A 56,264-nucleotide genomic window follows, 5' to 3' on the forward strand; every position below is an offset into this window, starting at 1 on the left:
CGCACGGCGCGCACCATTGCCGATCTGGATGGATCGGAGGCGGTGCGCGCCCCGCATCTGGCCGAGGCGATCAGTTATCGCCTGTCGGCCACCTGATCAGGCGCGCTTGGCCTCGATCACCTGCCAGATCTTCTCGGCGATATTAACGCCGTCGAAGCGCTCCAGCTCCTGAATGCCGGTGGGCGAGGTCACGTTGATCTCGGTCAGCCATTCGCCGATCACGTCGATACCGACGAAGATCTGCCCCTTCTCGCGCAGGATCGGGCCGATGGCGGCGCAGATCTCAAGGTCGCGCTCGGTCAGGCCCACCTTCTCGGGGCGCCCGCCGACATGCATGTTTGAGCGCGTCTCGCCCTCGGCCGGCACACGGTTGATCGCGCCCACCGGCTCGCCGTTAACAAGGATGATGCGCTTGTCGCCTTTGACCACGGCGGGCACGTATTTCTGCGCGATCAGCGGCTCGCGGTTGATGCCGGTGAACAGCTCATGCAGCGACGCGAGGTTGCGGTCGTTCGGGTCCAGCCGGAACACGCCCGCGCCACCATTGCCGTAAAGCGGCTTGAGGATGATGTCGCCATGCCTGTGCTTGAAATCACGGATCATTTGCAGATCGCGGGCGATCAGCGTGGGCGGCGTGAGCTCGGGGAAGTTCAGCACCAGCAACTTCTCGGGGTAGTTGCGCACCCAGAACGGGTCGTTCACGACCAGAGTCTTTGGGTGGATGCGTTCGAGAACATGGGTCGTGGTGATATAGCCCATGTCGAAGGGCGGGTCCTGACGCAGCCAGACCACGTCGAAGGTGGACAGATCGACCTCAGTCTCTTCGCCCAAAGTGAAGTGATCGCCCTGCACACGGCGCACGGTCAGCGGCCAGCCGCGCGCGTACACACCGCCTTCGCGATAGGTCAGCTTGTCGGGCGTGTAGTAGAACAGCGAGTGCCCGCGCGCCTGTGCCTCTTCGGCGATGCGGAAGGTGCTGTCGGCGTTGATATTGATGGGCCCGATCGGGTCCATCTGGATTGCAACTTTCAAGGCCATGTCCGCCCCCTTTCGTTGCCCCCTTGATGCCCTGAGGTTTCGCCCGATGCAATCCGCGCTCAGTCGGACTGCGCGGCATTCTCGATGATTGCGACGCGGCCCTGCGCGTCCACCAGCGCCAGATCGAAGCGGCTTTCCTCGGCCTGAATATGCCCAAGCGCCAGATATTCGTCGGCCGAGCGGAAAATCCGCGCGAGTTGGCGCGGCAGCAGATGCGTCGCCGCCACCGCATGTGTGCGCGAAAATTTGACCTCGACAAAGGCCAGTAGTGACCCGCGCAGTGCGATCAGATCGACCTCGCCGCCATATCGCCCGCGCCAGCGCCGTGCGACGATCTCGAAACCCGCCTCCTCGTAGTGGCGCGCCACCTGATCTTCGGCGGTGGCGCCCGCATGGTAGGATTGCGCGCCGCTCATTCCTCCCGGTCCAGCTTGAGCGCCGCCTGATAGACATCGCGCCGCGGCAGGCCAAGCGCCTCGGCGACCTCGCTGGCCGCGTCCTTCACGCTCATCCGGTCAAGGCGTTCGCGCAGCGCGGCCTCGATATCCTCGGGACCGGCCTGCGAGCCGCGCACCCGGTCCACCAGCACGACGATCTCGCCCTTCGGGGCATCGCCTGAAAACTGCTCGGCCAGATCGCCAAGGCTGTCGCGGCGGACCTCTTCGAAACGCTTGGTCAGCTCGCGGCACACCGCGCCCTGCCGATCGGGGCCGAATACCTCGACCATGTCGCGCAGCATGTCGCCGACGCGTTTGGGCGATTCATAAAACACGAGCGTCGCGGGGATCGCTGCGAATTCCTTGAGCCACTTGCGCCGCGCGCTGCCGGTATTGGGCGGGAAGCCTGCAAACAGGAAGCGGTCCGAGGGCAGCCCCGACACGGTCAGCGCCGCCAGCACCGCCGAAGGCCCCGGCGCGGCAAAGACGGGGTGCCCGGCCTCAATTGCGGCGCGGCCAAGCTGATAGCCGGGGTCCGCGACCAGCGGCGTGCCCGCCTCCGAGGCATAGGCAACCGTCTGCCCCTCTTCCAGCGCGCGCAGGATCCGCGGGCGCACCTGCGCGCCGTTGTGATCGTGGTAGGCGATCAGCGGGCGATGGTTCAGCGCGATGCCGTGGATCTCCATCAAATGGCGCAGGGTGCGCGTATCCTCGGCCGCGATCACATCGGCCGAGGCCAGAATATCGAGCGCCCGCAGCGTGATGTCGCGCGCCGTTCCGATGGGCGTGGCGAGGAAATAGAGACCCGGCGCAAGCGGTTTCGCGCCACGTCCCATCGTGCCGCCCGGCGGGGTTTCGCCGGTGCCGTGCAATTCGCTCATCGTTGCGCCTTTCGTATGCCGGGAAAGTTTACTTCACTTCGGGAAAAGCATAGGGTTCGCCGGTGTTTACCCCCTGCTCCCGGATCAGAGGACGATTTCATGTTCGCCATTTTACGCAATGCCCGCAACCCCTTGCTGCGAATCGGAGTGGTGCTGTCAGCCCTTTGGCTGGCCGCGTGCCAACCGGGCGGCGGCAACACCGGGCAGCGCATCGACACCTCGGCAACCGTCCCGGTAGCACTACTGGTTCCGGGTGGCTCGGGCCAGCCCGGAGATGAGACGCTGGCGCTTTCCCTGCAGCAGGCTGCGCAGCTGGCGATCGCCGATCTGCAGGGCGTCAAGCTTGACCTGCGCGTCTACAACACGGGCGCCAGCCCCGCACTGGCCGCGCAGATGGCCAACAAGGCGGTCGATGAGGGCGCCAAGATCATCCTTGGACCGGTCTTCGCCGAATCCGCCAATGCGGTGGGCCTTGCGGTCGCGAACCGCAGCGTGAACGTACTGTCCTTCTCGAACAACGCCGATATCGCGGGTGGTAACGTCTTCGTTCTCGGCCAGACCTTCCAGAATACCGCCAATCGGCTTGTCAGCTACGCTGCCTCGCATGGCAAACGGCGCATCCTGATCGTGAACGACCAGACGGCAGCGGGTGAGGTCGGCGCACGGGCAATCCAGAACGCGATCTCGCGCTCGGGGGCGACCTTTGCGGGCAAGGCGTCGTATTCATTCTCGCAGCAGGGCGTGGCCTCGGCCGTGCCGGGCATCGCCAGCCGCGTGAAGGCGGGCGATGTGGACGCGCTGTTCCTGACCGCCGATACCGCGGGTGCCCTGCCGATGCTGGCGCAATTGCTGCCCGATCAGGGCGTCAGCGCGCAGCAGACTACCTTCATCGGCCTGACCCGTTGGGATATCCCGAACGCGACGCTGTCGATTCCGGGCCTGCAAGGCGGCTGGTTCGCCATGCCCGATCCGGGCCCGAACCTGCAGTTCCAATCCCGTTACCAGGCGACCTATGGCTCTGCGCCGCATCCGATCGCGGGCCTTGCCTATGACGGCGTGGCGGCCATCGGCGCGCTGGTGCGTTCGGGTCGCCCCGATGCGCTGACCCGTTCGGGCCTGACGCAGGGCGCGGGGTTTGTCGGCGTGAACGGCATCTTCCGCCTGCTGCCCGATGGCACGAACGAACGCGCGCTTTCGGTGGTCGAAATCCGCAACGGCCAGACCGTTGTGATCGAGGGCGCCCCAAGATCCTTCGGCGGCGCCGGTCTCTGACCCGGCGCTGTCTTCTTAACAAAGCCCCGCAGCAGGACATGGCGAACACGTGAACGATACGAACTATTTCCCCCCGGCTCCGGCCGGGGCGCCCCTGCTCCTGAACGATGCGGAGCTAGCCGATCAGCTTGATGAGACTCTGGTTGATGCGCCGGACGAACGCGCGGTTCGCGCGGCTACCGTCCAGTTCCTGCAAAAGGCCCGCACCGAGGCGACGCACTGGATCGAGGAGGATTTTGCCACTCATCCCCGGACGGCGCGCGACACCATGCGCTACTACGCGCGCATGACGGACGGGCTGGTGAACGCCATCTTGCATGTCGCGACGACCCGCCTGCACCGACTGGGCAATCCAACCGATGCCGAGAAGCTGGCCGTGCTGGCTGTCGGGGGCTATGGCCGCGCCGAGATGGCCCCCGCCTCCGACGTCGATCTGCTGTTCCTGACGCCCTGGAAGATCACCCCCTGGGCCGAAAGCGTGATCGAGTCGATGCTCTACATGCTGTGGGATCTCAAGCTGAAGGTCGGCCACAGCTCGCGCACGATCGAGGATTGCGTCCGGCTGGGGCGCGAGGATTACACCATACGCACCGCGATGCTGGAACAGCGCTACCTCGGCGGCGACGCCGCGCTGGCAGAAGAGCTGACCGAGCGGCTGCGCGCAGATCTCTTCCGCGGCACGGGCGCCGAATTCACCGAGGCCAAGCTGGAGGAGCGCGATGCACGCCACCGCCGCCAGGGCGGCCAGCGCTACGTGCTTGAACCTAACGTGAAAGAGGGCAAGGGCGGGCTGCGCGACTTGCAGACGCTCTACTGGATCGCAAAGTATATCCACCATGTGAACCGCGCGGCGGACCTGGTGCCGCTTGGTGTCTTCACAGCCGACGAATACCAGCATTTCCGCGACGCCGAGGATTACCTCTGGGCGGTTCGCTGCCATCTGCACATGATCGCAGGGCGCGCGGCCGACCAGCTGACCTTCGACATGCAGGTCGAGGTGGCGCGCCGCATGGGCTATTCCGACACCGCCGGGCGCCGCGCGGTCGAGGTCTTCATGCAGGATTACTTCCGCCACGCCACCAAGGTGGGTGAAGTCACGCGCATCTTCCTGACCGCGCTCGAGGCGCAGCACGTCAAGCGCCCGCCGGTGCTCAAGCGGCTGTTCCGCCGTCGCCGCCCGCTCAAGGCGCCCTTCGTCGATGACAACGGGCGCATCAACGTGGCCGACAAGCGCGCCTTCCTGGCCGACCGGCTGAACCTGTTGCGCGTCTTCGAAGAGGGCCTGCGCACCGGGATGCTGATTCACCCCGACGCGATGCGTATCGTCAGCGCGAACCTGCATCTGATCGACGACGAGCTGCGCGAAAACCGCGAGGCGCAGCGCATTTTCCTCGATCTGCTGCTGAAACACGGCAACCCCGAGCGCGCGCTGCGGCGGATGAACGAACTCGGCGTGCTGTCGGCCTTCATCCCCGAGTTCGAACCGATCGTGGCGATGATGCAGTTCAACATGTACCACAGCTACACGGTGGACGAACACACGATCCAGGTGGTCTCAACTCTTGCGCAGATCGAGCGCGAGGAGTTGATCGAAGAACTGCCGCTCTCGTCGCATATCCTCAAGGAAGGGGTGAACCGCCGCGTCCTTTACGTCGCGCTTTTGCTGCATGACATCGGCAAGGGCCGGCCCGAGGATCACTCGATCCTTGGCGCGCAGATCGCGCGCCGCGTGGCGCCGCGCCTGGGGCTGAATGCCGAGGAATGCGAGACGGTCGAATGGCTGATCCGCCACCACCTGCTGATGTCCGACGTGGCGCAAAAGCGCGACCTGTCCGACCCGCGCACGATCCGCGACTTCGCCAAGATGGTGAAGACGCGCAAGCGGCTCGACCTGCTGACGGTACTGACCGTATGCGACATCCGCGGCGTCGGCCCGAACGTGTGGAACAACTGGAAGGCGACGCTGCTGCGCAGGCTCTACGCCGACTCGGCGCGCGCGCTTGAGCATGGCATGGAGGCCATCAACCGCGAGCAGCGCACCACCGACGCCAAACGCGCGCTGCGCGAGGCGTTGGCCGACTGGGAAGCCAAGGAGCTGCGCACCGAGACGGCGCGCCATTACGATCCCTACTGGCAGGGCCTCTCGACCGAGACGCATATGGCCTTCGCCACGCTGCTGCGCGAACTCGGTGACAACGAGATTCGCATCGACCTGCACCCCGACCCCGACCATGATGCGACGCGCGCGGCCTTCGCGCTGGCCGACCATCCGGGCATCTTCTCACGTCTCGCCGGGGCGCTGGCACTGGTGGGGGCGAACGTCGTGGATGCGCGCACCTATACCTCGAAGGACGGCTATGCCACGGCGGTCTTCTGGATCCAGGACTCCGAGGGGCACCCTTACGAGTCCACCCGCCTGCCGCGTCTGCGCCAGATGATCGACAAGACGCTCAAGGGCGAGGTCGTGGCGCGCGACGCGCTCAAGGATCGCGACAAGATCAAGAAGCGCGAGCGCGAATTCACCTTCCCGACCCATATCACTTTCGACAACGAGGGCTCGGATATCTACACCATCGTCGAGGTGGATACCCGCGACCGGCCCGGCCTGCTTTATGACCTGACGCGGGCGCTGGCGACCTCGAATATCTACATCGCCAGCGCAGTGATCGCGACCTATGGCGCGCAGGTGGTCGATACATTCTACGTCAAGGACATGTTCGGCCTGAAGCTGCACGCCAAGGGCAAGCAGGAGGCGCTTGAGAAGCGCCTGCGCGATGCGATCGTGTCGGGCGCCAAAAGGGCCGGAAACTGATGCAGCCCGTTCGCTTGGTGCGCGGTTTCCTGACGGTCGGCCTGTGGACCTTCGCAAGCCGCCTGCTGGGGTTCGCGCGCGACATGATGATGGCCGCCTATCTAGGCGCGGGCCCTGTGGCCGAGGCCTTCATGGTCGCCTTCTCGCTGCCCAACATGTTTCGCCGCTTCTTCGCCGAGGGGGCCTTCAACATGGCCTTCGTGCCGATGTTCGCCAAGCGGCTGGAGGCGGGCGACGATCCGCAGGGCTTTGCGCGCGACGCCTTCAAGGGGCTGTCTGCGGTGCTGGTGGTCTCTACCCTGATCGGAACCTTGGCGATGCCCTGGCTCGTCTGGGCGATGGCTGCGGGTTTTGCAGGCGATGCGCGCTTTGATCTGGCGGTGCTTTATGGCCAGATCGGGTTTTCCTACATCCTGTTCATCTCGCTCGTCGCGCTGCTCTCGGGTGTGCTAAACGCGTTCGGTCGTTTCACCGAGGCCTCGCTGGTGCCGGTGCTGATGAACCTGATGTTCATCGCCGCGATGTGGCTGGCTTCGGTCTTCGGCTGGGACATGGGCCTGACGCTTGCCTGGACGGTGCCGCTGACCGGGATCGCGCAGTTCAGCTGGACATGGTTCTCGGCGCATCGGCTGGGCTACACGCTGCTGCCTGGCCGCCCGCGCATGACGCCCGAACTCAAGCGCCTTTTGATCATCGCCGGGCCTGCGGTGCTGGCGGGCGGGGTTGTGCAGATCAACCTGCTGGTCGGGCGGCAGGTGGCCTCGTTCACCGAAGGGGCCGTGGCCTGGCTGAGCTATGCCGACCGGCTTTACCAACTGCCGCTTGGGGTCGTGGGCATCGCCATCGGCACGGTGCTGCTGCCCACCCTGTCGCGGCAGCTGCGCGCGGGCGATGATGCCGCCGGGCGCGAGAGCTTTTCGCGCGGGGCCGAGTTCGCGCTGTTCCTGACCCTGCCCGCCGCGGTCGCGCTGGTGGTGATCGCCGAGCCGCTGATCTCGGTGCTCTATGATCGCGGGGTCTGGACCGATCAGGACACCTGGGCGACCTCGGTCGCGCTGGCGGCCTATGGGCTGGGCCTGCCCGCTTTTGTGCTGCAAAAAGTGGTGCAGCCGCTGTTCTATGCCCGCGAGGATACGCGGCGGCCGTTCTATTACGCCGTTGCCTCGATGATCGTGAACGCGGGCTTTGCCGTGGGGATGATGCCCGTGATGGGCTTCATGGCCGCCGCGCTGGCCACCACGGTTTCCGGTTGGGTCATGCTGGCCCAACTGTGGTGGGGCGCGCGCAGCATGGGCGAGGCCGCCCGTCCCGATGCGCGTTTCTGGGCGCGGCTGTGGCGCATCGCGCTCGCCTCGGCGCTGATGGGCGTAACGCTGTGGCTGGCGGCGCAGGGGCTTGCGCCGATGCTGGCCAAGGGCGGTGCGCGCTGGTTGGCGCTGGCGCTGCTCTGCGGCGCGGGGATTGTCGTGTACTTCGGCGCAGGCGCGCTGCTTGGCGCCTACAGCCCTGGCGATCTCAAGCGAAACCTGCGGCGGCGGCGCGGCTGATCAGCGCCGCCGGATGATCGCGAGCGTGTGGCGCCAGCCGCCCGGCGCAACGACAAAGCTCAGCCCGAAGCCTGCCACGAAGCCCGCCAGATCGGCGACCCAGTCTGGGCGCCCGCCGAAGATCAAACCGAAGATCAGCTGGATCGCCATCAGCATGCCGATCAGCGAAAACGCCCGCGCCCGGTTCGAGTTGGTCTGCCCCAGACGCAGCCAGAGGATCCAGGTGAAGGCGCCGATCAGCCCGTAGGCGCCGGGATAGGCCCCGTAGATCGCGACATCGGCGAAGGGCATCATCGCATAGACCAGCGCCCCGAAGATCACCGATCCCAGAAACACCGTCGCCACCGCGAGGCCCGAGAAGACCTCACCCACCATCTTGCCAAGCGCGAGGATGAACACGAGCGCCATGAGCGCATGGGTGACCGTGCCATGTACGAAGGCATAGCTGGCCACGCGGATCAGGTGATGCGGCGGGTAGACCCCCTGCTCGACCATGGCGCGCGCGATGCCCGGATCGAAGGCGAAGCGTTGCAGCGCATCCATGCGCCATCCCGCCGCCAATGGGCCCAACACGCCGGATTGGCCTAGGCCAAAGGCCAGCTCGCCCAGTATGATTGGCGCGGCAAGCAGCCAGACCACCGGCGGCAGCGGGTTTATGGGATGTTCGTCGTAACCTTCGCGCATTGGCCTGCTCCGTTTCGACGGGGTCCGGTTGACGCCCCGCGCGCTTTAGCGATAAGCCCTCGGCAAGAGTTTTTCCAGCCTGCCCGCAGGAGCCGTCCATGACCGACCAGCCCGCCGATCTCAACGCCAAGTTCCAAAAGCGCATTTTCTCGGGCATCCAGCCCTCGGGGAACCTGACGCTCGGCAACTACCTCGGCGCGCTCAAGCGCTTCGTGCAAAAGCAGGACGAGGGGATCGAGACGATCTACTGCCTCGTCGATCTGCACGCGATCACCGTCTGGCAGGACCCCGAGGCGCTGCGTCGCCAGACCCGCGAGGCGGCGGCTGCCTTCATCGCGGCGGGGATCGACCCGGCGCGCTCGATCCTGTTCAACCAGAGCCAGGTCTCCGCCCATGCCGAAATGGGGTGGCTGTTGAACTGCGTGGCGCGGATGGGCTGGATGAACCGCATGACGCAGTGGAAGGACAAGGCCGGCAAGAACGCCGAGAAGCAATCGCTCGGCCTCTTCGCTTACCCCACGCTGATGGCCGCCGACATCTTGCTGTATCACGCGACCATGGTGCCCGTGGGCGAGGACCAAAAGCAGCACGTGGAGCTGACCCGCGACATCGCGGCCAAGTTCAACCATGACTACAAGGTCGATTTCTTCCCCTCGCCCGCGCCGCTGATCGAGGGCGCCGCAACCCGCGTCATGAGCCTGCGCGACGGCTCGAAGAAGATGTCGAAATCCGACCCGTCGGACGCGAGCCGCATCAACATGACCGACGACGCCGACACGATCGCCAAGAAGTTCCGCAAGGCCGTGACCGATCCCGAGCCCCTGCCCGAGACGCTGGAAGGGCTGGAAGGCCGCGCCGAGGCGCGCAACCTCGTCAACGTCTATGCGGCGCTGGCCGATATCTCGCCCGAGCAGGTGATCGCCGAGTTCGGCGGCAAGGGCTTTGGCACCTTCAAGCCCGCGCTGGCCGATCTGGCGGTGTCGAAGCTGGAGCCGATCTCGACCGAGATGAGCCGCCTGATGGCGGACCCGGCCGAGATCGACCGTATCCTGGGTGTGGGCGCCGAGAAGGCCGATGCAATCGCGCAGCCGATCCTGGCCAAGACGCTCGATATCATGGGGATGATCCGCTCGCGGTGAGGGTAGCGGCGGGGGTTTTGCACCCCCGCGCCCCCGCAAGGTATTTTCACCAAGAAGAAGTGGCGGCCTTGGCCTCGGCGCGCGGATAGAGGCGGGCCATTGTCAGGCCGCGCGTCGCGTTGAGCACCATGAGCGCGGCCCAGAGGCCGTGGTTGCCGAATGCGGGCAGCAGGATTGCCAGCGCGGCGACATAGACCGCCACCGATGCAAGCATGGCGTTGCGCATCTCGCGCGTCAGCGTGGCGCCGATGAAGATCCCGTCGAACATCCAGCTTGCGATGCCGATGAGCGGCGCGACGGCCAGCCAAGGCAGGTACTGCCGGGCGGTCTCGCGCACTTCGGGTGCCGTCGTCATCGTGTCGATGATCGCGGGGCCGGCGAGCAGGAAGACCAGCCCCAGAAGTGCCGCGCCGCCCACGCCCCATTGCGAGCTGACCACCGCCGCGCGGCGCAGGCGCGTGGGAGAGCGCGCGCCGACCGCCTGCCCCACAAGGCTTTCGGCGGCGAAGGCAAAGCCATCGAGCGCATAGGCGGTGATCCCGAGGAATTGCAGCAGAACCTGATTGGCGGCGAGTTTCGCATCCCCCTGCCCCGCGCCGAGGAACAGGAAGGCGGTGAAGGAGCCTTGCAGCAGAACCGAGCGGATCATGATGTCGGTATTGACCCGCGCCATTTGAGTCAGGCGAGCACGGTCGAATATCGCCCCGGCGCGCCACAGGCCGCCCGCGAAGGCCTCACGCGCGAGCCAGAGCGCCAGCAGCACGCCCGACCATTCCGCAATCAACGTCGCCGCGGCCACGCCTTTCACGCCCAACCCGAGCCCCAGCACGAACCACAGATCCAGCGCCACGTTCAGCCCGTTCATCCAGAGCTGGAGCACCAGCACCGCGCGGGTGCGTTCGAGCGCGATCAGCCAGCCGGTAAAGGCGTAGAGAGAGATGGTCGCGGGGGCGCCCCAGATCCGCAGACCGAGGTAGTCGCGGGCGAGCTGTTCGACCTCGGGGCTGGCGGGGGCGATTTGGAAGGCGAGCGAGAAGAGCGGATATTGCAGCACGATCAGCGCAAGACCCGCGAGGACCGCGATGATCAGCGCGCGCATCAGGCCCGCCGAGACCTCGCCACGGTCGCCCTCACCCGCCGATTGGGCGACAAGGCCCGTTGTACCCATGCGCAGGAAGCCGAAGATCCAGTAGAGCGAGGCGAGGATCACCGCACCGATACCCACGGCGCCAATCGGGGCCGCCTGCCCCAATTGCCCGACCACACCGGTATCCACCGCCCCAAGGATCGGGACGGTCGCGTTCGACAGCACGATCGGCGCTGCGATATTGAAAACGCGCCGATGCGTGATCTCGGCCATGCAAAGATCAGCCGTTATCGAGGGCGGGCATCAGGAAATGACCCGTCGCCTGCGCGAATAGCCGCGAGCGGTTGTCCTGCCACGCCTCGACATGCACCGAGGCATAGCGCCTCCCCGAGCGATTGACCCGCGCGCGCGCATAGGCGTCGCGCGGCAGGCCCGAGCGCAGGTAATCAACGCTGAAATCGATGGTCTTGGGCAGGCGGGGCAGAAGCACCTCGTCGGCCTGTCCAAGCTCGATGCGGCCCGCCTCGATATCCTCCCACAGCATCGACCAGCCCAGTTCAACGATGGCGGCGACCTCAAGGAAGGCGGCGGTCACCCCGCCGTGCAGGGCAGGCAGCATCGGGTTGCCGATCAGCTTTTCGTCAAAGGGTAGAACGGCGGTCAGCTCATCGCCGCGGCGGTCGAACTCGATGCCCAGAAAGCCGATATAGGGCACGCCTTCCACCAGAGCGCGCAGGGCCGCGTCGCGGCGTTGCTTGACGACCTGAACGGGTTCGGGCTTGCGGCGGCTCATTTCGCGGCTCCTTCGAGACGTTCGACGGTGAAGGCGCCGGTCGCGGTGGCGACGGGCAGGCCTTCTTCCTCGTCATGGGCGGTGGCGCGCAGGAAGGCAACCGATCGGGTGATGTGATAGACCTCGGCGCGGGCGGTAATGCGCTGCCGGGGGGTCGCCGTGCGCATGTAGTCGATACGCAGGTCGATGGTCGCAGTGCCGGCCGGGGCGTCAGGGTGGCTCATGACGGCTGCCCCGCAGCAGGTGTCCATCAGCGCCGAGACGGCCCCGCCGTGAATGACGCCGGTGCGCGGATCGCCGACCAGACGCTCATCCCAGGGCATCGAGATTACCGCGCGGCCGCCTCCGATCATGTCGAGATGCATCCCGAGCGCATGGCTGTGCGGGATCGCCTCGATAAAACGGCGCGCCAGATCCAGCTTTGCCGCATCCTCATGGCTCATGGAAACTCCGCCAGACTCAGTCATTTGCGTCCTCCGATTGTTCAGTCGACTATCCTGCGCCTCTTTGACACAGGCAAGCAGGTCGCGCAGTGCCGTAGCGGCATTTGGCCTTTGCGCCCCTCGGTCCGGGCCGCAAAGCCAGTTGAAGACAAAGGTGTCACCGGATAGCTTGCCCCCACGTAGGGAGGAACCGATGGCGGATGTTCTGAGCTTCAAAGAGATGTGCGCACGTTTCGATGTGACCCCGCGCACGCTCCGGTATTACGAGTATATCGAGCTGCTCTCGCCGCAAAAGTCTGGTCGCTCACGTTTTTATGGCGCGCGCGAGATCGCCCGGATGACCCTGATCCTGCGCGGCCGCCGTTTCGGCTTCTCGCTGGAAGAGCTGCGCCAGTGGCTGCTGATCTACGATCAGAAAGGCACGGAAGAGCAGAACCGGGTCTGGATCGAACTGGCCGACCGGCAGCTCGATGTGCTGTGCAAAGAGCGCGATGAGCTGGAAGTGACCATCGCCGACCTCAAGCAATTGCGCGACGATGTCGCGAAAACGCTTGATTCCTGACGCTCAAAGCGCTTCGAATCAAAGTTGACCCTGGGGCTTATTCCGACCCCACGCACCCTGCGCCATAACCGCGCGGGGTTCGAAAATTTCTTTACCCCTACGTCAATTTGAACTGACATTACGTCAGAGAATTTGTGACGCCACGTTATAGTGACGTTAAGGTCAACTTAGCTTGTAATGTGGGGGTGGAAATTGAATCTGCCGCCTCAACGTTACGTCAGGACAACGAGAGGCTCGTGCAATGAGTGAAGAGGTGATGACGATCCGAGAGATGTGTGACGCGTTCGATGTAACGCCGCGCACACTACGGTTCTACGAAAGCAAGGAACTGCTGTTCCCGATCCGTGAAGGGCAAAAGCGGCTCTTTACCCGGCGCGACCGGGCGCGGCTGAAACTGATCCTGCGCGGCAAGCGCTTCGGCTTCAGCCTCGAAGACATCCGCCAGTTGCTCGACATGTATTCGATGGGCGACCAGCAGAAGACGCAGCTTGCCGAGACGCTCAAGGTGGCGCGTCGGCGCAAAGAGGAAATGACGCGGCAACGCGACGAACTTGGCGAGGCAATTGCCGAGTTGCAGGAACAGATCGAATGGGGCGAGCGGGAGCTGGCCGGGCAGAACCCGGAGTCTTCCGCCGCCTGAACAAGGTGACTCAGGGAGAGAGAAATGCCCAGCTATACCGCCAATACCAAGGACATGCAGTTCGTGCTGCATGAGGTCCTGAAAATCTCGGAGGCCGGCATCCCCGGCTATGAGGAAATGGACCGCGATTTCACCGACGCCGTGCTGGATGCCGCGGCCAAGGTCTCCACCGAGGTATTGGCGCCGCTCAACGTCGTGGGCGACACCGAGGGTTGCGTGCTGGAAAACGGCATCGTGCGCACGCCCAAGGGTTTCGACACGGCCTTCGAGGCGATGAAGGACGGGGGATGGACCGCACTCGATTGCGACCCCGACTTCGGCGGCCAGGGCATGCCCTACCTGCTCAACTGCGCCGTGGGCGAGATGTTCGTCTCGGCCAACATGGCCTTCAACATGTATCAGGGCCTGACGCATGGCGCCTATTCGGCGATCCATGCCCATGGCACCGATGAGCAGAAGGCCAAGTATCTGCCCAAGATGGTGTCCTGCGAATGGACCGGCACCATGAACCTGACCGAACCGCATTGCGGCACGGATCTGGGCATGATGCGCACCAAGGCCGAGCCGCAGGCGGACGGCAGCTACAAGGTAACCGGGCAGAAGATCTTCATCTCGGCGGGCGATCACGATCTGGCCGAAAACATCATCCACCTGGTGCTGGCCAAAGCGCCGGGCGGCGGCGAGGGCACCAAGGGCGTCTCGCTCTTCATCGTGCCGAAGTTCCTGGTGAACGAGGATGGCTCGCTTGGGGCGCGCAACGCGGTCTCGGTCGGCAAGATCGAAGAGAAGATGGGCATCCACGGCAACTCGACCTGCGTGATGAATTACGACGGGGCGACGGGCTGGCTGCTTGGCGATCTGCACAAGGGCATGCGCGCGATGTTCACCATGATGAACGAGGCGCGTCTGGGTGTGGGCCTGCAAGGCTACGCCGTGGCCGAAGCCGCCTATCAGAACGCGCTCGCCTATGCCAAGGACCGCCTGCAAGGCCGCGCCGTCACCGGCACCGAGAACCCCAACGGCCCGGCCGATCCGCTGATCGTGCATCCCGACATCCGCCGCTCGCTGATGGATCAGAAAAGCTTCCTCGAAGGCGCCCGCGCCTTCACCTTCTGGGGCGCCTCGCTGATCGACCGTGCGCATAAATCGGGCGACGACGCGGCCGAGGGGCTGATCTCGCTGATGACGCCGGTCATCAAGGGTTTCCTGACCGACAAGGGCTTCGAGACGACCGTGCTCGCACAGCAGGTCTATGGCGGCCATGGCTACATCGAGGAATGGGGCATGTCGCAATTCGCGCGCGATGCCCGGATCACGATGATCTACGAAGGTGCGAACGGCGTGCAGGCGCTGGACCTCGTGGGCCGCAAGCTGGCGCAGGACGGCGGCAAGCACGTCATGGCCTTCTTCGAGATGATCAAGGCCGAGTGCAAGGCGCATGACGCGGATGAACGCATGAAGCCCTTCACCGACGCGCTGAAAGGTGCCTCGAAACAGCTTCAGTCCTCGGCCATGTTCTTCATGCAAAGCGGCATGAAGAACCCCAACGCGGCGCTTTCGGGCAGCTATGACTTCATGCACCTGATGGGCCATGTCTGCCTTGGTCTGATGTGGACGCGGATGGCAGCGGCGGCCCATGCGGCGCTGGATGCAGGGGCGTCTGACAAGGCCTTCTACGAGGGCAAGATCGCCACCGGCCGCTATTACATGGCGCGCCAGCTTCCGGCCTGCGCGATGCACCTTGCGCGGATCGAATCCGGGGCCGATCCGGTGATGGCGCTTTCCGTCGATCAGTTCTAAGCTTTCGGGGCGCGGACCGTTCCCGCCCCGGAGGATTTCATGAACCTTGAGAAAGACTGGCAGACCCTTCCGGCCTTTTCCGGCGGCTGCCAATGTGGGGCCGTGCGCTACGATGTGGCGCCCGGCCCTTCCTTTGCCTCGATCTGCCATTGCCGGATGTGCCAACGCGCTACCGGCAGCCCCTTCGCCGCGCTTTTGAAGGTCGCCGCCGACCGCGTCACCTGGCATGGCACGCCGGGCGTCTTCGCCTCGTCGAACATCGCCGAGCGCGGGTTCTGCCGAGCCTGCGGCACTCCCCTTTTCTATCGCCAGGCCGCCAGAGAGTGGATCGAGCTTACCTCAGGCTCGATACCGCCGACGGTGCCCTTCCGCCCCGTGCAACAATGGGGGATCGAGGGGCGGCACGACTGGCTTGCCGGGCTGGACATCCCCGGCGCGCCGACTGTTGAGCGCGACGTGATTTCCCACCAATCGAAGGACGCCTGATGCCCAAGCGCCTGCGCATGACCCGCCGCTTTCCCGTCGCACTGACGAACGACGCCTACCGCACTTTGCACCGCTTCGCGGCCGAAGCGGGCCTGAGCCCGGACGAGTCGCTGTGCTTCCTGTTCGAGCATTTCAACTCGGTCACGCATCACGAAAACCTTGCCGCCCGGCTGCGCCTGTTCAAGGCCGAACTGGAGGATCGCAAGGCCTGATCCACTCACCGCACACCGCGACGTGCGGTCATTTCGTCTCGTGACGTTACGCAACTTCCCCCTGCAGGTCTTTACCTGCGCGTCAACGTCGAACAACTATAGTTGAGCCCGACGCGTTCGGGCCGGGAGGACTGAGGATGACGGCGAAACTCTACTGCTTTGGCGAGTCCGGCAATGCCTACAAGGCTGCGTTGACGATGACCCTTGCGGGCTATGACTGGGAGCCCGTCTTCGTCGATTTCTTCCGGGGCGAGACGCGCTCGCCCGAGTATCTCGCGCTCAACGAGATGGGCGAGGCGCCCGTCTTCGTCGAGGGCGACGTGACGCTGACCCAGTCGGGCCTGATCCAGATGCATATCGCCGAGAAGACCGGCAAGCTGATGGAGGGCGACCGCAACGAGATCCTGCGCTGGCTGTTTTGGGACAACCACAAGGGCAGCTCGCAATTCGGCGCGCTGCGGTTCATGATGAACTTCCTGCCCGAGGAGAAACGCCCGCAGGCCGCGATCCAGTGGCTGTCGGGGCGCGCTCAGGCCGCCCTCAAGACGCTGGAGCGCCACCTCGAAAGCCGCGAATGGATGGCGGGCGATGCCCCCACCCTCGCCGATACGGCCTGCTGCGGCTATCTTTACTACCCCGAGCCCTTCGGGTTCGAGCGGACGAATTTCCCCGCCATTTCGGCATGGCTCGACCGCATCGCGGCGCTGCCCGGATGGAAACACCCTTACGACATGATGCCCGGCAACCCTGCGGACCGGGCCTGAGGAGGAAAGATGACCGAAGCCTATATCTACGACGCCTGCCGGACCCCGCGCGGCAAGGGCCGCCCGGACGGCAGCCTGCACGAGGTAACCTCGGTCGCGCTCTCGGCGCGGCTGCTGAACGCCGTCAAGGAGCGTAACGGCCTTGAGGGCCACGCCGTCGAGGATGTGATCTGGGGCAACGTCACCCAGGTTGGCGAACAGGGCGGCTGCCTTGCCCGCTCGGCCGTGCTGCTGTCGGATCTGGACGAGCGTATTCCGGGCCTGTCGATCAACCGTTTCTGCGCCTCGGGCATGGAGGCCGTGAATCTGGCCGCCAACCAGGTCAAGGGCGGCGCGGGCCAGGCCTATATCGCCGGCGGCGTCGAGATGATGGGCCGCGTGGCCATGGGCTCGGATGGCGCGGCGATCGCCGTTGACCCGAGCCTTGCGATGAAGACCTATTTCGTGCCGCAGGGCATCTCGGCCGATATCATCGCTACCGAATACGGTTTCACCCGCGAGCAGGCCGACGCGCTGGCCGTTGAATCGCAGCGCCGCGCCGCCGAAGCCTGGGCCGAGAACCGCTTTGCCAAGTCCATCGTGCCGGTGGTCGATCAGAACGGCGTCGTCATCCTTAACCACGACGAATACATGCGCCCCGGCACGCAGGTCGAAGACCTCGCCAAGCTGAAAGCCTCGTTCAAGGACATGGGCGAGGTGATGCCGGGCTTCGACAAGGTTGCGATGCTGAAATATCCGCATCTGAGCCACGTCAACCACATCCACCACGCAGGCAACTCGTCGGGTATCGTCGATGGCGCGGCGGCCGTGCTGATCGGCAACAAGGAATTCGGCGAGGCCCACGGCCTCAAGCCCCGCGCGCGCATCCGCGCCACCGCCAAGATCGGCACCGATCCGACCATCATGCTGACCGGCCCGGTTCCGGTGACCGAGAAGATCCTGCGCGACAGCGGCATGTCGATTGGCGACATCGACCTGTTCGAGGTGAACGAAGCCTTCGCCTCGGTCGTGCTGCGCTTCATGCAAGCCTTCGACGTCTCGCCCGACAAGGTCAACGTCAACGGCGGCGCGATGGCCATGGGTCACCCGCTTGGCGCCACCGGCGCGATCATCATCGGCACCCTGCTCGACGAGCTTGAACGCCGCGACCTGTCCACCGGCCTTGCCACCCTGTGCATCGCATCGGGCATGGGCGCGGCCACCATCATCGAGCGCGTCTGAGCCATGATCATTCGCAAGGCAGATGCGCAGATCGACCGGGGCACGCCCGCGCAGGCGGCCGCCCTCGGGCAGTTTGAGGCGCTGCTGTATTCCGACAGCGGCGGGCTCACGCAGTTCGGCGCCTTCGTCGAGACGCTCGAACCCGGAGCTCGCTCGTCCGACCGTCACTGGCACGAGGAGGAAGACGAATTCCTCTACATGCTGTCGGGCGAGGCGACGGTGATCGAGGATGCGGGCGAGGCCGCGATCGGACCGGGCGATGCCTGCTGCTGGCCCGCAGGCGTGGCGAACGGGCATCACCTCGAGAACCGCTCCGATGCGCCATGTTCCTATCTGGTGGTGGGCACCCGCAAGACGAGCGACGTCGTGCATTACTCGACGATCGACAAGATCCTGATCCGCGAGAACGGTGCCCGGCGGTTGGTCCGGCGCGACGGCTCGCCCTTTGTGGAGGGGCAGTGATGCCGAAACTCGATCTCGCCAAGGCACCCGTGAAGACGGGTTCGATCTACCCCGAGCCCTATGCCGCGCAGATGGCGGGCCGGTCCTCGATCCGTCTGGGCGAGCTGGCGGGTCTGACGCAGTTTGGCGTCAACATCGTCACGCTGGAACCCGGCGCCGTGGCCTCGCTGCGGCACTGGCACCTGCGCGAGGACGAGTTCGGCATGGTCCTTGAGGGGGAGCTGACCCTGATCGAGGACGAGGGCGAAACCCTCATGCGCCCGGGCGATTGCGCCGCGTGGAAGGCGGGGGTGGCGAACGGCCACCGCTTCGTCAACCGCTCGGACCGGCCGGGCAAGTTTCTGATCGTCGGCACCAAGTCGCCCGAAGAGGTGGCGACCTACTCCGACGTAGACATGCAGATCCATATCGCGGGCGGAAAGGCTCGCTTCACCTATCAAGACGGCAGCGATTGGGCGGGGCACCGCGACCGCGCGCCGAAGGGAGAGAACAATGGCTGACTTTACCTATGCGCTCGACACTGACGGCGTGGCCGTCATCACCTGGGACGTGCCGAACAAGTCGATGAACGTGATGAGCCTGGAGGGCTTCGCGCTTCTCGACAGCTTCATCGACAAGGCGCTGGCCGACGAGGCCTGCAAGGGCGTCGTCATCACCTCGGGCAAGAAGGATTTCGCCGGCGGCATGGACCTGAACGTCATCGCGCAGATGCGGGCGGGCGGCGCGCAGGCGATCTTCGACGGCGTGATGCAGATGCATGCCGTGCTGCGCAAGATCGAACGCGCGGGCATGGACCCGAAGACCCTCAAGGGTGGCAAGCCGATCGCCACCGTCCTGCCCGGCACCGCGCTTGGCATCGGGCTGGAACTGCCGCTGTCCACGCACCGCATTTTTGCAGCCGACAACCCGAAGGCCAAGATCGGCCTGCCCGAGATCATGGTCGGCATCTTCCCCGGCGCGGGCGGCACCACCCGCCTCGCACGCAAGATGGGCGCGATGGTCGCGGCCCCCTTCCTGCTGGAAGGTAAGCTGAGCGACCCCAAGAAGGCCCGCGCGGCCGGCATCATCGACGAGGTGGCCGAGGATCCGCTGGCCGCCGCCAAGGAATGGGTGCTGAACGCCAAGGACGCCGATCTGGTGAAGCCCTGGGATGCCAAGGGTTACAAGATGCCCGGCGGCGCGCCCTATCACCCGGCGGGCTTCATGACCTTCGTCGGCGCCTCGGCCATGGTGCATGGCAAGACCATGGGCGTCTATCCGGCGGCCAAGGCGCTGCTGTCGGCGGTCTATGAAGGCGCGCTTGTGCCCTTCGATCAGGCGCTGCGCATCGAGGCGCGCTGGTTCACCTCGGTTCTGATGAACCCGTCGTCGACCGCGATGATCCGCTCGCTCTTCATCAACAAGGAGGCGCTGGAGAAAGGCGCGAACCGCCCGAAGGTCGCCGACCAGACGGTGAAGAAGGTGGGTATCCTGGGCGCGGGCATGATGGGCGCGGGTATCGCCTATGTCTCGGCCAAGGTGGGGATCGAGGTCGTGCTGATCGACGCAGCGCAAGAGGCCGCCGACCGTGGCAAGGCCTATTCGACCGGTCTGATGGACAAAGCGATCAGCCGCAAGAAAGCCACCGAAGAGCAGAAAGAGGCGCTGCTGGCCAAGATCACCGCGACGACCGATTACGCCGCGTTGGCCGGTTGCGATCTGATTGTCGAGGCGGTGTTCGAAGACCCGACCGTCAAGGCCGGTGTCACCGCACAGGCCGAGGCGGTGATCCCCGCCGATGCGGTCTTCGCCACCAACACCTCGACCCTGCCGATCTCGATGCTGGCCCGCGCCTCGTCGCGCCCCGAACAGTTCATCGGCATCCACTTCTTCAGCCCGGTGGACAAGATGCTGCTGGTCGAGATCATCAAGGGCGCACAAACCGGCGATGTGGCTGTCGCCAAGGCGCTCGATTTCGTGCGGCAGATCAAGAAGACCCCGATCGTGGTCAACGACGCGCGCTTCTTCTACGCCAACCGCTGCATCATCCCCTATCTCAACGAGGGTATCCGCATGGTGGCCGAGGGCGTCTCGCCCACGCTTATCGAGAATGCGGCGAAACTGGTGGGGATGCCGCTCGGGCCGCTGCAACTGGTCGATGAGACCTCGATCGACCTCGGCGTCAAGATCGCCAAGGCGACCCGCGCCGCGATGGGCGATGCCTATCCCGACGGCGCGGTGGACGAGGTGGTCTTCTGGATGGCCGAGCAGAACCGCCTGGGCCGCAAGAACAAGGCGGGCTTCTACACCTATGACGAGGCTGGCAAGCGAGGCGATTTCTGGGATGGCATCGCCGCGAAATACCCAGAAGCCGCCGAACAGCCGGACTTGGCCGAGGTGCAGCATCGCCTGCTGATGGCCCAGGTGCTCGAGGCCGTGCGCGCCTTCGAACAGGGCGTGCTGGAAGACATCCGCGAGGGCGACGTGGGTGCGATCCTGGGTTGGGGCTTTGCGCCCTGGTCGGGCGGCCCGTTCGCCTGGCTCGACATCCTTGGCGCCGCCCGCGCAGCCGAGATCTGCGACGACCTGACCGCCCGGTTCGGCGCGCGGTTCGAAACGCCCGCGCTTCTGCGCGACATCGCGGCCAAGGGCGACGGTTTCTACGCCCGTTTCGGCGGCGGTCAGGCTGCGAAAGCCGCCTGATCACGGGACAGACATCGCAACGCCGGGGTCATGTACCCCGGCGTTTTTCATTCTGCTCGCTCATCCTCGATCAGCGCCTCGACCAGCCGCCGCGCCTTGTCGAGCGGCAGGACGCGATAATCCGTGCGCCCCTCCATCAGCGCATCGAGCGGCGTTCCATCGGCCGCACCGCACAGGATCATCCCCGCGCCATTGGCGTAAACGACCTCGGCATCCTCGAACTGCAGGAAAATCACCTCGAAGGGCTGCTGCGGCGCGATCCGCGCAGCGCCGCGATAGCCTTCAAGCGCAGCGGCGGGGATGAAAGCGAAGGGATCGTCATAGAGGGTCTCGGCCAGATCGCTTTCAATCAGCACGATCTGCTCGGGCAGAAGCATCATGGCCTCGGCGTTGCCCAACACGCCGGGCGGGATTTCAAGCGGCAGCATATGCGGCGGGCAGTGGCCACACCCATCGCTCAGCGTGGCGCGCATGATCTGCTGCACCCGGCGCGGCCCGTGATCGAAGGTCAGGACACGCTCTCCCGGGTTGATCGTCTCGACCCGGCGCCAGCCGTCCTCGGTGGCGATGCGGGTGCCCGCCGCGATGCCCTCCGCCAACCCGGCACCATAGGGATTGTCGGCGGCTTCCCCGGACCGGGGGCGCTCGAACAGGCCATCATCCTCGGTGCCCGGACCGCTTTCCTCGTCGAACAGACCCGCCATCGTCTTCCCTGCTTGCCTGCGGGAAGGCTAGCACCCGGCGCCCGGCAAGGAAATGCGCCCTAGCGCCCGCGCATCACGATCAGCATCCCGGCGACCCAGATCAGCGCCATGCCAAGCCATTCGCGCGCCACTGGGATCTCGCCCCAGAGCGTCCAGCCCCAAAGCGCGGCCGCTGGCAGCACAACATATTCGAACACGGCAACGCGCGAAGGTTCTGCCAGCTGGTAGCCGCGCACCATCAGCCCGACCCCAACCAGCGAGCCCGCCGCCTGAACGAAGACCCAGAAGATGACGGGCATCGAGGCCCATGTCATTCCGCGCAGCAAAAACCCGGCCGCGCCCGGCGGTACCTCCAGCGGCAGCGCCGAGGTCAACGCAAGTCCGACCGCCCCGAAGATGCCAAGCGCGGTGAAGAACCCAGCCGTCAGCGTCACCGCGCCCTCTCCGGGGCACCAGCGGCGTGTCGCGATATTGCCCATGGCATACAGCGCACCCGCGATCACCGGCACGATGGCGGCAGGGCCAAGGCGCGCGCTCTCGGGGCCGAGGATCAGCAGGATGCCGGTGAAACCCACGGCCACGGCGAGGATGCGAAACGGCCCGATCCGCTCGCCATAGGCGAAACGCGAAATCAGAAGCACGAAGATCGGCGCCGTGAACAGCCCGGCTGCGACCTGCGGCACCGGCAAGAACCCGAGCGCCGCGAAATAGCACAGCATCGCGCTGCCATGCACAGCCGAGCGCGCCACGACTCCGCGCAGGTTCACCGGCCGCAGCCGCAGCCCAAGCAGCGGCGCCGCGATCACCAGAAGCCCCGCCACCATCAACGAGCGCATCAGGTGAAACTGCCACAGGCCGATTTCGCTAGCGATCACACGCACATAGTTGTCGGTGAACCCGATCAGCACGGCATAGCCACAGATTGCGGCAGCCGCCTGCACGGTGTGATTTCCACGTATCATGACGTAACGTAACTTCCTTGCGCGGATTCTGATCCCTCTTCCCTTTCGCCTTCCCCCGGCCAATTATCGCGCCCGTAAGCGACATTTTTTCCGACATCTTCACGCGACTGGGGAGGATTGCTATGGGCTGGCTGGCTGACGAAACGGGGCTTGAGAAATGCGCGGCGAACTATGTGCCGCTGACGCCGCTCTCGCATCTGAACCGCGCGCTAGAGGTTTTCCCCGATCGCACCGCGCTGGTCTATGGCTCGGTCCGCCGGACCTATGTCGAGTTCCATGCCCGCGTCAGCCAGCTTGCCTCGGCGCTGCAAGCGCGCGGCATTCAGTCGGGCGACGTGGTGGCCTCGATCCTGCCCAACACCGGCCCGCAGGTCGAAGCGCATTTCGGCGTGCCCGCCTGTGGCGCGATCCTGAACGCGATCAACACGCGCCTCGACGTGGACACCGTGGCCTATATCTTCGAGCATTCCGGCGCGAAGATGGTGCTGGTGGATACCCAGTTCCTGAAACTGGCCGAGGCCGCGATCAAGCAAATGCACGGCGCGCCGCCTCAGATCATTGAGGTCGCGGACCCCGAGCATGGCTTCCAGCCGGGCGGGCATTACCTTGAGTATGAGGAACTGGTCGCCATGGGCGACCCGATGTTCGACTGGGTCATGCCGCAGGACGAATGGGAAAGCATCGCGCTGAACTATACCTCGGGCACGACGGGTAAACCCAAGGGCGTCGTCTATCACCACCGCGGCGCCTATCTGGCAACCATGGGCAACGCGATTTCCTGGCGGATGCAGCTTTACCCGGTGCTGCTGACCATCGTGCCTCTGTTCCACTGCAACAGCTGGACCCACCCTTGGCTGATGCCGATGATGGGGGGCACCACGGTCTGCTGTCGCGACGTGACCGCCAAGGCGATCTACGACGCCATCGCCGATCATGGCGTGACCCATTTTGGTGGCGCGCCGATCGTGCTCAACACGATCATCAACTGCAAGGAGGCCGACCGCCGCCCCTTCGACCATATCGTCGAGGTCTTCACCGCCGGCGCCCCGCCGCCCGCCTCGACCCTTGCCGCGATCGAGCCGCTCGGCTTCAACGTCACGCAGGTCTACGGCCTGACCGAGGTTTATGGCCCCGCGACCGAATGCACCTGGAAGCCTGAGTGGGAAGGCATCACCGGCGATGAGCGCGCAGAGCTCAAGGCCCGCACCGGCGTTCTGATGCCGATGATGGAACAGATCACGGTCCACGACCACGGCAAGGAGGTCACCCGTGACGGCCAGCACCTGGGCGAGATCGTGATCCGGGGCAACGCCACGATGAAGGGTTATTTCAAGAACCCCGAGGCCACCCGTGAGGCCTTCAAGGACGGCTGGTTCCACTCGGGCGACATCGCCTTCATGCACCCGGATGGCTATATCAAGATCACCGACCGCGCCAAGGACATCATCATTTCGGGCGGCGAGAACGTCTCCTCGGTCGAGGTCGAGGGCGTGATCGCGGCGCATCCGGCGGTGCTGCTGGCCTCGGTCGTGGCGAAGCCCGACGAGAAATGGGGCGAGGTGCCTTGCGCCTTCATCGAGCTGAAGGAAGGCGCCAGCGTCACCGAGGAAGAGATCGTCAAGTTCTGCCGTGAACGACTGGCGGGCTTCAAGACGCCCAAGCGTGTTGTCTTCGCGGATCTGCCGAAAACCTCGACCGGCAAGATCCAGAAGTTCGAGCTGCGCGCCGTCGCCAAGCTGCTCGACTGAGTCGGTGATCGGCACAAAGTTGCAAAGGGGGGCCAAGCGCCCCCCTTTTCCCATCCCTTGCCGCAATTGACCCCGGGGCGCGTTAGGCTATCCTGCGCCAAACAAGAGCAGTTCAAAGGTCCAAATGACCGCACTCCCGCAATACGAGCGCCTCGAAGCGCCCGGCATCTGGCGTGAAAGCCCCGAGGCACAGCGCCAAGAGGTGATCGTGTCCTTTGGTGACGCGACGCTGGTGATTGCGGATGACCGCTCGGTCACGGCGCTGGCGCATTGGTCGCTGCCCGCACTGGTGCGGCGCAACCCCGGCAAGCTGCCCGCGATCTACGCCCCCTCGGACGAGCCGGGCGAGGAACTTGAGATCGACGACGAGACCATGGTCGAGGCGATCGAGCGGGTGCACTCGATCCTCGAGTCGCGCCGTCCCCATCCGGGACGTCTGCGCGGCTGGCTGACGGGGGGCACGCTGGCCTTGGCGGGTTTGCTGGCGGTGTTCTGGCTACCCGGCGCGCTGATTGCACAGGCCGCGCGGGTCGCCCCGCAGGCCAAGCGCGTCGAGATCGGGCATCAGGTGCTGGCCGAGTTGACCACGCTAACCGGAATGCCCTGCTCAACCGGGCAAGGACGACGAGCGTTGAATGCCCTGAGAACGCGGCTTTCTGGCCCCGAAGAGATCGTGGTTCTGCCGCAGGCCCTGAAAGGTGCGCGGCGTCTGCCGGGCAAGGTCGTGGCAATCGGGCGCGATACGATCTCGGGCCTCGACACGCCCGAGGTCGCCGCAGGACATATCATCGCGGCAGAACTAGCCAGTGCTGGCGAGGATCCGCTGCTGACACTGCTCGAATGGGCCGGGGCGAGCGCGGCCTTTCGCCTGCTGACCACGGGCGATCTGCCCGATTCAGCGCTGCGCGGCTATGGTCAGGTGTTGCTCGCGAACCCGCCCGTGATGCCGGATACCGACAGCTTGCTTGCGGCCTTCGCACAGGCTGGCGTTTCCTCAACCCCCTATGCCTATTCGCTCGATCCCTCGGGCGAAAGCGTGCTGTCGGTGATCGAGGCAGACCCGTTCAAGGGCGCCCCCGCCCCGCGCCCGGTTCTGGACGACGCGCAATGGATCGCGTTGCGAGAGATTTGCGACTGATCTAGCGGAGATAAGCGTCCGAGAAGCCGGCACGGCGCACGGCGCGCAGGGCCTCTTGCAGCTCCACCGGCGCCAGCGGACCGGCAAAGACGATCGTCAACCCGCTGACCTGCTGGGTCGAGACCGGCAGACCGAGGGCGTGCAGCCGCGCCTTGGCACGCTCGGCGTTCTGGGCAATTCCGAAAGCCCCGACCTGCACATATTTGCCCGCCAGCGGGTCTTTGCGCACAGAGGTCTTCTTCTTGGAGGGCTTGGCGGGGCGCGGTGCGTCGATCACCGGCTCGGCGGTCTTCACAGGCGCGGGCTTGGCGACCTCGACGGGCGCGGGTTCCGCCAACACCGGCGGGGCCGCAGGCAGCGTCAGTTCCTGCTCGGGCAAGGCCGCAGGCGGCACTGCCTGAACGGGCGGTTCGGCGATCTCCACGACCTTGGGGCTCGGCGGATAGCCGCAAAGCGGCAACCCGTCGCGCGTCACACGCGCCACCCATCTCGCCTCGCCCCCCGCGCCGTCCAGCAAAAAGACGCAGCCCATGGAGTCGACATATTGGCGCCCGACGAAACCCGGTGGCGGCAGTTCGGCCGGACCGATGGTTTGAGCCCAAGCCGCTGGACTGCAGAAAAATGCCGCCATCGCCGCCGATGCAATCCCGCGCCCAAGCCTCATCTCTGCCCCCTTATGGTTTCCCCGGAAGATGCCGCAGCTTGGCCGGACAGTAAAGCCGCCCGGACTACTTGGTGCCGAACATCCGGTCGCCTGCATCGCCCAGACCCGGCACGATATAGCCGTGATCGTTCAGCCGCTCGTCGAGCGCCGCAGTGACAATCGGCACATCGGGATGAGCCTCCTTCATACGGGCAACGCCCTCGGGCGCGGCCAGCAGGCACAGGAAGCGGATGTTCTTGGCGCCCTTCTCCTTGAGCAGGTCAATCGCCGCGACCGAGCTGTTGCCGGTGGCCAGCATCGGATCGACCACGATCACCAGCCGGTCCTCGATCTCGGCGGGCACCTTGCAGTAATACTGCACGGGCTTGAGCGTCTCGGGGTCGCGGTAAAGCCCGATGAAGCCCACCCGCGCGGCGGGGATCAGTTCCAGAATACCGTCGAGCAGCCCGTTGCCCGCCCGCAGGATCGACACCAGCGCCAGCTTCTTGCCTTCAAGGATCGGAGCCTTCATCTCTTGCAGCGGCGTCTCGATCCATTTCGAAGTCAGCTCCATCTCGCGCGTGATCTCATAGGCCAGAAGCAGGCTGATCTCGCGCAGCAGGCGGCGGAAGGACGCGGTCGAGGTATCCTTCTCGCGCATGAGGGTCAGTTTGTGCTGCACCAGCGGATGTGTGACGACGGTCAGATGGTCGGTCATGTCCCTTGTTCCATTCTCATTCGGTCAGAAAGCTGTGGCCCGCGCCGCGTTCGGTCAGGCCAAGATGATGGGCTAGCGTGGCGCCCAGATCGGCAAACCCGACCTGCCCCACGCAGCGCGGCGCAAGGCCGGGGCCGAAGGCCAGCACGGGCACACGTTCGCGCGTGTGGTCGGTGCCGGTCCAACTGGGGTCGTTGCCATGGTCGGCGGTGAAGATCGCCAGATCACCCGGGCGCAGCCGCGCCATGAAGCGCGCAGCCCCCGCGTCGAACCACTCCAGCGCGCGGGCGTATCCGGCAATGTCGCGGCGGTGGCCATAGAGGCTGTCGAACTCGACGAAATTGGCGAAGGTCAGGCTGCCCTCCTCGGCCTCGTCGGCCAGGCGGATCAGATGCTCCATCAGGTCGGCGTCGCCCTTGCCCTTGTGCAGATGGCTGACCCCGCGATGCGAGAAGATATCGCCGATCTTGCCGATCGCATGGGTCACTCGCCCGGCATCGAATGCCCAGTCGAGCAACGTCGGCGCGGGCGGCGCTATGGCAAAGTCACGCCGGTTCGGCGTGCGGGTGAAATGCCCCGGCGCACCCACGAAGGGCCGCGCGATGACCCTGCCCACCTTCATCGCGTGCAAGGCGGGCGCGAGTTCCTTGCACAGCGTCAGCAGTCGCTCAAGGCCGAAGGTCTCTTCATGCGCGGCGATCTGGAACACGCTGTCGGCCGAGGTATAGCAGATCGGCCAGCCCGAGCGCATATGCTCGGCCCCGAGGCGCTCTATGATCGCGGTGCCGGGGGCGTGGCAATTGCCCAGGATCCCCTCGGTTCCGGCCGCTCGGGCCACCTGCGCGATCAGATCCGGAGGAAAGCTGTTCTCCATCTCGGTGAAATAGTGCCAATCCCACGGCACCGGAACGCCCGCCAGTTCCCAATGCCCCGAGGGGGTATCCTTGCCCTTCGACACCTCGGTCGCGGCGCCCCAGATGCCCTTGGGCAGCGCACCAAGCCCCGGCGCCTTGAGGCCCGAGGCAAGCTCGACCGCCGCCCCGAGGCCGAGCGCATCGAGCGCGGGAAGGTTCAGCGGCCCGGTGCGCCCCAGATCGGCACGCCCTGCAGCACAGGCCTGCGCGATATGGCCCACGGTGTTGGCGCCGGTATCGGGGCGGCCTTCGTTGAAGAAACCCGCAGCATCGGGCGCCCCACCGATACCCACGCTGTCCATCACGATCAGGAAAGCGCGCGTCATACCACATCCTCCGGGCCGATGCGTTCGTGGATGAGCGGCGGCTCGTCCGGCATCTTGCTGGTCAGCTCATAGGCGGCCAGAACGGCCTGCACAGCGGCGTCCGCCTTGTCGTCAGTGCTGGCGTGAACCATTGCGATAGGTTCGCCGTGCTGCATCTCCTCGCCGATGACGGCAAGACCCGACAGCCCGACCGAGGGGTTCACGCGATCAGTGCCCACCAGCCGCCCACCACCCAGATGCACGACGGCCTCCCCCAGTGCCCGCACATTGACGCGGGCGACGTAGCCGTCACGCGGACTGGGAACGATACGGAACACCGGGGCCGAAGGCAGCCGGTCGGGGTAACGTTCGACGAAATCCATCGGCCCACCAAGCGCGCCAACCATACGCCCGAAGATCTCGGCCGCGCGACCCGATTCCAGCGCATGGTCGATCAGCGCCGCGCCCTCGTCGAGATTGGCGGCCTTGCCCGCCAGCGTCAGCACCTCGCCGCCAAGCGCCGAGGTCACATCCCACAGCGCCTCGTTCACCGAGGTGCCCGTCAGCGTTTCCATCACCTCGATCACCTCCAGCGCGTTGCCGGCGGAATGGCCGAGGCTCTGGCTCATGTCGGTGATCAGCGCCGAGGTATGGCAGCCCGCGTCATTCGCCGTCCGCACAAGGCTTTGCGCCAGCGCGCGGGCATCCTCGATATCCTCCATGAACGCGCCCGAACCCACCTTCACGTCAAGCACCAGCGCACCAAGCCCTGCCGCCAACTTCTTCGACAGGATCGAGGCTGTGATCAGATCGATCGACTCGACGGTGCCCGAAATGTCGCGAATGCCATAAAGGCGGCGGTCGGCGGGGGCGATTTCGTCCGTCGCGCCAACGATGGCGCAGCCCACGTCCTTGACCACCTGGCGCAGGGCCTCGATCCCCGGCAGCGCGCGATAGCCCGGGATCGCCTCCATCTTGTCGAGCGTTCCGCCGGTGTGCCCCAGCCCGCGCCCCGAGATCATCGGCACATAGACCCCGCAGGCCGCCAGCGCTGGCGCCAGCAGCAGCGAGACGGAATCGCCGATCCCGCCGGTCGAGTGCTTGTCCACCACCGGGCCGGGCAGATCCCAGGTCATGACTTGCCCCGAGTCGCGCATCGCCTCGGTCAGCGCCACCCGGCCATCGGTGCCGATCCCGCGCAGCAGCACGGCCATGGCGAAGGCCCCGGCCTGCGCATCCGAGACCGACCCATCCGCCAGCCCACGCGCAAACCAGCCCGCCGCCTCGGGCGCGAGGCCCTTGCCATCGCGCACCGCCAAGATGACCGAACGCGCGTCCATCAGCACTTGTCCATATGGCTCACATCGAAGCGACCGGGCAGCAATTCGCCGATCGTGGTATCGAGCCGTGCGCCCTCGGTCGTGGCCAGCGTCACCGGAACGTCAGAACGTCCGAACTCGGCCAGTTTCTGACGGCAGCCGCCACAGGGCGGCACCGGCGCGGGGCTGTCTGCGATGACGGCAACTTCGATCAGCTCGGTCTCGCCCGCCGCAATCATCGCGGCAATCGCGCCAGCCTCGGCGCAGGTGCCTTCGGGATAGGCCACATTCTCGACGTTCACGCCCTTATAGATCGTGCCCGAGCGCCCGCGCACCGCCGCACCGACCTTGAAGCGCGAATAGGGCGCGTAGGCGTTCTCGCGCACTTCGCGCGCGGCCTCCAGAAGCGACATCGGCCTTCCCTCCTGCATGATTTGTCCAAGCGGTTCAGTTTTCCCGATCCTGCGCCCTGCGCGGGCGCGATGCAAGCGGGATACAGCCCACACAGCCACACGCCATGGTGATGGCGCTACCAGCCTATTCCCCTACGTCAAAAAATAGTTTAAGGCTAAACCAATTCCATGGGAGGCTTTGATGACCGACGCAAGACACGAAGCGGGACGCCATCCCGCGCTGGACTACCACGAGTACCCCAAACCCGGAAAACTGGAAATCCGGGCGACCAAGCCGCTGGCCAACGGCCGCGACCTGAGTCTTGCCTACTCTCCGGGCGTTGCCGAGGCCTGCCTTGAGATCAAGGCCGATCCGGCCACGGCGGCCCGCTACACCGCACGCGGAAACCTTGTTGCCGTGGTCACCAACGGCACGGCCGTACTGGGCCTTGGCAATATCGGCGCGCTGGCCTCCAAGCCCGTCATGGAGGGCAAGGCCGTCCTGTTCAAGAAGTTCGCCAATATCGACTGCTTCGATATCGAACTGGACCAGCCCGATCCCGAAAAGCTGGCCGAGATCGTCTGCGCGATGGAACCCTCCTTCGGCGCGATCAACCTTGAGGACATCAAGGCCCCCGACTGCTTCATCGTCGAAAAGATCTGCCGCGAGCGGATGAATATTCCGGTCTTCCACGACGACCAGCACGGCACCGCCATCGTGGTGGGCGCGGCGGCGACCAACGCGCTGCGGATCGCGGGCAAGAAGTTCGACGAGATCAAGATCGTCTCGACCGGCGGCGGTGCGGCTGGCATCGCCTGCCTCAACATGCTGCTCAAGCTGGGCGTCAAGCGCGAGAACGTCTGGCTGTGCGACATCCACGGCCTCGTGTACGAAGGCCGCGAAGTGGACATGAACCCGCAAAAGGCCGCCTATGCCCAGGCGACCGATCTGCGCACGCTCGACCAGGTAGCCGAGGGCGCTGACATGTTCCTGGGCCTCTCCGGCCCCGGCGTGCTGACCAAGGAGATGGTCGCCAAGATGAGCGATCGCCCGATCATCTTCGCGCTGGCCAACCCCACCCCCGAGATCCTGCCCGACCAGGTGCGCGAAGTTGCCCCCGAGGCGATCATCGCCACGGGGCGTTCGGACTTCCCCAACCAGGTCAATAACGTGCTGTGCTTCCCCTTCATCTTCCGGGGCGCATTGGACGTGGGCGCGACGACCATCAACGACGAGATGCAGCTGGCCTGTATCGAGGGGATCGCGGCGCTTGCCCGCGCCACCACCTCGGCCGAAGCCGCCGCCGCCTATCGCGGCGAAAAGCTGACCTTCGGTGCGGATTACCTGATCCCGAAGCCGTTCGACCCGCGCCTGATCGGCGTCGTGGCCTCGGCCGTGGCCAAGGCCGCGATGGAGACCGGCGTCGCCACCCGCCCGATCGAGGATCTGTCGGCCTACAAGCGCAAGCTCGATGGTTCGGTCTTCAAGTCGGCCCTGCTCATGCGCCCGGTCTTCGAGGCCGCTGCCACGGCGACGCGCCGCATCCTCTTCACCGAGGGCGAGGACGAACGCGTCCTGCGCGCCGCGAATGCGATGATGGAGGAAACCACCGACCGCCCGATCCTGATCGGTCGCCCGGAGGTCATCGAGCGCCGCTGCGAACGCGCCGGCCTGCCGCTCAAGCTCTCGGAGCTAGAGATCGTGAACCCCGAGAACGATCCGCGCTACCGCGATTACTGGGAAACCTACCACCATCTGATGGCGCGGCGCGGCGTGACGCCCGATCTGGCGCGCGCGATCATGCGCACCAACACCACCGCCATCGGCGCGGTCGCGGTCCATCGCGGCGACGCCGACAGCATGATCTGCGGCACCTTCGGGCAGTATCTGTGGCACCTCAACTACATCAGCCAGGTGCTGGCGCATGACGGGCTGCACCCGGTCGGCGCGCTCAGCCTGATGATCCTTGAGGACGGGCCGCTGTTCATCGCCGACACCCATGTGCACCACGAGCCGACCCCGGCGGAGATCACCGAAACCGTGATGGGCGCCGCGCGTCATGTGCGCCGCTTCGGCCTGACGCCCAAGATCGCGCTGTGCTCGCACAGCCAGTTCGGCAACCTCGACACCGACTCGGCCCGCCGGATGCGCGCCGCGCTTGAGATGCTCGACGCAGCCGAGCCCGATTTCATCTATGAGGGCGAAATGCACCTGGACGCCGCGCTCGATCCCGCCATCCGGGGTCGCCTGCTGCCCGACAGCCGCCTGCAAGGCACCGCCAATGTTCTGGTCTTCGCCAATACCGACGCGGCCTCTGGCGTGCGCAACATCCTCAAGGCCAAGGCCGGCGGGCTTGAGGTTGGCCCGCTTCTGATGGGCATGGGCAACAAAGCGCATATCGTTACGCCTTCGATCACCGCGCGCGGCCTGCTGAACATGTCCGCCATCGCCGGTACACCGGTCGCGCATTACAGCTGACACAGGGACGGGCGGAGACATCCGCCCGCCCTGCAAACTTCGCAAATTTGCAAAGCCGCCACCAGACACACACACGTCTGCATAGATAAAACGGCTTTGCAAAAATTTGCCACCTGAATCGGCACGATTCTGCAAATTTTTTTCACCTTCACATTATGACGGGCGGTAACATTCTTGCTCGAATCTTTCAGGCTGCCTAACAAGCTCTCAAGCTTGGAGGAGGCATACTATGGGATACAAAGAGATCTACTCTGCCTGGAAGGCCGACCCGAACGGGTTCTGGATGCAGGCAGCCGAGGGCATCGACTGGGTCGAGCAACCCTCGAAGGCACTGTTCGCCGAGAACGCTCCGCTCTACGAGTGGTTCTCGGACGGCATGGTCAACACCTGCTGGAACGCGGTTGACCGCCATGTGCTGGCGGGTCGCGGCGATCAGATCGCAATCCAGCACGAAAGCCCGATCACCCATTCGACCAAGGGCATCACCTACAAGGAACTGCAAACCCGCGTGGCCTCGCTGGCGGGCGCGCTGCGGATGCGCGGCGTCGAGAAAGGTGACCGCGTCATCATCTACATGCCGATGATCCCCGAAGCGCTGGAAGCGATGCTGGCCTGTGCGCGCCTTGGCGCGATCCACTCGGTCGTGTTTGGCGGCTTTGCCGCGAACGAACTTGCGGTGCGTATCGACGACTGCAAACCCAAGGCAATCATCGCGGCTTCCTGCGGGCTCGAGCCGAACCGCGTGGTGCACTACAAGCCGCTGCTCGACTCGGCGATCGAACAGGCCCAGCACAAGCCCGAGTTCTGCGTCATCTTCCAGCGCGAGCAGGAAGTGGCCAAGCTGATCGAGGGCCGCGACTTCAACTGGCACGGCTTCCAGTATGGCGTGAAGCCCGCCGACTGCGTTCCGGTCGAGGGCAACCACCCCGCCTATATCCTCTACACCTCGGGCACCACGGGCCAGCCCAAGGGCGTCGTGCGCCACACCGGCGGGCACCTTGTCGCGCTGAACTGGACGATGAAGGCGATCTACAACATCGAGGCGGGCGACCGCTTCTGGGCCGCCTCGGACGTGGGTTGGGTCGTGGGTCACTCCTACATCTGCTACGGCCCGCTGATCGCCGGTGCGACCACCGTCGTCTTCGAAGGCAAGCCGGTCGGCACGCCGCATCCGGGCGTCTTCTGGCGCATCATCCAGAACCACCGCATCAAGTCGTTCTTCACCGCCCCCACCGCGCTGCGCGCGATCAAGCGCGAAGACCCGACCGGCGAGTGGATCAAGCGCTACAAGCTGCATGACCTTCAGGCCCTGTTCCTGGCCGGCGAGCGCGCCGACCCCGACACCGTGAAATGGGCGCAGCAGCACCTCGGCGTGCCGGTGGTCGACCACTGGTGGCAGACCGAGACCGGCTGGGCTATCGCCGCGAACCCGATCGGGCTTGAAGTGCTGCCGACCAAGGTGGGTTCGCCCTCGGTGCCGATGCCGGGCTATGACGTGCAGGTCCTCGACGAGGGCGGCCATCCGCTCAAGGCGGGCGAGCTGGGCGCCATCGCGATCAAGCTGCCGCTGCCTCCGGGCACGCTGCCCACGCTGTGGAACGCCGAGCCGCGCTTCAAGAAGAGCTACCTCGAGCATTTCCCCGGTTACTACGAGACGGGCGACGCGGGCTACATGGACGAGGACGGCTACCTCTACATCATGGCGCGCACCGATGACGTCATCAACGTCGCGGGCCACCGCCTCTCGACCGGCGCGATGGAAGAGGTTCTGGCCTCGCACCCCGATGTCGCCGAATGCGCGGTGATCGGTATTGCCGACGACCTCAAGGGCCAGCAGCCGCTTGGCTTCCTGTGCCTCAACAAGGGCTGCGATCGCGACCACAAGACCATCGTCAAGGAATGCGTGGGCCTCGTGCGTGACCAGATCGGCCCGGTTGCGGCCTTCAAGCTGGCCACCGTTGTGGATCGCCTGCCCAAGACCCGCTCGGGCAAGATCCTGCGTGCGACCATGGTCAAGATTGCCGATGGCGAAGACTACAAGATGCCCGCGACGATCGACGATCCGGCGATCCTAGACGAGATCACCGAGGCGCTGAAAGCCCTCGGCTTCCCGGCAGCGAAGTAAGACGAAGAAGGGGGCCGATCATCGGCCCCCTTTGCATTTGCCTGGACTGTCAGGCGAATTGTTCGCGCATCAGGCGCTCTTCCAGCCCGTGCCCCGGATCGAACAGGATACGGTGGGCGACCTTGGGTTCGGAACGGATTTCGACCGATTTCACCGGCTTGACCGAACGCGAATCCGCATCCGCCATCACCGGGCGCTTGTCGGGCTCAAGCACATCGAACCGCACCACCGCCGAAGCGGGCAGGATCGCGCCGCGCCAGCGCCGTGGCCGGAACGAGGCGATGCCGGTCAGTGCAAGCACTTCGGAACCGATGGGCAGGATCGGACCATAGGCCGAGTAGTTGTAGGCCGTGGACCCGGCGGGGGTCGATAGGATCGCACCATCGCAAACCAGCTCGTCCATCCGCACCTTGCCGTTGATCGAGATCTTCAGCTTGGCCGCCTGCGGGCCCGCGCGCAGCAGCGCAACCTCATTGATTGCCAGCTCCTCATGCACGACACCATCCACCGTGACCGCGCGCATCGCAAGCGGGTGGATCACCGCCTCTTCGGCGGCGGCCAGCCGGTCAGGCAGCTCATCAGGGGCGTAATCGTTCATCAGAAAGCCCACCGTGCCGCGGTTCATCCCGTAAACCGGCAGCCCCGTGCCCGCATGCAGGGTCTGGAGCATGAACCCGTCGCCGCCCAAAGCCACGATCACATCGGCCGCATAGCGCGGCACCTGCCCGTAGCGCCCGGTCAGTTCGACCAGCGCCTCTTGCGCGATCTCGCTGTTCGATGCGGCGAAATGGATGTGGTTGGGCCTGTTCACGCGCGTTTTCCCTGTTTCTGGAAAAGGTGTGACAAGCGACGATCGGAAACACAAGCACCAATGCCGCCCCAAATTGCCGCGCCAAAATGGCTTTTGGTCGCTTTGGACGCTTCCGAAGCCTTTCTTTCTGCGATAAACGACCGGCAAACTTCCCCATAGGAGACGTCCATGACCGATCAACGCGATGCCGGCTTCTTCACCGAAAGCCTCGCCACCCGTGACCCGGAGCTGTTCAACTCGATCACCGACGAGCTTGGCCGCCAGCGCGACGAGATCGAGCTGATCGCTTCCGAAAACATCGTCTCGAAGGCGGTGATGGAGGCCCAGGGCTCGGTGATGACCAACAAATACGCCGAGGGCTATCCGGGCAAGCGTTACTACGGCGGCTGCCAGTTCGTGGACGTGGCGGAAAACCTGGCCATCGACCGCGCGAAGGCGCTGTTCGGCTGTGAATTCGCCAACGTGCAGCCGAACTCGGGCTCGCAGGCGAACCAGGGCGTGTTCAACGCGCTTCTGAAGCCCGGCGACACCATTCTGGGCATGAACCTCGCCTCGGGCGGTCACCTGACCCACGGCGCGGCCCCGAACCAGTCGGGCAAGTGGTTCAACGCCGTGCAATATGGCGTGCGCCAGCAGGACAACCGCATCGATTACGATGAGGTCGCCGCCCTCGCCAAGGAACACCAGCCCAAGCTGATCATCGCGGGCGGCTCGGCCATTCCGCGCCAGATCGACTTCGCCAAGTTCCGTGAAATCGCGGATTCGGTCGGCGCCTTCCTGATGGTGGACATGGCGCACTTTGCGGGCCTCGTGGCTGGCGGCGCGCATCCCTCGCCCTTCCCCTATGCGGATGTGGCCACCACCACCACCCACAAGACCCTGCGCGGCCCGCGCGGCGGCATGATCCTGACCAACAGCGAAGAGATTGCGAAGAAGGTCAACTCGGCCATCTTCCCGGGCATCCAGGGCGGTCCGCTGATGCACGTTATCGCCGCCAAGGCCGTCGCCTTCGGCGAGGCCCTGCGCCCCGAGTTCAAGGTCTACGCCAAGCAGGTCATCGCCAACGCGCAGGCGCTGGCGGATGAGCTGATGAAGGGTGGCCTCGACATCGTCACCGGCGGCACCGACACCCACGTGATGCTGGTGGACCTGCGCCCGAAAGGCGTGAAGGGGAACGCGACCGACAAGGCGCTTGGCCGCGCGCATATCACCTGCAACAAGAACGGCATCCCGTTCGACCCGGAAAAGCCGACCGTGACCTCGGGCATCCGTCTGGGCACCCCGGCGGGCACCACCCGCGGCTTCGGCGAGGCCGAGTTCCGCCAGATCGGCCGCATGATCATCAAGGTCGTCGATGGTCTCGCCGCCAATGGCGAAGAGAACAACGACGCGGTCGAGGCCGAGGTCCGCAAGGAAGTGGCCGAACTCTGCGCCAAGTTCCCGCTCTATCCGGGCATGTGATCGAAGCGATCAGATTCCGAAAGGGCCCCTTCCGGGGCCCTTTTTATTTCAGCCACAGCGCCAGCGCACCAAGCGCCGCCGCCATCAGCACAACCCCAAAAACCGTCGAGGTGATCGCATCGCGCGCCCGCCCCCAGAAACGCCGCCCGGCGTTCAGATGCTCCAGATAATGCGCGCTGGTGTCATAGGCGGTCTGAAGCGCATCGAGGTCGAGATGGCGCACCATCTTGGGCGAGGCCGCCACCCCCTCGGCCGTCGCCAGAACACGCACCGCCTGCCGGATACGGCGCGGCAGCGCCCGTGCGCGGCTGTCGAGCCGCTGCGACAGGCTATGCCCCGTCGCCCCCAGCCGGTCGGCCAGAAGCTCGGAGATATGCGCGATCATGGTCTGGACCTGTGCTGGCGTCATCTGATCCCCTTCCCGCTCAGGCTAACCCCGCGACAAGACCTCTGGAAGAGGCCACGCGTTCGGGTTAGCAAAGACATATGTTGAACCTGCAGATTCATGGCTCGCCGACCGAGCACCCGCCGCTTCTGATCGTGCATGGGCTTTACGGCTCGGCGCGCAACTGGGGCGTGATCGCAAAGCATCTCTCGGCGGACCGCGAAGTTATCGCCGTGGATCAACGTAACCATGGCGACAGCTACTGGACGGAAAGCCACACCTACGAGGATATGGCCGCCGACCTCGCGCATGTGATCGACGAGCACGGCGGGCGCGCCGATGTGCTTGGGCATTCGATGGGCGGCAAGGCCGCGATGCAACTGGCGCTGACCCGGCCCGAGATGGTGCGCAAACTGGTCGTTGCCGATATGGCGCCGGTCAACTACAGCCACGGCCCCGCGCATCTGGCGCTGCAACAGGCGATGAAGGTTCTGCATGTCGAGGATCTCACGCTACGCTCCGAGGCCGACAAGCGGCTGGCCCAAGCGATCCCCGATCCCGCAACCCGCGCCTTCCTGCTGCAATCGCTCGATCTCAAGGCGACGCCGCCGCGCTGGAAGCTGAACCTCGATATTCTGGGCGCCGAGATGGACACGATCCTCGGCTGGCCGGGCACCTCGGGTATTTTCGAAGGCCCGGCACTGTTCGTGTCTGGGGCCTTGTCGAATTACGTCAAGCCCGAGTATCACCCCGCCATTCTGGCGCAATTCCCGCAGGCCGAGTTCGCGCAGATCGAGAACGCGGGGCATTGGCTGCACGCCGAACAACCCCGCGCCTTTGAAGCCGTCGTGGCCGCCTTCCTCGGTTGAGGATCAGGCCTCCGGACGCTTCATCCGCTCCATCAGGTTCGTCTTGAGGACGAACTGATGATAAAGCGCGCCGACCACATGCAGGCCGATCAGCACGAACAGAACGCCGGTCAGCGCCTCATGCACTTCGGCCGCGCCGCGGCTGCCAAGAAACCAGGCCGCGCCGCCGGCGGGCACCAGAACGATCATCAGCAGATAAAGCCCGCCATGTGTCAGCTTCGCCAGCAGTTGAAGCGGCGGCGCCTCTTCGGCGGGCGGCGGTGGCGCGCCACGGGTCTTGCGCAGCACGAGCCGCCACAGAACCAGAACAAAGATCGCGATGCCGCCAAAGACATGCGCCGCGACAAGCGGATTGAAGCCCACTTCCTCGCCGCGTGTGGCCGCGCGGAATGCGTCGCCAATCGCGTCATTCAGCAGGAACTGCGCCGCGATCAGCAGCGCTACGATCCAGTGCAACGCGATCTGCGTCGCGGAATAGCCTTTTACCTCAGCCATTTGAGTCGCCTCCATTCACGGGCATAATGCCGGTCGATCATTGAACGGAGCAGGCCGGGAGTTCCGGCGCTGGTCAAGCGTTCTCGTTGATCTGCTTCGCGATGATCCATGCGATGGGAACGGCAACGACAAAGCCGATCGCGGCCGAATAGATCATCGTCATCGTGTCGAACTTGTTCATCGTCAGCGCGGCGGTGATGATGATGCCGGCAAGCGTGGGTCCGGCGAGAGCATAGATAATGCCGAAAAGACGGAACATAAGAGCCTCCATAAGCGCGCGTTTCATATATTGATGAATCACGTTTCGTGCATGCGAACTTTGATCTGAGTCAGCTGCACTGACTGGTCGTCCGCGGCAGTCGGTCGCAGGCGCACCGCGATATCAAGTGCTTAACAATCCATCAGGTAGCGCGCCTCGCCGCTGTCCCCGGGCAGAGAGGGCGAACGCGCATATCCGCCAAGCGGCCCCGCGACCCGGCAGCCGGTGACCGATTCCGCTGCTTCGATCAGCCCTGCCCGTGCCCGGTCGTGATGCTGCCGTTTGATGGTATCCAGGCGGATCACCTCGACCGCGTCACCCTTGGCGAAGACCGCGTAGCGTAGCCCCTGCGCCATCACTTCGTGGCGCGCGGCGCCAAAGAACCGCGGCGCGGGCGAGGCTCCGCAGCCCCCCACAAGCACCATGGCCAGGATCCAGATAGACACGCGCCGCATAAGCCCTCCGTTTGGGGTATGCTGCCGGATCGAGGTTAATGAAGCCTTAACCGGAATGTTAATCGCGGTCAGGCGCGAAAGCCGGACCCATCTCGCTCAACCGGGCGAGGTTGCTAGAGGTGTAACGGCCGATTTCGCGCATTCCGGCCTGCATCGCCTTGCCCGCCCCTTCGCCGCGCAGCACCGCGCAGGTTGCCGCCTCGACGGCCTCGGCGGTGGCTTGCGGCTTTTCGGCGATCATCCGCAGCACTTCGGAATTGGGCGTTCCCCAGAGCCCTGCCATCCCCGCCAGTCGCAGCGCGATGATGGTCTGCGCCTCCACTCCGATGCGGGCGGCCTGAAGGGTCAGCGAGAACGGGGAGAGTGGGTCAAAGAACATTCGAAGCTTTCTGTTGTACCGGTGCGAACCGGCCATTTCGCGCCCCGAAACAAAATCAGATCGCATTCCCAAGCGTTTATGGGTGCATTCCGGCGCCGTAGGAAGGGCGAAAAACGCATGGCTCCCTTGCTTCGACCGCTCGATGGTGTTGCAAAAACCTCAGTCGCCAATCCCCTTTGTGCGCTCAGGCACAGACCGTGCTGGCTATCGTGCTTGATTTCCGATCTCTCTCCACCAAATCCTGACCTAATGGTAATTGACTTTTCAGCCCCATTCTGAACTCACTCGTTCAGAAATTTTCCTGCCCTTACGGCAAGCCAATAGACACTGCGCGTTCCGGAGTTCTCATGATCAAGCGCCTTATCATCGCCATTTTGCTGCTTGGTCTCGTCGGTGGCGGGATCGTCGGTTTCAACCTTTTCCGCTCGAAAATGATCGCGCAGTTCTTTGCCACCATGGCGCCGGCGCCGCTGCCGGTGACCGTGACCGAGGTTGTGCCGATAAACTGGATGCCTGGGATCGCGGCCATCGGCACCGCCAATGCCGCGCAGGGCACCGATCTGGCCGTGGAAGCCGCGGGCGTGGTGCGTGAGGTTCGGTTTGCCGCCAACGATCGGGTCGAGAAGGGGCAGGTTCTGGTTCAGATCGATGACCGAGAGGAGCGCGCAGATCTGGACGCCGCCAAGGCCGCGCTGAATCTGGCCGAGATCACGCTCAAGCGCGCGCAGGAACTGCTAGAGCGCGGCGTTTCGGCCACGACCACGCTCGACACTGCCGAGGCCGAGGCAATCGCGGCCCGCTCCAACGTCGCCAAGCTGGCGGCCGCGCTTGAGACCAAGCAGCTGACCGCCCCGTTCGGCGGCACCATCGGCATCCCGCAGATCGAGATCGGCCAGTTCGTCACCGCCGGAACCACCTATGCGACCTTGCAGGATCGCAGCCATATGCGTGTCGATTTCTCGCTGTCGGAGCAGCAGGCCGGGATGGTCAAGGCCGGGCTTCCGGTCACCGTAACCTCGGAAGTCGGCGATCTGACCCTGACCGGCTCTGTCGTGGGGATCGAGCCCAAGATCGACCCGAACTCGCGCCTCGTGACGATCCGCGCGGACGTGCCCAACGCGGCCGATCAGCTGACGCCGGGCCAGTTCCTTCAGGTGCGTGTCGACCTTCCGGCCGAGGATGGCGTGATCGCCCTGCCGCAGACGGTGGTTTCCTCAACCCTCTACGGCGATTCCGTCTTCGTCGTGCGCGCGGAGCAGACCGAGGGCGCCGAGCCGTCGCTGGTCGTGCGTCAGGTCTTCGTAAAACTGGGTCGGCGCAGTGCCGATCTGGTCGAGATCTCGGAGGGGCTTGCCGTCGGCGACAAGGTCGTCAACGCCGGGCAGAACCGCCTCAGCTCGGGCGCGCCGGTCACGCTGGCCGACGCCCCGGCCGGCAACTGAGAGGCGCACGATGCATTTCACCGAGATCTTCATTCGCCGGCCCGTGCTTTCGACCGTGGTCGGCGCCTTCATGCTGCTGTTGGGCATTCAGGCGTTCTTCACCCTGCCCGTGCGTCAATACCCCGAGGTGGACGAAACCGTGGTGACGATCACCACCGTCTACCCCGGCGCCGCGCCCGAGCTTATCCAGGGCTTCATCACCGCGCCCATCGCGGCTGCGGTCGCGACGACCGAGAATATCGACTATGTGACCTCCTCTTCGCGCCCTTCGGCATCGGTCGTGTCGGTGAACATGAAGCTGGGCGCCAATCCTGACGTGGCCTTGACCGAGGTTCTGGCCAAGGTGCAGCAGGTGCGCAGCGTGCTGCCCTCGGATGCCGAGGATCCGGTCATCGTCAAGGGCACGGGCCAGGCCTTCGCGCTGATGTATCTTGCGGCGATCAACCCGAACATGACCGCCGAGCAGTTGACCGAATACCTCGAGCGCGTCATCCGGCCGCAGATGTCCACCATCCCCGGTGTGGCCGAAATCGAGGTGATCGGCGCCTCGAACTACGCCATGCGGGTCTGGATCGACCCCAACAAGCTGGCCGCGCGCGGCGTGACCGCCGCCGAGGTTCTGGGCGCGATCCAGGCGTCGAACTTCCTTTCGGCCCCGGGCAAGACCGAGAATGAATACTTCACGCAGTCGATCACGCTGAAATCGACCCTGCAAACCCCCGAGGCCTTCGGCGCCCTGCCGATCCGCGCGGATGGCGATGCGGTCGTGCGGCTCCGCGATGTGGCGCAGGTCGAACTGGCCTCGGATGGCGAGGGCGAAATCGTGACCTTCGACGGTCAGGGCGGCACCTTCATCGGCATCTACCCGACGCCCTCTGCCAACCCGCTCGATACGGCCGCCGCCGTCGTGGCCGAATTGCCCGCGATCAACGACACCCTGCCCGAGGGGATGGAGATCGAGCTGGTCTACGACTCGACCGAGACCATCTCGGCTTCGATCGAGGAAGTGTTCAAGACCATCGGCGAGGCCGTCGTGATCGTGGTCATCGTGATCTTGCTGTTCCTCGGCTCGGTACGCTCGGTGCTGATGCCGCTGGTCACCATTCCGCTGTCGCTCATCGGTGTGATGGCCGTGCTGCTGGCGCTTGGCTATTCAATCAACCTGCTGACGCTGCTGGCCATGGTGCTGGCCATCGGACTTGTGGTCGATGACGCCATCGTCGTGGTCGAGAACATCCACCGCCACATCGAGGACGGCATGAAGCCGATCCCCGCCGCCGTGCAGGGGATGAAGGAAATCACCGGCCCCGTGATCGCCATGACCATCACGCTGGCCGCCGTGCTTTCCCCGCTGGCCTTTACCGGCGGGCTGACCGGCGCGCTGTTCAAGGAATTCGCCTTCACCCTCGCCGGATCGGTGATCCTGTCGGGTGTGATCGCGCTGACCATCACGCCGATGATGTCGGGCCGCATCCTGACCTCGGGGCACGCCAAGGGCTTTCAAGCCTGGGTGGATCGCACTTTCGAGCGCATCGCCGGCTGGTACGAGCGCCGCGTGGACGGCTCGCTCAGCTATCGCTCGATCACCGTGCTGGTGGTCAGCGTTCTTGTCGGCGTGATGGGTTTCATGTTCATCAACACCTCGACCGAGCTTGCCCCAGACGAGGATCAGGGCGCGCTTTTCGCGATCCTGAACGGGCCGCGCTACGCGACCTCGGATTACACCTCGAAATATATCGAGGAGGTTGGCGCGCTGACCGACAGTATCCCCGAGGTGCGCACAAAGTTCTCGGTCGCCGGCTTCGGCGGGGACGATGCGCAGGGGATCTATATCTGGGCGCTCAAGGACTGGTCCGAGCGTGACCGCTCGCAGGCCGAGATTCAGGCGGAGATTCAGGCCGCGCTGGATCAATCGACCGGGTTGCAGGGCTTTGCCTTCGCCCCGCCCACCCTGCCCGGCTCGGGCGGCGGACTGCCGATTTCGGTCGTGCTTCAATCGATCCATCCGGCGGACCGCGTGGCCGAGGTGGCCGAGCAAATCCGCCTCAAGGCACAAGCCAGCGGCAAGTTCATCGTCGTGCAGAACTCGCTCAGCTTCGACGCCCCCGAGGTGCGCGTGACGATCGACCGCGATCGCGCGGCCTCGCTCAACGTTTCGGTCTCGGATATCGGCACCACGCTGGGGCTGCTTGTCGGTGGCGGCTCGGTCGCGCAGTTCGACCGCGATTCGAACAGCTATGACATCATCACCCAGGTCCCGCAGGAGTTCCGCTCCAACCCCGAACAGCTTGGCAGCTACTTCGTGCGCGCCTCAGCGGGCGACATGGTGCCGCTATCCTCGGTGGTGACGATCGAGACCGGCGTGCGCGCCGCCGCGATCGAGCAGTTCAACCAGCTCAACTCTGCCACGCTTTCGGCCCTGCCGCTGCCCGGTGTCTCAACCGGCGACGGTCTGGCCGAGATCGTCGGCATCGCCAAGGAGGCCATGCCCGAGGGCTTCTTCCTCGACTATTCGGGCCAGTCACGGCTTGAGGTCACGCAGGGCAACACGATCCTGCTGGCCTTCGGCGCGGCGGTGCTGGTGATCTACCTGGTGCTGGCGGCCCAGTTCGAGAGCCTGCGCGACCCGTTCATCATCATGATGTCGGTGCCGCTGACCATTTTCGGTGCAGTTCTGCCGCTCAACCTCGGGCTTGGAACGCTGAACATCTACAGCCAAGTGGGTCTGATCACGCTGGTCGGGCTGATCACCAAGCATGGCATCCTGATGGTCGAATTCGCCAACCAGCAGCGCGAGGAGCACGGCGCCACCCGCCGCGCGGCCATCGTCGCCGCCGCACGCACCCGACTGCGCCCGATCCTGATGACCACCGCCGCGATGGCGCTTGCGGTGATCCCGCTGGTCATCGCCGAGGGGGCAGGCGCTGCAGCGCGTCAGGCCATGGGGATCGTTATGTTCTCCGGGCTGATCATCGGCACGATGTTCACGCTGTTCGTGGTGCCGATGTTCTACAGCTTCATCGCGCCCTCCGACAAAGCCATGCGCACGGCGCGCGAAAAGCGCATCGCGGCAGGATAAGGACGAAGGGCGGGGAACTCCCCGCCCTTTTCCTTTCAGCCTTTCGCATCCTCAAGCATCATCTGCGCGGCCTTCTCGGCGATCATCATCACGGGCGCATTGGTGTTGCCCGAGGTGATCGTCGGCATCACCGAGGCATCGGCGATGCGCAGCCCCCGCAGTGCCTTCAGCCGCAGGCGCGGATCGACCACCGCACCCGTGTCCGAGCCCATGCGACAGGTGCCCACCGGGTGGAAGATGGTGGTGCCGATCTCTCCCGCCGCGCGCACGAGGTCTTCCTCGGTGCGGTAGTCGGGACCGGGCTTGTATTCCTCGGGCGAGAACCGGGCAAATGCGGGCTGCATTGCAATCTCGCGCGTCAGGCTGATCGCGCGGGCAGCGACGCGGCGGTCGCCCTCGGTGCTCAGGTAGTTCGGCGCAATCACCGGCGCCGTGCGGAAATCCGGGCCGCGCAGATGGACATGGCCACGGCTTTCGGGGCGCAGGTTACACACGCTGGCCGTCATCGCCGGGAAGGGGTGCACCGCATCGCCGAACTTATCCAGACTGACCGGCTGGAGGTGGTATTCCAGATCCGCCGTCTCCTTCTCGGGGAAGGAGCGGGTAAAGATCCCCGCCTGGCTCGGCGACATCGACATCGGGCCCGAGCGAAAGAGCGCATATTCTGCCCCGATCATCGCCTTGCCGAACAGCGAATTCGCCATGGTATTGAGCGTCTTGACCCCGTTCACCTTGAAGATCAGGCGCAGTTGCAGATGGTCTTGCAGGTTCTCGCCCACGCCCTCGACCTCGGCCACCGGCGCGATACCGTTCGCTGCCAGCACATCGCCGCGCCCGATACCGGACAGCTCAAGGATCTGCGGCGAGCCGATGGCGCCTGCCGCCAGCACAACCTCGCCTGCCTCAACCTCATAAGGCGCGTTGTCACGCTGGTAGCGCACCCCCGTCACGCGTCCCTCGCTGATCAGCAGGCGTTCGACCTGCGCCTCGGTGATGACGCGCAGGTTCGGGCGGCCAAGCGCGGGCTTGAGGAACGCGCTTGAGGCCGACCAGCGCCAGCCGCGCCGCTGCGTGACATGGAAATACCCGCCGCCCTCATTATCACCCCGGTTGAAATCGTCGGTGCGCGGAATGCCGGCCTGCTCGGCCGCCGCAAGAAAGGCGTCGAGCACATCCCAGCGCACGCGCGCCTCCTCAACCCGGATCGCGCCGCCCGCGCCATGCAGATCCGACGCGCCGCGGTAGAAATCCTCCTGTGCGCGAAACAGCGGCAGGATGTCGTCCCAGCCCCAGCCGCTACAGCCAAGCTGCGCCCAATGATCATAGTCGCGGGCCTGCCCGCGCATGTAGATCATGCCATTGATCGACGAGCACCCGCCCAGGATCCGCCCGCGCGGATAGATCAGCGAACGGCCGTTCAGGCCCGGGTCTGCCTCGGTCTTGAAACCCCAGTCGGTGCGCGGATTGCCGATGCAGTAAAGATAGCCCACCGGGATGTGCACCCAATGGTAATTGTCCTTACCCCCCGCCTCGAGCAGCAAGACACGGTTGCGCGGATCCTCGGACAGGCGATTTGCCAGCACGCAACCCGCGCTGCCGGCCCCTACGACGATGTAATCGTAACGCTCCATCGCTTCCCCCGGTCGCATCCGTCAAGCGACGACGCTTTGACTTTTACAATGGATAACGCGTTGGCAACCGCACCCCATACACACAATAATGCAAAACACCCATTGCAGAACCGGGCGAATGCAGGCGCAGCATGGGCCGCGCCCCCTTGCATCCCCCCCGCCCCCTCGCATTATGGCGCGACCCAAAGGCCCCGGACCCGATGTTTCTGTATCGCTTGCTTCTTGCCCTTGCCCTGCCGCTGCTGCTGATGCGGCTGGTCTGGCGCGTGCTGCGCGGTCAGGAGAGCCTTTCGGACCTGAACGAGCGTCTGGGGGGCGGCCCCGACAGCCCCACGCGGGCGATCTGGCTGCATGCCGCCTCGAACGGGGAACTGGCCTCGGCCAAGCCTCTGGTCGAGGCGATGCTGGCGCAGTCGCACAGTGCGATCCTGATCACCACGAACACCGTTACCGCGCGCACGCTCGCGCAGGGATGGGGGCTGCCCCGCGTCTCGGCGCGGCTTGCGCCGCTCGATGCGCGCTGGATGCTGAAGCGGTTTTTGGGGCGCTTTCAGCCCGAGGCACTGATCGTGGTCGAGAATGAGCTGTGGCCGAACCGCCTGACCCTGACGGCGCAGCGCGGCGTGCCGATCATCGCGGTGGGTGCGCGTATCTCGGCCCGCTCGGCGCGGCGCTGGCGCAAGATCGGGCTGGGACCGCGCCTGATGAAGTCGCTGACCGCACTTTCGGCGCAGGATGCCGCGAGCGAGGCCGAGTTCCGCGCGCTCGGCCTCCCGGCCCGCAACACGCTGGCGCGGCTGAACCTGAAAACCGCCGTCGCGGCCCCGCCCCCGCGCGAACGCCTCGACTGGCCGCGCGCGGCGACCGTGCTGGCGGCCTCGACCCATGAGGGCGAGGAAGAGATCGCCCTGGCCGCCTTCGCCAAGGCCCGCGCGCTGAACCCGGCACTGCGCCTGATCATCGCACCGCGTCACCCCCGCCGCGCCGCCGAGGTCGCCCGCGCGATCGAGGTCGCCGGGCTGCCCTACGCGCAACGATCGAAAGGCGGGGCCCCGGTGCAGCCGGTCTATCTGGCCGATACGATGGGCGAGATGGCCAATTGGTACGCGAGCGCGGGCATCTGCCTGATCGGCGGCACGCTGGCCCCCAAGGGCGGCCATACCCCGTTCGAGCCCGCGGCCTATGGCTGCGCCCTGCTGCACGGCCCCGATATCGCGAACCATGCCGAGGCCTTCGCAGCGCTCGATACCGCAGGCGCTGCCATTCTGATCACGCCCGACACCCTTGCCGATACGCTGGTCAGCCTGGATGCCGCACGACAAGCCCAGATGGCGCAGGCCGCCACCGCTGCGCTTGGCGCGCTAAGCACGACCGACGGCGCTACGCGGCTGGCGCAAAGCGTGCTCGGGCGGATCGGCTCGGCGCAGGGCTAGCTTGCATTCGTGCCCCCATCCCTTATGTGGTAGCCTATAGCGATAGGTGCCCAATGATCCGCTACACGCTGAAATGCGAGACCGATCACAGCTTTGACAGCTGGTTCCAGTCGGCCGAGGCTTTCGACAAGCTTCTGGCCGCGGGCATGGTTGCGTGCTCGGTCTGCGGATCTTCCAAGGTCTCCAAGGCGCTGATGGCACCCTCGGTTCAGCCCGCCCGCAAGGCCGCCGAAAAGCCCGAGGCACCACTATCCGCACCGCAGGGCGAGGTCGAGCAGGCGCTGGCGGCCATGCGCCGCCATGTCGAGGAAAACTCGGACTATGTCGGGATGAACTTCGCCGCCGAGGCGCGCGCGATGTATGACGGCGACGCGCCCGAGCGCGCCATCCATGGCGAGGCGAAGCTAGAGGAGGCCAAGGCCCTGCTGGAGGACGGCATCCCCGTTGCGCCCCTGCCCTTCCTGCCACGCCGCAAGACGAACTGACCTGCAACCCTATGATTTGACTTGAACCTCCGAGCGATTGCGTCATCTTCGGAGGAAATCACCATGCGGCCGGCACAGGGGAGCAACTGTAATGAGCGTTCTGATCACCGGAGCAAGCCGCGGCATCGGCGCCGCTCTGCTGGAGCATTACCGCGATATCGGAAAGGCTGCCTTCGGCACCGCGCGCAATCCCTCGGGCGATTTGCTGCCGCTGGATGTCACGCTTCCCCAAAGCCATCAGGCGCTTGCGCTGCGGCTGAACGGGCTGCCGATCGATCTGCTCGTGTGCAACGCCGGGATCTACTCCGACAAGGGCCAGACGCTGGACACGGGCTATCGCACCGCGCTCTGGTCGCAGTCCTTCGCGACCAATGTCACCGGCGTCTTCCTGACGATCCAGAGCCTGCTGCCCAACCTGCGCGCCGCCAAGGGCAAGATCGCGATCATCTCCTCGGCGATGGGCTCGGACGAGCGTGCGCCGGGCGGCAGCTATATCTACCGCGCCTCGAAGGCCGCCGCGCTCAACCTCGGGCGCAACCTGGCCACCGATCTGCGCGCCGAGGGCATCGCGGTCGGCATCTATCACCCCGGCTGGGTCAAGACCGACATGGGCGGCCCCGGCGCCGAGATCAGCCTGGCGCAATCCGTGAGCGGCCTTGCGGCGCGCCTCGCCGCCCTCGACATTTCCACGACGGGATGCTTCGAGAGCTACGACGGAACCCAGATTCCGTTCTGAGCGGGCCGTGAAGCCTCTGGCCTTGGCCGCCCAAGCGCGCTAAACCCCCGCAAAACCGGTAAAAGGACGGGAAAATGGCGCGCCATCTGATCACCTCGGCAATTCCCTATATCAACGGCATCAAACACCTGGGCAACCTTGTGGGCTCGCAGTTGCCGGCCGACCTGTTCGCGCGCTATCTGCGCGGGCGTGGGCATGAGGTGATGTACATCTGTGCCACCGACGAGCACGGCACCCCGGCCGAGCTCGCCGCCGCCAAGGCGGGCAAGGATGTCGCCGACTATTGCGCCGAGATGCATGACGTGCAGGCCGAGATCGCGCGCGGCTTCCGCCTGTCCTTCGATCACTTCGGGCGCTCGTCCAGCGCGCAGAACCGCGCGCTGACCCAGCATTTCGCCCGCGTTCTGGCCGAGAACGGGCTGATCCGCGAAGTCACCGAAAAGCAGATGTATTCGGTGGCCGATGGCCGCTTCCTGCCCGACCGCTATATCGAGGGCACCTGCCCGAACTGCGGCTATGAAAGCGCGCGCGGCGATCAGTGCGACAATTGCACCAAGCAGCTTGACCCGGTCGATCTGATCAACCCGCATTCGGTGATCTCGGGCTCGACCGAGCTTGAGATGCGCGAGACGAAGCACCTGTTCCTGCGCCAGTCGGCGATGAAGGACAAGCTTTCCGAATGGATCGACAGCAAGGCCGACTGGCCGGTGCTGACCACCTCTATCGCCAAGAAATGGCTCAATGACGGTGACGGGCTGCAAGACCGCGGCATCACCCGCGACCTCAGCTGGGGCGTGCCCGCGCAATTCGACGGCGCGCCGTGGCAAGGCATGGAGGGCAAGGTCTTCTACGTCTGGTTCGACGCCCCCATCGAATATATCGCTGCAACGCAGGAATGGGCTGACAAGACCGGCGGTGACTGGGCGCGCTGGTGGCGCACCGACAAGGGCGCCGAAGATGTGACCTACACCCAGTTCATGGGCAAGGATAACGTGCCCTTCCACACGCTCTCGTTCCCGGCGACGATCCTTGGCTCGGACGAGCCCTGGAAGCTGGTCGATTACATCAAGTCGTTCAACTACCTGAACTATGACGGCGGCCAGTTCTCGACCTCGCGCGGGCGCGGCGTGTTCATGGATCAGGCGCTCGAAATCCTGCCCTCGGACTACTGGCGCTGGTGGCTGCTGAGCCACGCCCCCGAAAGCGCCGACAGCGAATTCACCTGGGAGAACTTCCAGACCTCGGTGAACAAGGATCTGGCGGACGTTCTGGGCAACTTCGTCAGCCGCATCACCAAGTTCACCCGCTCGAAATTCGGCGAGGCCCTGCCCGAGGGCGGCACCTGGGGCGAACGCGAAGAGGCGCTGATCGTGGAACTCACCACCCGCGTGCGCGAGTATGAGCGCCACATGGACGACAAGGAGGTCCGCAAGGCCGCGACCGAATTGCGCGCGATCTGGGTGGCGGGCAACGAATACCTGCAATCGGCCGCGCCCTGGACCGTCTTCAAGACCGAGCCCGAGCAGGCCGCAGCGCAGGCGCGCCTCGCGCTGAACCTGATCCGGCTTTACGCGGTGCTTTCCGCGCCCTTCATCCCGGACGCAACCGACACGATGCTTGCTGCCATGCAGACCGAGGATCGCTGCTGGCCCACCGATGTGCGCGCCGCGCTTGAGGCCCTGCCCGCAGGCCATGCCTTCACCACGCCCGAAGTTCTCTTCCGCAAGATCACGGATGAGGAACGCGAGGACTGGCAGGTCCGTTTCGCCGGCAAGCGCGAGTGATCGAGCAAGGGGGCCACGCGGCCCCCTTGCTTTTTGCCCCGCCCCCTTTGCATCGCCCGCCCCTTTGCCCCATCATCGGGAAAACGGAGGCGTAAATGACCCATTGCATCCTGATCGGGGCCCCGGTGGACAGCGGCCAGAAACGCGCAGGCTGCCTGATGGGCCCGGCGGCCTATCGCGTTGCCGGGCTGGCGCAGACGTTGCTGGCGCTAGGCCACGGGGTCGAGGACCGGGGCGATGTGAGCCCCGCTCCGCGTGATCCGGTGCCCCATGCCAACCCGGCGGTGCATCATCTGGCTGAGACCATCGGCTGGACCGAGGCGCTGAGCGAGGCTGGCTCGGACGCCATGGCCAACGGGTTTCCGATCTTCATGGGGGGCGATCATTCGCTCTCGCTCGGCTCGGTTGCCGGGGTAGCGCGGCACGCAGTACGCGTGGGGCGGCCGCTGTTCGTTCTGTGGCTCGATGCACATACCGATTTCCACACGCCCGAGACGACGCAAAGCGGCAATCTGCACGGCACGCCGGTGGCTTATATCGCCGGGCGCCCCGGGTTTGACGATTTCCCGCCCTTCCCCGCCCCGGTGCCGCCCGCCAATATCTGCATGTTCGGCATCCGCTCGGTCGATGAGGCGGAGCAATCGGCACTGATGCCCGAAGAGGTCGAGATCAACGACATGCGCGTGCTGGATGAACGCGGCATCGGCGCGCCGCTGCGCGAGTTCCTGGCCCGCGTTGAAGCCGTGAACGGGTTGCTGCATGTCTCGCTCGACGTCGATTTCCTCGACCCGACCATCGCGCCCGCCGTGGGCACCACCGTCCCCGGCGGCACGACGTTCCGCGAGGCGCATCTGGTGATGGAACTGCTGCATGAATCGGGGCTGGTGACCTCGCTCGACCTGGTCGAGCTGAACCCCTTCCTCGACGATCGCGGGCGCACCGCGCGGCTGATGGTCGATCTGGTTGGCTCGCTGATGGGCCGGAAGGTCTTCGACCGGCCCACCCGCAGTTTCTAAGGCTCAGGCGCCCGCGCGGCGGGCCTCGATCTCGCTCAGCGCCGGGTTGTCATCCATGGGCGCCGGGGCAGCCGCCACAACGGGTTTGGTGCGAAAGTAATAGGCCTCGCGCGCACCGAAATAGAAGCTGACGATCGCGCCCAACAGCCACCAAAGCGGTTCGGGCACGTGGTTGAGGCCCACCATCCGGCGCGAGAACCCCTCGGGGTCGATCATCGCATAGACGAAAAGCCCAAGCGTGCCGAGCGCGAGCATCGGCCGGGGCATCCGGTTTAACCCATTGACGAAACGATCAAACAGGCCCGGGCGGACGTATTGGAACTCGGCCCCGTGCTCATCCAGCGCGGCGCGGTAGGCATCATGCGCCGCTTCCATCTTCTTGGTGGCATTGGGCACGAAGACCTCGGCCACGGTCGCGGCGGCATTGCCAAGCGCGGTGGTGGTGGCCGAGCCACCGACGACTTTCTCGATCAGGCCCATTTCGCCACCCGTGCCTTGTGATCCGCGTCGCTCAGGTGAAAGCGCGGCGAGATGAACTCTTCCGCGCGCAGGATCCAGCCGCCCTTGGCGCCCTTGCGGGTGGTGGCGTATTTGCGCGACGCCGGACGGCGGTCAGCCAGTTGGTAGTAATAATTTCGCCGCGCGATGCCATAGGCATCCGCGATCAGGTCGGGCGCACTGTCGGCGGCCGCCTGCGCTGCGCCCAGTGTCTGCGGCCCCAGCACCCCATCGACCGCCACGGCATGGCCCATGCGGGTCAGCAGGCCTTGCAGAACGCGGATCGCGTTGGCCCCGGCATTGACATACATATCGAAGACGCTGGCGCGCAGCGCCTCGGGCAGGCGCGCAAGGCCCGGCCCCTCGTAGTAATGCTGCACGAAGATCTCGACCGCCTTCTCGCGGCTCAGCGCGCGCACATCGGCCCCGGTCACCCGGCCATCTCCGGTCAGGTCGATCCCGAGGCGCTGCATCGTGCCGATTGTCACGCCGTATTTCGTGGCCCCGCCGGGATCGTCGGGGTCATTCACATAGCCGCCCTCGCGGGCGACGATCTCGGTGGCGATTTCGGTGACTGATTTCATGGACATCCCCCAGACTTGGCCGGGGGATGGTCACGCGATCAGGTTAACGCCGCGCCGAGGCAGCGCGCGCTCAGGAACTGGGTTCCTGATAGACGCCCTGTTCTTTCAGCGCGTCCACGACTTCCTTGGGCATGTAGGTTTCGTCATGCTTGGCAAGGATCTCACTGGCGACGAAGACATCGCCCTCCATCGTACCGGTGCCGATCATGCCCTGGTTCTCACCGAACAGATCCGGCAGAACGCCGGTGAACCGCACCGGAACGCTCGCACCGCCATCGGTGACGCTGAAGGTGACGGTCTCGCCCTCGCCGCGTCTGATGGTGCCGGCCTCGACCAGACCGCCCAGACGGAACACCTCGCCCGGTTCGGGCGGGTTCTCGGCCAGCTGCGCCGGGGCGCGGAAGAAGTTGATCCCGTCGCGCATCGCATAGCCGATCATCGCGGTCGAAACCGCCAGCGCCACAGCGGCCACCAGCAGCACCTGGATGCGGCGCTTTTTCTTGAGGCTCTTCATTCGCGTTTCCTCCTCAATCTGCTGGCGGCCTTATCGGCCGCCCGCCGTTCCTGTTCCCTGACTTAAATCAAGGGAAGACCGGCGCGAGCATCAGACCCGCCGTCTCCTCAAGACCCAGCATCAGGTTGGCGTTCTGGATCGCCTGCCCCGACGAGCCCTTGGTCAGGTTGTCCAGCGCCACCATCACCACGGCTCGGCCCGGGATACGGTCACCGATCACGCCGACATGGACGAAATTGGAGCCTGCGATCGACCGCGTCGAGGGGAGTGCGCCGAAAGGTAGCACCTCGAGGAAGGTCTCATCGGCGTAACGTGCGGCCAATGCTGCATGAATCGCCTCCGGCTCGCCGCGGACATAGGCGTCCACAAGGATGCCGCGGTTGAACGGCATCAGGTGCGGCGTGAACTGGATACGCACGGGGCGGCCCGCCAAGAGGCTGAACTCTTGATCGAATTCGCCCAAGTGACGGTGCTTGCCGCCCGCCGAATAGGGCATGGTGCCGCCCGCCAGTTCGGCATGCAGCAGGTTCTCCTTAAGCGACCGACCCGCGCCCGAGACGCCCGCCTTGAGGTCGATCACAATCTCGTCAAGGTCGATCACACCCGCCTCGATCAGCGGCCGGACGGCGTATTGGCCTGCGGCGGCGTTGCAGCCCGTGCCCGCGCACAGCCGCGCTCCGCGAATCTCGTCGCGGTAAAACTCGGTGAGGCCATAGACGGCCTCTTTCTGCAAATCGACCGCCGAATGCGCCTTGCCATACCACTTTTCATACTCGGCCGGGTCGCGCAGACGGAAGTCGGCGGACAGATCGACGACCTTCAGATCGCGCGGCAACTCGGCGATCACCGCCTGCGAGGTCGCGTGCGGCAAAGCGCAAAAGGCCAGATCGACCTGAGAAAAGTCGATCTCCTCGATCTTTTGCAGATCGGGCAGGCCAAGGTGGCGCAGGTGCGGGAAGACATCCCCCATGCTCATGCCGGCCTTGCGGTCGCCCGACAGCGCGGTGATCTTCATCGAGGGGTGGGTGGCGATGATCCGGGCCAGTTCGGCGCCGGTATATCCCGAGGCGCCAAGGATCGCGATGTTCTGCGTCATGGGAATCTCCCTGCAAATCGAATGAGTTCAGGCGGCTTCGAAAGTGATCCGGCGTCGCAGGAACTGCGTCGCGTGGGTCGAGACCGAGGCCGGTTTGCCCGTGGTCAGGAATTTCGACACCTTGCCCGGCCCCTCGAACTCGGGGTGGCGGGTGAGGTAGTCGGTCAGGCTTTCCGCCACGAGGTTCGCCTGGCTATAAACGGTCACGTCGGGGCCCAACGCCTCCTGGAAAACCGTTTGCATCAGCGGGTAATGGGTGCAGCCCAGAATGGCGGCCTCGGGGTGCGGCATCCGGCGCTTGAGCGCCTCGACATGGCTACGCACCAGCGCCTCGGCGAGGATCTCGTCACCCATCTCGATCGCATCGACCACGCCGCCGCAGGGCTGCGCCTCGACATCCACACCGATCGCGCGATAGGCCAGCTCGCGCTGGAAGGCGCGGCTCGCAACGGTCGCGGGGGTGGCAAACAGCGCCACATGTTTGACGGCAACCTCACGCGGCGGGCTGTTGTCGCCCCATTTGCGCTCGGTCAGGGCCTCGATCATCGGCACGAAGACGCCCAGAACCCGTTTGTCCTTGGGCACCCAGCTTTCCTGCATGCGCTTGAGCGCGGCGGCCGAGGCGGTGTTACAGGCCAAGATCACCAGATCGCAGCCCTCGTCCCAAAGGCGTTCCACGCCCCTACAGGTCAGGTTGAAGATATCATCGGCATCGCGCACGCCATAGGGGGCGTGGGCATTGTCACCGTAATAGACGAAGGCCACATCGGGCAGCCGCTTGGAGACGGCATCATACACCGTCAACCCGCCGAGCCCGCTATCGAAAACCCCAACAGCCATGCCTGCCTCCCGCCCCTCAGGGTGCCCCGCGCGCGGCGGGGAATTGGCCCCTAATAAGCCCCCCGCGCGCGGAAATAAACGCCTGAAATCATTCCGCCGCGAGTTGTGACGGCGGAGCGCCCTGATCGAAGGCCGCCAGAAGCTCGGCCCGGCGCTTGGCAGCACGCGCCACCGCTTCGACCTTGACCGGGCCGAAGCCCCGGATCGAAAGCGGCAGCTCGGCCAATTCGCGCGCGATCTCGAGCGTCTCGGGGCGCACCAGAGGCAAAATCCGCGCCATATCGGCCTCGTATTCGGCGATCAGTGCGCGCTCGGTGCGGCGTTCCTCGGACCGCCCAAACGGGTCGAGTGCCGTGCCGCGCAGCCCTTTCATCCGTGCCAGCAGCCGGAAGGCGGGAATCATCCAGGCGCCAAAGCTGCGCTTGATCGGGCGCCCGTTCGGCCCCTCGCCCGCCAGGAAGGGCGGCGCGAGATGGAAGGTGGGTTTCAGATCGCCCTCGAATTCCTCGCGCGCCTTTTCCAGCGTTTCCAGATGCAGCCGCGCGACCTCGTACTCGTCCTTGTAGGCCAAGAGCTTATGGTAGCCCTTGGCAACGGACAGGCGCAGCTCTTGCGGAGCGCGGGCAACAAGCGCCGAGAAGCGCGTCGCAAGCGCGGCACCCTGATAAGTGGTCAGATGCGCTGCGCGGAAGGCGATTGGATCAGCTTCCGCCGCGGGTTCGTCATGCGCGATAAGCTTCGCGGCCGCTTCGGGATGCGCCTCGGCCCAACGGCCAAGCTCGAAGGCGCGCTTGTTCGCGTCTACCGCGGTTTCGTTCAACTCGATCGCGCGATGGATGGCAGCATGGCTCAGCGGCAGATAACCCGCCTGCCAGGCCGCCCCAAGCACGACCATGTTCGAGTAGATCGAATCCCCAAGCGCGCGGCGGGCCAGTTCGGAGGCGTCGAAGAAGCTCACCCGGTCGTGCAGCCGTGCTTCCAGCGCCAGCCGGAGTTGCCCCACCGGCAGTTGGAAATCGCGGTTGCGGGTGAACTCGCCGGTCACGATCTCATGCGCGTTGACGATGGCCCCGGTGCGCCCGGCGGTCATCAGACCCAGGGTCTTGGCCCCGGCGCTGACCACAAGATCGCCGCCGATAACGCAATCGGCCTCGCCCACCGCCACGCGAATGGCCGAGATATCCTGCGGCCGGTTCGCCAGTCGCAGGTGGATATGCACCGCCCCACCCTTTTGTGCGAGGCCGGCCATCTCCATCATGCCCGCACCTTTGCCATCGACATGCGCGGCCATGGCCAGCACCGCACCCACGGTGACAACGCCAGTGCCGCCGACGCCGGTGATCACGACGTTATGGGTGCCCCGGATCGCAGGCAGCGTGGGCTCGGGCAGGTCCGGCAGATCCAGCGCCTTGGGCTGGACCTTGCGCAGCTTCGCACCCGAGAGCGTCACGAAAGACGGACAAAACCCGTTCAGGCAGGAGAAGTCCTTGTTGCAGCTCGACTGGTCAATGGCACGCTTGGTGCCAAGCTCGGTCTCGACCGGCACGATAGAGACGCAGTTCGACTGCACCCCGCAATCGCCGCAGCCCTCGCAGACATCGGT

55 protein-coding genes (2 of these 55 running past the window's edge) are annotated in these 56,264 nt (G+C 65.3%); 28 read left to right on the forward strand and 27 right to left on the reverse strand.

All coding sequences use genetic code 11. The features are described from left to right. Positions 1-96 carry the 3' end of a YifB family Mg chelatase-like AAA ATPase gene (locus N3C64_RS04705; RefSeq protein ID WP_260012370.1) on the forward strand. It extends 1,410 nt beyond the left edge of the window, so only the last 96 of its 1,506 coding nucleotides appear in the window; the start codon falls outside the window, past its left edge; its stop codon occupies positions 94-96. Here the strand turns inward: N3C64_RS04705 and gshB are convergent, their stop codons facing one another. Genes gshB through rsmI form a run of 3 tightly spaced genes read right to left on the reverse strand, consistent with a single transcriptional unit; the run spans position 97 to position 2,311 of the window. Then, positions 97-1,038, reverse strand: a complete 942-nt coding sequence (gene gshB / locus N3C64_RS04710) for a glutathione synthase (protein WP_260012371.1) — start codon at positions 1,036-1,038, stop codon at positions 97-99. Positions 1,039-1,097: 59 nt separating this feature from the next. Next, entirely contained in the window at positions 1,098-1,454 is a 357-nt protein-coding gene (locus N3C64_RS04715) for a YraN family protein (RefSeq protein ID WP_260012372.1), read from the reverse strand. Then, positions 1,451-2,311, reverse strand: coding sequence for a 16S rRNA (cytidine(1402)-2'-O)-methyltransferase (gene rsmI / locus N3C64_RS04720; protein ID WP_260013084.1), 861 nt, complete (start codon positions 2,309-2,311; stop codon positions 1,451-1,453). Before rsmI ends, N3C64_RS04715 begins: the two co-directional genes overlap by 4 nt. Before the next feature lie 144 nt (positions 2,312-2,455). On the opposite strand from rsmI, the gene N3C64_RS04725 reads away from it, so the two are divergent. The 3 genes from N3C64_RS04725 (at position 2,456) to murJ (ending at position 7,987) form a co-directional block, all read left to right on the forward strand. Next, positions 2,456-3,628, forward strand: coding sequence for a penicillin-binding protein activator (locus N3C64_RS04725; RefSeq protein WP_260012373.1), 1,173 nt, complete (start codon positions 2,456-2,458; stop codon positions 3,626-3,628). A 100-nt stretch (positions 3,629-3,728) separates the two neighbouring features. After that, a complete protein-coding gene (locus N3C64_RS04730) occupies positions 3,729-6,440 on the forward strand; it encodes a [protein-PII] uridylyltransferase (RefSeq protein ID WP_236021030.1) in 2,712 nt (903 codons plus the stop codon). After that, entirely contained in the window at positions 6,440-7,987 is a 1,548-nt protein-coding gene (murJ, locus tag N3C64_RS04735; protein ID WP_260012379.1) for a murein biosynthesis integral membrane protein MurJ, read from the forward strand. Before N3C64_RS04730 ends, murJ begins: the two co-directional genes overlap by 1 nt. On the opposite strand, the gene N3C64_RS04740 is transcribed toward murJ, so the two are convergent. Continuing rightward, positions 7,988-8,671, reverse strand: a complete 684-nt coding sequence (locus N3C64_RS04740; protein WP_260012383.1) for a rhomboid family intramembrane serine protease — start codon at positions 8,669-8,671, stop codon at positions 7,988-7,990. A 98-nt stretch (positions 8,672-8,769) separates the two neighbouring features. Between N3C64_RS04740 and trpS the strand changes: the two genes are divergently transcribed. Continuing rightward, positions 8,770-9,810, forward strand: coding sequence for a tryptophan--tRNA ligase (gene trpS / locus N3C64_RS04745; protein WP_218628645.1), 1,041 nt, complete (start codon positions 8,770-8,772; stop codon positions 9,808-9,810). A gap of 46 nt (positions 9,811-9,856) precedes the next feature. Here the strand turns inward: trpS and N3C64_RS04750 are convergent, their stop codons facing one another. From N3C64_RS04750 to N3C64_RS04760, 3 genes are read right to left on the reverse strand one after another with little or no spacing between them, the layout of a single operon-like run. Beyond that, on the reverse strand, positions 9,857-11,170 hold the full coding sequence (locus N3C64_RS04750; RefSeq protein ID WP_260012386.1) for an MATE family efflux transporter: 1,314 nt from the start codon (positions 11,168-11,170) through the stop codon (positions 9,857-9,859). 7 nt (positions 11,171-11,177) lie between these two features. Beyond that, positions 11,178-11,690: a PaaI family thioesterase gene (locus N3C64_RS04755; RefSeq protein WP_260012389.1), complete on the reverse strand. Its 513-nt coding sequence runs from the start codon at positions 11,688-11,690 to the stop codon at positions 11,178-11,180. Next, a complete protein-coding gene (locus N3C64_RS04760; RefSeq protein ID WP_218628648.1) occupies positions 11,687-12,133 on the reverse strand; it encodes a PaaI family thioesterase in 447 nt (148 codons plus the stop codon). The genes N3C64_RS04755 and N3C64_RS04760 overlap by 4 nt, the downstream gene beginning before the upstream one ends. Before the next feature lie 193 nt (positions 12,134-12,326). Here N3C64_RS04760 and N3C64_RS04765 point away from each other — a divergent pair, with 193 nt between their 5' ends. From N3C64_RS04765 to N3C64_RS04810, 10 genes are all read left to right on the forward strand, one after another. Next, positions 12,327-12,695, forward strand: a complete 369-nt coding sequence (locus tag N3C64_RS04765) for a MerR family transcriptional regulator (RefSeq protein WP_260012392.1) — start codon at positions 12,327-12,329, stop codon at positions 12,693-12,695. Positions 12,696-12,936: 241 nt separating this feature from the next. After that, entirely contained in the window at positions 12,937-13,335 is a 399-nt protein-coding gene (locus N3C64_RS04770) for a MerR family transcriptional regulator (RefSeq protein WP_218628650.1), read from the forward strand. A gap of 24 nt (positions 13,336-13,359) precedes the next feature. Then, positions 13,360-15,135 carry an acyl-CoA dehydrogenase C-terminal domain-containing protein gene (locus tag N3C64_RS04775; RefSeq protein ID WP_260012395.1) on the forward strand — a complete coding sequence of 592 codons (1,776 nt, stop codon included), beginning with the start codon at positions 13,360-13,362 and terminating at the stop codon, positions 15,133-15,135. A gap of 39 nt (positions 15,136-15,174) precedes the next feature. After that, positions 15,175-15,621 (forward strand): GFA family protein, encoded by a 447-nt coding sequence (locus N3C64_RS04780; protein ID WP_260012397.1) that lies wholly within the window; start codon positions 15,175-15,177, stop codon positions 15,619-15,621. Continuing rightward, a complete protein-coding gene (locus tag N3C64_RS04785; protein ID WP_218628653.1) occupies positions 15,621-15,833 on the forward strand; it encodes a hypothetical protein in 213 nt (70 codons plus the stop codon). Before N3C64_RS04780 ends, N3C64_RS04785 begins: the two co-directional genes overlap by 1 nt. Positions 15,834-15,970: 137 nt before the next feature. Then, positions 15,971-16,597 carry a glutathione S-transferase family protein gene (locus N3C64_RS04790; protein WP_260012399.1) on the forward strand — a complete coding sequence of 209 codons (627 nt, stop codon included), beginning with the start codon at positions 15,971-15,973 and terminating at the stop codon, positions 16,595-16,597. 9 nt (positions 16,598-16,606) lie between these two features. Beyond that, positions 16,607-17,818, forward strand: a complete 1,212-nt coding sequence (locus N3C64_RS04795) for an acetyl-CoA C-acetyltransferase (RefSeq protein WP_260012406.1) — start codon at positions 16,607-16,609, stop codon at positions 17,816-17,818. Between the two features lie 3 nt (positions 17,819-17,821). Next, entirely contained in the window at positions 17,822-18,280 is a 459-nt protein-coding gene (locus tag N3C64_RS04800) for a cupin domain-containing protein (protein WP_218628656.1), read from the forward strand. Beyond that, the gene (locus N3C64_RS04805; RefSeq protein WP_218628657.1) at positions 18,280-18,780 is read left to right on the forward strand and encodes a cupin domain-containing protein; all 501 of its coding nucleotides are present in this window, start codon (positions 18,280-18,282) and stop codon (positions 18,778-18,780) included. Before N3C64_RS04800 ends, N3C64_RS04805 begins: the two co-directional genes overlap by 1 nt. Beyond that, positions 18,773-20,962, forward strand: a complete 2,190-nt coding sequence (locus N3C64_RS04810) for a 3-hydroxyacyl-CoA dehydrogenase NAD-binding domain-containing protein (protein ID WP_260012411.1) — start codon at positions 18,773-18,775, stop codon at positions 20,960-20,962. The genes N3C64_RS04805 and N3C64_RS04810 overlap by 8 nt, the downstream gene beginning before the upstream one ends. A gap of 47 nt (positions 20,963-21,009) precedes the next feature. Here the strand turns inward: N3C64_RS04810 and N3C64_RS04815 are convergent, their stop codons facing one another. Then, positions 21,010-21,666 carry a Hint domain-containing protein gene (locus N3C64_RS04815; protein ID WP_260012414.1) on the reverse strand — a complete coding sequence of 219 codons (657 nt, stop codon included), beginning with the start codon at positions 21,664-21,666 and terminating at the stop codon, positions 21,010-21,012. A 59-nt stretch (positions 21,667-21,725) separates the two neighbouring features. Next, the gene (locus N3C64_RS04820) at positions 21,726-22,628 is read right to left on the reverse strand and encodes a DMT family transporter (protein WP_218628660.1); all 903 of its coding nucleotides are present in this window, start codon (positions 22,626-22,628) and stop codon (positions 21,726-21,728) included. 122 nt (positions 22,629-22,750) lie between these two features. Here N3C64_RS04820 and N3C64_RS04825 point away from each other — a divergent pair, with 122 nt between their 5' ends. Together N3C64_RS04825 and N3C64_RS04830 are read left to right on the forward strand one after the other, a co-directional pair. Further along, the gene (locus tag N3C64_RS04825) at positions 22,751-24,376 is read left to right on the forward strand and encodes an AMP-binding protein (RefSeq protein ID WP_260012416.1); all 1,626 of its coding nucleotides are present in this window, start codon (positions 22,751-22,753) and stop codon (positions 24,374-24,376) included. A 124-nt stretch (positions 24,377-24,500) separates the two neighbouring features. Further along, positions 24,501-25,514 (forward strand): hypothetical protein, encoded by a 1,014-nt coding sequence (locus N3C64_RS04830; protein WP_260012418.1) that lies wholly within the window; start codon positions 24,501-24,503, stop codon positions 25,512-25,514. A 1-nt stretch (position 25,515) separates the two neighbouring features. Here the strand turns inward: N3C64_RS04830 and N3C64_RS04835 are convergent, their stop codons facing one another. The 5 genes from N3C64_RS04835 to N3C64_RS04855 form a co-directional block, all read right to left on the reverse strand. Next, positions 25,516-26,046, reverse strand: coding sequence for an SPOR domain-containing protein (locus N3C64_RS04835; RefSeq protein ID WP_260012424.1), 531 nt, complete (start codon positions 26,044-26,046; stop codon positions 25,516-25,518). 196 nt (positions 26,047-26,242) lie between these two features. Further along, positions 26,243-26,875 (reverse strand): uracil phosphoribosyltransferase, encoded by a 633-nt coding sequence (gene upp, locus N3C64_RS04840; protein ID WP_218628664.1) that lies wholly within the window; start codon positions 26,873-26,875, stop codon positions 26,243-26,245. 16 nt (positions 26,876-26,891) lie between these two features. Beyond that, a complete protein-coding gene (locus N3C64_RS04845; protein WP_260012427.1) occupies positions 26,892-28,115 on the reverse strand; it encodes a phosphopentomutase in 1,224 nt (407 codons plus the stop codon). Next, positions 28,112-29,434, reverse strand: coding sequence for a thymidine phosphorylase (locus tag N3C64_RS04850; protein ID WP_260012429.1), 1,323 nt, complete (start codon positions 29,432-29,434; stop codon positions 28,112-28,114). Before N3C64_RS04850 ends, N3C64_RS04845 begins: the two co-directional genes overlap by 4 nt. Then, on the reverse strand, positions 29,434-29,826 hold the full coding sequence (locus N3C64_RS04855; RefSeq protein WP_260012431.1) for a cytidine deaminase: 393 nt from the start codon (positions 29,824-29,826) through the stop codon (positions 29,434-29,436). Before N3C64_RS04855 ends, N3C64_RS04850 begins: the two co-directional genes overlap by 1 nt. A gap of 181 nt (positions 29,827-30,007) precedes the next feature. On the opposite strand from N3C64_RS04855, the gene N3C64_RS04860 reads away from it, so the two are divergent. Beyond that, the gene (locus N3C64_RS04860; RefSeq protein ID WP_260012433.1) at positions 30,008-32,284 is read left to right on the forward strand and encodes an NADP-dependent malic enzyme; all 2,277 of its coding nucleotides are present in this window, start codon (positions 30,008-30,010) and stop codon (positions 32,282-32,284) included. Between the two features lie 229 nt (positions 32,285-32,513). Beyond that, on the forward strand, positions 32,514-34,409 hold the full coding sequence (locus N3C64_RS04865) for a propionyl-CoA synthetase (RefSeq protein ID WP_260012436.1): 1,896 nt from the start codon (positions 32,514-32,516) through the stop codon (positions 34,407-34,409). 49 nt (positions 34,410-34,458) lie between these two features. Here the strand turns inward: N3C64_RS04865 and N3C64_RS04870 are convergent, their stop codons facing one another. Beyond that, positions 34,459-35,220, reverse strand: a complete 762-nt coding sequence (locus tag N3C64_RS04870; RefSeq protein WP_218628670.1) for an NAD kinase — start codon at positions 35,218-35,220, stop codon at positions 34,459-34,461. Between the two features lie 168 nt (positions 35,221-35,388). Here N3C64_RS04870 and glyA point away from each other — a divergent pair, with 168 nt between their 5' ends. Beyond that, positions 35,389-36,681 (forward strand): serine hydroxymethyltransferase, encoded by a 1,293-nt coding sequence (gene glyA, locus N3C64_RS04875; RefSeq protein WP_218628671.1) that lies wholly within the window; start codon positions 35,389-35,391, stop codon positions 36,679-36,681. A gap of 43 nt (positions 36,682-36,724) precedes the next feature. Here glyA and N3C64_RS04880 read toward each other — a convergent pair whose 3' ends face one another. Continuing rightward, entirely contained in the window at positions 36,725-37,090 is a 366-nt protein-coding gene (locus N3C64_RS04880) for a hypothetical protein (RefSeq protein ID WP_260012440.1), read from the reverse strand. 77 nt (positions 37,091-37,167) lie between these two features. On the opposite strand from N3C64_RS04880, the gene N3C64_RS04885 reads away from it, so the two are divergent. Then, positions 37,168-37,935 carry an alpha/beta fold hydrolase gene (locus N3C64_RS04885; RefSeq protein WP_260012443.1) on the forward strand — a complete coding sequence of 256 codons (768 nt, stop codon included), beginning with the start codon at positions 37,168-37,170 and terminating at the stop codon, positions 37,933-37,935. Between the two features lie 3 nt (positions 37,936-37,938). On the opposite strand, the gene N3C64_RS04890 is transcribed toward N3C64_RS04885, so the two are convergent. From N3C64_RS04890 to N3C64_RS04905, 4 genes are all read right to left on the reverse strand, one after another. Then, positions 37,939-38,430, reverse strand: a complete 492-nt coding sequence (locus N3C64_RS04890) for a cytochrome b (protein WP_260012449.1) — start codon at positions 38,428-38,430, stop codon at positions 37,939-37,941. 73 nt (positions 38,431-38,503) lie between these two features. Beyond that, positions 38,504-38,689: a CTP synthetase gene (locus N3C64_RS04895; RefSeq protein ID WP_218628675.1), complete on the reverse strand. Its 186-nt coding sequence runs from the start codon at positions 38,687-38,689 to the stop codon at positions 38,504-38,506. A 131-nt stretch (positions 38,690-38,820) separates the two neighbouring features. Next, complete coding sequence (locus tag N3C64_RS04900; RefSeq protein WP_260012451.1) at positions 38,821-39,144, reverse strand: hypothetical protein; 324 nt, start codon at positions 39,142-39,144, stop codon at positions 38,821-38,823. A 58-nt stretch (positions 39,145-39,202) separates the two neighbouring features. Then, positions 39,203-39,523 (reverse strand): hypothetical protein, encoded by a 321-nt coding sequence (locus N3C64_RS04905; RefSeq protein ID WP_260012453.1) that lies wholly within the window; start codon positions 39,521-39,523, stop codon positions 39,203-39,205. A 347-nt stretch (positions 39,524-39,870) separates the two neighbouring features. Here N3C64_RS04905 and N3C64_RS04910 point away from each other — a divergent pair, with 347 nt between their 5' ends. Together N3C64_RS04910 and N3C64_RS04915 are read left to right on the forward strand one after the other, a co-directional pair. Next, positions 39,871-40,965 (forward strand): efflux RND transporter periplasmic adaptor subunit, encoded by a 1,095-nt coding sequence (locus tag N3C64_RS04910; RefSeq protein WP_260012466.1) that lies wholly within the window; start codon positions 39,871-39,873, stop codon positions 40,963-40,965. A gap of 10 nt (positions 40,966-40,975) precedes the next feature. Continuing rightward, the gene (locus N3C64_RS04915) at positions 40,976-44,044 is read left to right on the forward strand and encodes an efflux RND transporter permease subunit (RefSeq protein ID WP_260012469.1); all 3,069 of its coding nucleotides are present in this window, start codon (positions 40,976-40,978) and stop codon (positions 44,042-44,044) included. 35 nt (positions 44,045-44,079) lie between these two features. Here N3C64_RS04915 and N3C64_RS04920 read toward each other — a convergent pair whose 3' ends face one another. Beyond that, on the reverse strand, positions 44,080-45,675 hold the full coding sequence (locus tag N3C64_RS04920; protein ID WP_218628993.1) for a GMC family oxidoreductase: 1,596 nt from the start codon (positions 45,673-45,675) through the stop codon (positions 44,080-44,082). 200 nt (positions 45,676-45,875) lie between these two features. Between N3C64_RS04920 and N3C64_RS04925 the strand changes: the two genes are divergently transcribed. The 5 genes from N3C64_RS04925 (at position 45,876) to rocF (ending at position 51,129) form a co-directional block, all read left to right on the forward strand. Then, positions 45,876-47,108, forward strand: coding sequence for a 3-deoxy-D-manno-octulosonic acid transferase (locus N3C64_RS04925; protein WP_260012470.1), 1,233 nt, complete (start codon positions 45,876-45,878; stop codon positions 47,106-47,108). 53 nt (positions 47,109-47,161) lie between these two features. Then, a complete protein-coding gene (locus tag N3C64_RS04930) occupies positions 47,162-47,593 on the forward strand; it encodes a DUF1178 family protein (RefSeq protein WP_260012472.1) in 432 nt (143 codons plus the stop codon). Positions 47,594-47,684: 91 nt separating this feature from the next. Next, positions 47,685-48,329, forward strand: coding sequence for an SDR family oxidoreductase (locus N3C64_RS04935; protein WP_218628682.1), 645 nt, complete (start codon positions 47,685-47,687; stop codon positions 48,327-48,329). 74 nt (positions 48,330-48,403) lie between these two features. Continuing rightward, positions 48,404-50,113 (forward strand): methionine--tRNA ligase, encoded by a 1,710-nt coding sequence (metG, locus tag N3C64_RS04940; protein WP_260012474.1) that lies wholly within the window; start codon positions 48,404-48,406, stop codon positions 50,111-50,113. A gap of 95 nt (positions 50,114-50,208) precedes the next feature. Next, a complete protein-coding gene (rocF, locus tag N3C64_RS04945) occupies positions 50,209-51,129 on the forward strand; it encodes an arginase (protein ID WP_260012475.1) in 921 nt (306 codons plus the stop codon). A 3-nt stretch (positions 51,130-51,132) separates the two neighbouring features. Here the strand turns inward: rocF and N3C64_RS04950 are convergent, their stop codons facing one another. From N3C64_RS04950 to N3C64_RS04975, 6 genes are all read right to left on the reverse strand, one after another. Further along, positions 51,133-51,609, reverse strand: a complete 477-nt coding sequence (locus tag N3C64_RS04950) for a holin family protein (protein ID WP_260012478.1) — start codon at positions 51,607-51,609, stop codon at positions 51,133-51,135. After that, positions 51,600-52,211 (reverse strand): holin-associated N-acetylmuramidase, encoded by a 612-nt coding sequence (locus N3C64_RS04955; protein WP_260012480.1) that lies wholly within the window; start codon positions 52,209-52,211, stop codon positions 51,600-51,602. Before N3C64_RS04955 ends, N3C64_RS04950 begins: the two co-directional genes overlap by 10 nt. Before the next feature lie 70 nt (positions 52,212-52,281). Then, positions 52,282-52,725 carry a cytochrome c maturation protein CcmE gene (gene ccmE / locus N3C64_RS04960; protein WP_218628687.1) on the reverse strand — a complete coding sequence of 148 codons (444 nt, stop codon included), beginning with the start codon at positions 52,723-52,725 and terminating at the stop codon, positions 52,282-52,284. 67 nt (positions 52,726-52,792) lie between these two features. Further along, positions 52,793-53,821 (reverse strand): N-acetyl-gamma-glutamyl-phosphate reductase, encoded by a 1,029-nt coding sequence (argC, locus tag N3C64_RS04965; protein ID WP_260012483.1) that lies wholly within the window; start codon positions 53,819-53,821, stop codon positions 52,793-52,795. Positions 53,822-53,848: 27 nt separating this feature from the next. Further along, on the reverse strand, positions 53,849-54,661 hold the full coding sequence (locus N3C64_RS04970) for a glutamate racemase (protein ID WP_260012485.1): 813 nt from the start codon (positions 54,659-54,661) through the stop codon (positions 53,849-53,851). 88 nt (positions 54,662-54,749) lie between these two features. Then, a protein-coding gene (locus N3C64_RS04975; protein WP_260012487.1) for an indolepyruvate ferredoxin oxidoreductase family protein crosses the window boundary here: on the reverse strand, positions 54,750-56,264 show its final stretch. The gene runs 1,881 nt beyond the window's last position; 1,515 of the gene's 3,396 nt are visible here — the last part of the coding sequence; its start codon lies beyond the right edge, outside the window; its stop codon occupies positions 54,750-54,752.

This window comes from Sedimentimonas flavescens (assembly GCF_025154035.1).
Lineage (GTDB): Bacteria > Pseudomonadota > Alphaproteobacteria > Rhodobacterales > Rhodobacteraceae > Rhodobacter > Rhodobacter flavescens.

Coding starts and splice junctions, on each gene's coding strand:
- gshB (WP_260012371.1), bottom strand. CDS start 1,038: ATGGCCTTGAAAGTTGCAATCCAGATGGACCCGATCGGGCCCATCAAT.
- N3C64_RS04715 (WP_260012372.1), bottom strand. CDS start 1,454: ATGAGCGGCGCGCAATCCTACCATGCGGGCGCCACCGCCGAAGATCAG.
- rsmI (WP_260013084.1), bottom strand. CDS start 2,311: ATGGGACGTGGCGCGAAACCGCTTGCGCCGGGTCTCTATTTCCTCGCC.
- N3C64_RS04725 (WP_260012373.1), top strand. CDS start 2,456: ATGTTCGCCATTTTACGCAATGCCCGCAACCCCTTGCTGCGAATCGGA.
- murJ (WP_260012379.1), top strand. CDS start 6,440: ATGCAGCCCGTTCGCTTGGTGCGCGGTTTCCTGACGGTCGGCCTGTGG.
- N3C64_RS04740 (WP_260012383.1), bottom strand. CDS start 8,671: ATGCGCGAAGGTTACGACGAACATCCCATAAACCCGCTGCCGCCGGTG.
- trpS (WP_218628645.1), top strand. CDS start 8,770: ATGACCGACCAGCCCGCCGATCTCAACGCCAAGTTCCAAAAGCGCATT.
- N3C64_RS04750 (WP_260012386.1), bottom strand. CDS start 11,170: ATGGCCGAGATCACGCATCGGCGCGTTTTCAATATCGCAGCGCCGATC.
- N3C64_RS04755 (WP_260012389.1), bottom strand. CDS start 11,690: ATGAGCCGCCGCAAGCCCGAACCCGTTCAGGTCGTCAAGCAACGCCGC.
- N3C64_RS04760 (WP_218628648.1), bottom strand. CDS start 12,133: ATGAGCCATGAGGATGCGGCAAAGCTGGATCTGGCGCGCCGTTTTATC.
- N3C64_RS04765 (WP_260012392.1), top strand. CDS start 12,327: ATGGCGGATGTTCTGAGCTTCAAAGAGATGTGCGCACGTTTCGATGTG.
- N3C64_RS04770 (WP_218628650.1), top strand. CDS start 12,937: ATGAGTGAAGAGGTGATGACGATCCGAGAGATGTGTGACGCGTTCGAT.
- N3C64_RS04775 (WP_260012395.1), top strand. CDS start 13,360: ATGCCCAGCTATACCGCCAATACCAAGGACATGCAGTTCGTGCTGCAT.
- N3C64_RS04780 (WP_260012397.1), top strand. CDS start 15,175: ATGAACCTTGAGAAAGACTGGCAGACCCTTCCGGCCTTTTCCGGCGGC.
- N3C64_RS04785 (WP_218628653.1), top strand. CDS start 15,621: ATGCCCAAGCGCCTGCGCATGACCCGCCGCTTTCCCGTCGCACTGACG.
- N3C64_RS04790 (WP_260012399.1), top strand. CDS start 15,971: ATGACGGCGAAACTCTACTGCTTTGGCGAGTCCGGCAATGCCTACAAG.
- N3C64_RS04795 (WP_260012406.1), top strand. CDS start 16,607: ATGACCGAAGCCTATATCTACGACGCCTGCCGGACCCCGCGCGGCAAG.
- N3C64_RS04800 (WP_218628656.1), top strand. CDS start 17,822: ATGATCATTCGCAAGGCAGATGCGCAGATCGACCGGGGCACGCCCGCG.
- N3C64_RS04805 (WP_218628657.1), top strand. CDS start 18,280: ATGCCGAAACTCGATCTCGCCAAGGCACCCGTGAAGACGGGTTCGATC.
- N3C64_RS04810 (WP_260012411.1), top strand. CDS start 18,773: ATGGCTGACTTTACCTATGCGCTCGACACTGACGGCGTGGCCGTCATC.
- N3C64_RS04815 (WP_260012414.1), bottom strand. CDS start 21,666: ATGGCGGGTCTGTTCGACGAGGAAAGCGGTCCGGGCACCGAGGATGAT.
- N3C64_RS04820 (WP_218628660.1), bottom strand. CDS start 22,628: ATGATACGTGGAAATCACACCGTGCAGGCGGCTGCCGCAATCTGTGGC.
- N3C64_RS04825 (WP_260012416.1), top strand. CDS start 22,751: ATGGGCTGGCTGGCTGACGAAACGGGGCTTGAGAAATGCGCGGCGAAC.
- N3C64_RS04830 (WP_260012418.1), top strand. CDS start 24,501: ATGACCGCACTCCCGCAATACGAGCGCCTCGAAGCGCCCGGCATCTGG.
- N3C64_RS04835 (WP_260012424.1), bottom strand. CDS start 26,046: ATGGGCTGCGTCTTTTTGCTGGACGGCGCGGGGGGCGAGGCGAGATGG.
- upp (WP_218628664.1), bottom strand. CDS start 26,875: ATGACCGACCATCTGACCGTCGTCACACATCCGCTGGTGCAGCACAAA.
- N3C64_RS04845 (WP_260012427.1), bottom strand. CDS start 28,115: ATGACGCGCGCTTTCCTGATCGTGATGGACAGCGTGGGTATCGGTGGG.
- N3C64_RS04850 (WP_260012429.1), bottom strand. CDS start 29,434: ATGGACGCGCGTTCGGTCATCTTGGCGGTGCGCGATGGCAAGGGCCTC.
- N3C64_RS04855 (WP_260012431.1), bottom strand. CDS start 29,826: ATGTCGCTTCTGGAGGCCGCGCGCGAAGTGCGCGAGAACGCCTACGCG.
- N3C64_RS04860 (WP_260012433.1), top strand. CDS start 30,008: ATGACCGACGCAAGACACGAAGCGGGACGCCATCCCGCGCTGGACTAC.
- N3C64_RS04865 (WP_260012436.1), top strand. CDS start 32,514: ATGGGATACAAAGAGATCTACTCTGCCTGGAAGGCCGACCCGAACGGG.
- glyA (WP_218628671.1), top strand. CDS start 35,389: ATGACCGATCAACGCGATGCCGGCTTCTTCACCGAAAGCCTCGCCACC.
- N3C64_RS04880 (WP_260012440.1), bottom strand. CDS start 37,090: ATGACGCCAGCACAGGTCCAGACCATGATCGCGCATATCTCCGAGCTT.
- N3C64_RS04885 (WP_260012443.1), top strand. CDS start 37,168: ATGTTGAACCTGCAGATTCATGGCTCGCCGACCGAGCACCCGCCGCTT.
- N3C64_RS04890 (WP_260012449.1), bottom strand. CDS start 38,430: ATGGCTGAGGTAAAAGGCTATTCCGCGACGCAGATCGCGTTGCACTGG.
- N3C64_RS04895 (WP_218628675.1), bottom strand. CDS start 38,689: ATGTTCCGTCTTTTCGGCATTATCTATGCTCTCGCCGGACCCACGCTT.
- N3C64_RS04900 (WP_260012451.1), bottom strand. CDS start 39,144: ATGCGGCGCGTGTCTATCTGGATCCTGGCCATGGTGCTTGTGGGGGGC.
- N3C64_RS04905 (WP_260012453.1), bottom strand. CDS start 39,523: ATGTTCTTTGACCCACTCTCCCCGTTCTCGCTGACCCTTCAGGCCGCC.
- N3C64_RS04910 (WP_260012466.1), top strand. CDS start 39,871: ATGATCAAGCGCCTTATCATCGCCATTTTGCTGCTTGGTCTCGTCGGT.
- N3C64_RS04915 (WP_260012469.1), top strand. CDS start 40,976: ATGCATTTCACCGAGATCTTCATTCGCCGGCCCGTGCTTTCGACCGTG.
- N3C64_RS04920 (WP_218628993.1), bottom strand. CDS start 45,675: ATGGAGCGTTACGATTACATCGTCGTAGGGGCCGGCAGCGCGGGTTGC.
- N3C64_RS04925 (WP_260012470.1), top strand. CDS start 45,876: ATGTTTCTGTATCGCTTGCTTCTTGCCCTTGCCCTGCCGCTGCTGCTG.
- N3C64_RS04930 (WP_260012472.1), top strand. CDS start 47,162: ATGATCCGCTACACGCTGAAATGCGAGACCGATCACAGCTTTGACAGC.
- N3C64_RS04935 (WP_218628682.1), top strand. CDS start 47,685: ATGAGCGTTCTGATCACCGGAGCAAGCCGCGGCATCGGCGCCGCTCTG.
- metG (WP_260012474.1), top strand. CDS start 48,404: ATGGCGCGCCATCTGATCACCTCGGCAATTCCCTATATCAACGGCATC.
- rocF (WP_260012475.1), top strand. CDS start 50,209: ATGACCCATTGCATCCTGATCGGGGCCCCGGTGGACAGCGGCCAGAAA.
- N3C64_RS04950 (WP_260012478.1), bottom strand. CDS start 51,609: ATGGGCCTGATCGAGAAAGTCGTCGGTGGCTCGGCCACCACCACCGCG.
- N3C64_RS04955 (WP_260012480.1), bottom strand. CDS start 52,211: ATGAAATCAGTCACCGAAATCGCCACCGAGATCGTCGCCCGCGAGGGC.
- ccmE (WP_218628687.1), bottom strand. CDS start 52,725: ATGAAGAGCCTCAAGAAAAAGCGCCGCATCCAGGTGCTGCTGGTGGCC.
- argC (WP_260012483.1), bottom strand. CDS start 53,821: ATGACGCAGAACATCGCGATCCTTGGCGCCTCGGGATATACCGGCGCC.
- N3C64_RS04970 (WP_260012485.1), bottom strand. CDS start 54,661: ATGGCTGTTGGGGTTTTCGATAGCGGGCTCGGCGGGTTGACGGTGTAT.